Below are 57,671 nucleotides of genomic sequence, written 5' to 3'. Positions count from 1 at the left end.
AATGCTTCCCGGAGTTTTTCTTCAGTCACCTCAAACTGTTCTTCCGTTTGGTAGAGATCAGCTGCAACTAGCAGTGATTGTAAGTATGCTGGTGAATGTGGCTTAATTTGTGACAAATACGTTAACGCTTCGTCATTATGTCCTCCATCAATTGCAATTTCAGCCAAAGAAGCCCGAATTTCATCCTCGTTCGGATATTTATCGAGTAACTTAAGGTAAATTCGTTGTGCTTGGTGTAAAAATCCTAAACTATACAGCTGCTCTGCTAAATTAAAAAGGGTGTCATCATCATCTTTACGTAGTGCCCAAGCAAACGATTTTTTAGCGTCTGTCAGCTGACCACTATTTAATTGATCCAGCATTTTTTCTGAATAGCTCATTGGTTTCCTCCTCCAATAAATGTTGCGTTATTAATTTAAAGAAATAAAAAAAGGCTGAGTATAACTCAAGCCCTTTTTTGCGTTATTAAGGTAATTATTAATTACTTAACAGCGTCCTTTAAAGCCTTCCCTGGTTTGAATGCAGGTACTTTGCTTGCAGGAATTTGGATTTCTTGACCAGTTTGAGGGTTACGACCCTTCCGGGCAGCACGTTGACGTACTTCAAAGTTACCAAAACCAATCAATTGAACCTTTTCACCTTTAGCTAAAGATGCTTGGATTGAGCTAAATACTGCATCAACAGCAGCAGTAGCGTCCTTCTTGGTTAAGCCAGTTGCACTAGCAACATTGCTTACTAATTCAGCCTTGTTTGCCATTTACTTTCACCTCCCACATTAGCGAGACATTCTATCACGCTAAGCGTTGTTAATTTTGAGTGGTCCAAAATTAACGAAATAATAACGCAACAACGTATCATTTCAAAATTAAGATTAGCATAGAGAAACCGCGTTGGCAAGGCGTTTGGACGATAATTTCCGATTATGTTGCGATTATTTAATAAATTCAGTGATTTTATTTCAACATTCACTTCCGTGCACGTTTAATTAGGTGAATCGGCGTTCCGGAAAAATCAAACGCTTCGCGAATTCGGTTTTCTAAATACCGTTCATATGAAAAATGCATCAAATCAGGGTCATTCACAAAAATTACAAACGTCGGCGGTTCAATTGCTACCTGAGTGCCATAGTAGACACGTAGCCGCTTTCCATTAGTACTTGGCGTTGGATTAGCGGCAATTGCATCCATCAAAACATCATTTAAAGTGGATGACTTAATCCGCCGGTGAGCATGATCATAAACCTCTTCGATCAGTTTAGGAATTTTAACTAACCGTTGTTTGGTAATTGCTGATACAAAAATAATTGGTGCATAACTTAGATATTGGAATTCATTGCGAATTAAGGTTGTAAAATCAGTCATGGTGCGATGATCACGGTTTTTGATTAAGTCCCACTTATTAACCACAATAATAATCGCCTTACCAGCTTCATGAGCATAACCAGCAATGTGCTTATCTAGGTCACGGATCCCCTCATCAGCATTCAAAACTACTAACACGACATCACTGTCGTCAATGGCTTTCATTGACCGCATCAAGGCATAACGTTCCGTATTTTCATACAGCTTACCCCTTTTTTTGATTCCAGCAGTATCTACCATGGTAAATTTACGCTGATCAGCCATGAATTGAGTATTAATTGCATCTCGCGTTGTCCCCGCTATATCAGACACAATTACCCGTTGTTGCCCTAGAATTGCATTTACCAATGATGATTTACCCACATTAGGTCGACCAATCAAGCTAAAGCGAATACTATCATCTTTTTGATTATCAGCAGTTTCTGGGAAGTTTTTAATCACTGCATCTAATAAGTCACCCAGTCCAACTCCATGTACACTGGAAACTGGATAAGGTTCGCCAAGACCTAGTGAATAAAAATCATAAATGTCACTGCGTCGCTCCGGGTTATCAACTTTGTTCACTGCTAATACAACTGGCTTGTTTGACCGGTACAATAATTGAGCGACTTTTTCATCAGCATCAGTAATCCCATTTTGAACATCAACTACTAAAACAATTACGTCAGCCTCATCAATCGCTACTTCAGCTTGCTCACGAATCTGGGTAGTTAGTGGCTGATCAGACATATCGATTCCGCCTGTGTCAATTAAATTAAAATTTTTCCCTAACCATTCAGCATGTGTATAAATACGATCACGTGTTACTCCAGGAGTGTCTTCAACGATTGAAATCCGTTCACCAGCAATGCGGTTAAATAAAGTTGACTTACCAACGTTTGGTCGACCAACAATTGCAACAATGGGGTTTGCCAATTTAATCCCTCCTTTACTAAATTGAAAAAAATAAGACTGCGAAGAACTAACTCTTCTCAGCCTTATTAATCTTAAATGAAAAGCTTATTTACCAGCGTTCTTCAGTTCATCACCGATTAAATCACCAAGTGTAAAGCCATTTTCTTCTTCAGGGGCATCCGCCGCGAAGTTATTCCGACGTGGACGACGATTATTACGTTTATTACGCTTGTGATCATCATCACTATCAGCAGGCTTTTCTTCTAATGCTTTAATTGAAAGGCCTAAACGTTGACGTTCAGGATCAACGTTAATGACCTTAACCTTAACCTCTTGACCAGGCTTCAAAACATCAGCTGGCGTAGCAATATGCTTGTGTGAAATTTGTGAAATGTGAACTAACCCTTCTACACCTGGGAAGACTTCCACAAAGGCACCAAAGCTAGTCAAACGCTTAACCGTCCCAGTTAAGACGGTATCAACAGCAGCCTTTTCTTCAATATCATCCCATGGTCCAGGTAAGGTTTGCTTGATTGAAAGTGAAATCCGTTCACGTTCAGGATCAACGTTCAATACCTTAACCTTGACATCTTGGCCAACTTCTAAGACATCAGAAGGCTTGTCAACGTGATCATATGAAATTTCAGATACGTGAACCAATCCGTCAACACCACCAAGGTCAATAAAGGCACCGAAGTTCGTCATCCGAGCAACTTTACCTTCCACAACATCACCAGCAGCCAATTCAGAGAAGATCTTCTTGGCAGCTTCTTCATGTTGCTTCTTTACAATTTCCTTATGTGAAAGGATTAAACGGTTTTCACTTGGTTCAATTTCAATAATCTTAAATTCAAGTTCTTGACCCTTAAATTGGTTCAAGTCTTCAACATAATGATCAGTAATCATTGAAGCTGGGACAAATCCACGAACACCAGCATCTACTACTAAACCACCCTTTACAGATTGGGTAACCTTGGCAGTAATAGTTTCTCCAGCATCAAATTTCTTTTGAATGTCGTCCCATACCTTCATGGCTTCTAAACGCCGATGTGAAAGTAAGTAACTGCCATTTTCCTTGTCAGATCCGATCTTTGAAATAACTACTAAATCAAGGACATCTCCAACCTTAACAACATCATTGATGTCTTCAACTGGCTTTGTAGTAAGTTGGTTTGCTGGAACCACACCTTCTACACCAGCGTCTTCAATGCCAACGATTGCTTGACGATCGTCATCGATTTGCAGTACTTTACCCTTAACAACATCACCAACGTTAACTTGTTTGATGCTGTCGAGCGCTTCTAACATAGCGTTATTGTTTTCATTTTCAGCCATCTAAAAAAATCCTCCTTGCAACAATCAACTCTGGCTACTATTCTACTAGATTTCAAATGATTTTACCAGCATTAACTTTAATTGTTACGCTTTTTTTCAATTATTTCTGAAATTTGGTCCACTACTTGATTAATCGTTAATCGTGTACTGTCAATTTCAATTGCATCCGTTGCTTTTGTCAGTGGAGAAACCGTTCTTGTTGAATCTTTCTGATCACGTAACTCAATTGCTCTTTGGAGTTCTTCAAGAGTACTGGTGGCAATCCCCTTTGCTTTATTTTCTTCAAATCTCCGTCGTGCCCGCTCATGAGCACTTGCCACTAAGAAAATCTTAACAGGCGCATTCGGTAAAACGGTCGTTCCGATATCTCGACCGTCCATTACAATACCGCCACGTTCGGCAATTTTTCGCTGTTCTTTTACCATTTCTGTTCGAACATCTGGGATTGCGGCGACGGCAGAAACATTTTTAGCAACCTCATTTGAACGAATTTCAGTTGTGACTTCCTGGTCATCAATAAAGACGCGTTGTGTTTCTTCTCCTGGTTGAAATGTAATATTAATTTGTTGGGCTAATTTAATAATGTTTTTTGAATCCGTGATTGAAACATTCCGCTTGAGAGCAGCCAATGTTACTGACCGATACATTGCCCCTGTATCACAATAGATATAGCCAAAACGTTTTGCCACCAGCTTTGCAACTGTACTTTTTCCTGCAGAAGCTGGACCATCAATTGCAACTTGAAGTTCCTTTGACATAAATTTCTTGCTCCTTTTCGTTATTTCACTCGCAGACGTTGTCCTGGTTGTAAAGCAGAACTTGGTGAAATGTTATTTAACCGTGCCAGTTCACTAACCGTTAATCCATTATTAGCAGCAACTCGATAAATACCTTGGCCAGCCTGAACTGTTGCGTACTTGCTATCAGTACTATTTGTTGAACTGCTCTCAACGCTAGTACTTTGAGCAGATGATTGATCATCTACACTGACGCTACTGGTAGAAACTGATTTGTGTCTCGCTGGTTTGGAATGGCTGCTACGTGCAACATTCTTCTTTTTACTCGCTGTTTTTTTAGTGTGTCCCTGTGCAACTCGTTCTTCACGAACCGGATGATCAAAAGATTGTTCATGACGAACCCAAAAGAATAGTGGGGCCGCAGCTAAAATAATGATTAATACAATTAGAATTGTTGTAATTCGCGAATTTTGTGAATCCTTTTTACGACGTTTTACACGGGAAAGATTCCCCTTCGAATCTGTCTCTTCATTATCATCAAAGGTTTTATCCCATAACTTTTCATTTTCTGGCCGTTGGTCTTCACGTCTTTCACTCATGGACAGACCCTCCTTAGATTACATATTTAAAATTGTAGCGCATTTTCATATTCAATGTCTACAAATTGGTCAGTGAAATAGTTGATGAATTGCCTGACGCCAATCTTGATCTCCTTGGCCGTTGTTATTTAACCGTACTGATGGCAGATGCAAATCTTCAACTTTCCAGTGAGGATCATCATTAGAACAACACATATGATTGTTAAATTCATCGTTTTCGCCAAAATATTCACTGATTATCCTCCGTAAGCATTGACTACTATTAATATATTTCATCATGATTTGCAATCGTTGACGGTTCAATCGGTTTTGTTCATTAATAATTTTTTGAATTTGTTCAATTGAATAGTGATGGCTAAAATAGAAGGACAATAATTCCTGCTGATCTGCAAGAATTGTGGATGATTGTTTTTGATCGCAAAAATTCTGCAAAACATGTGCTGATGGTAATTCAACTTGGCTCAAAAGCCGCTGCAATTGTTCATCTCCAGGACAATATAATAAAAGCGCTAATGCAGGCTTACCATCGCGACCGGCTCGGCCAAATTCTTGAACATAACTTTCTAAACTACCCGCCAGGTGATAATGAATGACATAACGTAAATCGTTCTTATTGATTCCCATTCCAAATGCACTGGTTGCACAAATTAGATCCAATTGGTTGTTCATGAACTGTTGCTGAATTTGAAAACGTTCAACATTATCCAACCCTGCATGATAGACGCCAACTCGCAATCCACACTTCTGATTAACCATCTTGCTAACCTGGTTAGCGATTTTTTTGCTGGAAAAGTAGATAACACCACTATTACCCAATTGACGAATAATTTGAATTAAATACCTTTGCTTTTCCTGCTCATTTTGCAAACTCTTAACTGCTAAAAAAATATTAGGTCGATCCACCGAACGACGAATCACATTCACCTGATGCTGATGAAAGCCAAGTTTTTGAATAATATCTTGAGCAACATTCTGTGGTGCGGTAGCCGTCAATAGTAATAACCGTTGCGGTTGAAGTTTTACAATCACATCCTTTAACATCAAATATTCAGGACGAAAATTCGGCCCCCATTGGGAAATACAATGAGCTTCGTCGATCACTAACATACTTAGCGAAACCTGTTTTAACTTCTGAAGAACCCTCGGTTTAACCAAGGTTTCAGGAGAAGTGAACAGAAATCGATAATTAGATAATGATCTTAAAATGGTTCGCTGTTCTCGATAATCTAATCGAGAATTCAGCATTGCAACTTTAAAATCACCATGTTGACGAATCCTGTCCACCTGATCCTGCATTAAAGAAATCAATGGTGAAATTACGAGAATTAATCCCTTCGTTAGGTAGGCTGGTAGTTGATAAAGCAAACTTTTCCCTGCTCCTGTTGGTAAGATTGATAAGGTTGGAATGCCTTTTAGTGTACTAACTAAAGTTTCTTCCTGACCGGAACGGAAAGCTTTAAAATGATACTTTGATTGTAAGATGTTATGTAAAGTTGACTCAAATTGCCCCATCGTTTTCTTGAAACTCCTTAATTTGACATAAACGAAAAGTAAAAAAGTCTGTCGCGGGGTCGGATCCAGTTCGTTTAAACCGCCAGGTAGCAACCGGACCATGATAGTGATGACGAATTTGTTGTTCCTGCTTAATTGGTAAAAGTCGTTGCCAGTCAAGCATCCGTGGAACGATAATCGCCGCCTCTAGTAAATGTTCACGAACCGTACTAATTTTTAGTTGTCGTTGGTGGGCAATTTGTTCCATCGTCTGCCCTTGACGAAAGTCTTCCAATGTTTGAAAAGCACTATTACTGATTGGGGCCTTAGCAATTAGGTCTTCCATTAAGCGTCCTAAGTTAGTTTGTGGTTGCATCTTTAATTGACTAGCCACCCCTAACCAGATATCCCAATTCAAAATTCTAACTTCTTCTTCAGATAAATCCAGTTCCTGTTGAGCTTGAATAGTTGTCCAACCGACCGTTTGATAGCCAAGTAGTCGTTTTGCAAAACCAATTGCCAACCGTTTATCCTGCTTTGCCAAATTTTGTCCCAATTCTTGCAATTCGGTTTCAATCATCATTGGATTCGTCAAATGAGTTAACCACTTTCGCACTATTATCATTTCCGTCCCCGAAATATTAAGTGGTACGTAATTGCGATGATGATGCACCAGTTCTGAGGCTGCTTGAACAGCTAATAAGAAGCGATCGGCAAATTTATAAGAATTAATTAACCATGACCACTGACTATTGTGAGGCTGGTAAAGTGTCTGCGCTAACGTTTTTTTCAACTCTTCTCCTTGAGAAGTCAACCACCCGAAATTACTATCTATGTTTAGCAACCCTCGTTGATGTTGATAAACCAGCCACTGATTGAATTCCTGCGAAGTCAAGCGTAAATCACTACCTAACCAATTAAGAAGATGATAATTGAGACCCCAAAATAAATTGGCCTGCGTTCGTTTATTGCGGATAATATTTTCAATTACCCGAAATCGGCGTGGCTCTCCAGTTAACATTAACCATAAATACCGATCCACATCCTCACCATCTTTCCATAAAACAAGGAGGCCGATTCAATTTAGGCCTCCGCATCTATCATCCATTTTGTTACTGTTAGATTTGAGATTTCAACCATATCTGCATGTGGCGCAAGATAATGCTAAAAACTAATCCAACCACAATTCCTTTAATTAAGTTAAATGGCAACACCCCGATTATCATCATTTTATCGATGGGTAACGATGGATGCCAATTAAACATCTTCATATATGCTGGTGTCAACAAATAATAGTTAAATGCTGTCATCACTATTGTCATTACGGCTGTTGACATTACTGTCCCGATTAACAAACGTTTTCCTAAAGACCACGTTCCACGATGAAAGAAATAATTAAACGGTATGATTAATGCAACTGAGGTACACAGGTTAGCAAATAATCCGAGCATTTCAACAGGGGAAAGTCCTCGGGTCAAACCGTGCAATAAGCACTTTAATAATGCAATTAAGATTCCGGTCCATGGTCCATAAATAAAGGTGCCTAATAACACCGGGACGTCAGAAAAGTCTAATTTAAGATAGGAAACTACTGGAATAATCGGAAATTCAATAAACATAAGCAAAAAAGCAACTGCTGCCAAACAGGCAGTCATCGTGAATCGTTTAGTATGTGAATAAGTTTTGTACATAAAAATCAACCTCCATTATTTGAGGCCATCTTCGAGTAATTGTGATAAAAAAATGAGGACAAAGATAATCTGTCCCCATTTTCCCCATCAATAATGACGAGGATAATCTTCTATCTACCAGACTTTACTGTCGGCATCCAGAATTGCACTGGATTCCACCGTTCTCACGGGTTGCGGGCTATACCGCCGGTCGGGAATTACACCCTGCCTTGAAGACAAACCATTAATTTAACTTTTTCACAACCACATTATAAGCCATCTCACTACTTTCGTATAGGCCTAGTGAAGTTTTTTCAATTCTTTAACTTCGTGCGGCTTGAGTTCACGCCACTGACCACCACTGGCCAATCCTTCTAAATTGAGGGGACCATAACTCTCCCGGTGAAGCTTAATCACTGGGTGACCGACCGCTTTTAACATCCGTTTAACCTGATGATAGTGCCCTTCATGGATCGTCAATCGAACTCGCGATGACTGGTGGTTGTCGGCTACTTCTAATAGTTTGCTCTTAGCCTCACGAGTTTTACGACCATCTACAATTACTCCGCGTCGTAGCTGTTGTAAATCGTGGTTGCTAAGGACCCCTTTTACCTTGGCAATGTAAGTCTTTTCAACTTCAAACCGCGGATGCATCAATCGATTGGCAAGCTCACCATCATTAGTTAACAGTAAAATACCGGTAGTATCGTAGTCTAATCGACCAACTGGATAGACTCGTTCTTCCACATCATCATCTTTTAAGATATCAACAACGGTTCGACGTCCTTTATCATCATGAGCAGTTGAAACCACCCCACGAGGCTTATTAAGTAAATAATACTTTAAAGGTTCCCGTTTAATTGGGACCCCATCAACTGTTACTTGGTCGTTTTTAGTAACCTTAACACCAAGCTCAGTCACCACTTGACCATTCACCGCCACATGTCCTACTGTAATTAGCCTTTCTGAAGCCCGTCGCGATGCCACACCGGCCTCTGCCATTACTTTTTGTAGTCGTTCCATTAATTTTATTTTCCTTTCTTTTCCGCTTTTGCTTGTCGTGATTGTAACGCCCGCAGAAAAATATCACTATCCATATCTTCTAACGACATTTGCTCGCTCAACGGCGGGAGATCCTTGATCGACTGCAAGCCAAAGTAGTCCAAAAAAGCATCAGTAGTAATATATTTGAAAGGCCGACCTGGCACATTTAATCGTCCATGTGTTTCAACTAAGCCACGGGCAATTAACTTTTGAATTGATCCTGAACTTTGAACGCCCCGTAATTCGTCAATTTCAATTCGCGTAATTGGCTGACGGTAAGCAATAATTGCCAAGACTTCCAACAATGCTTGCGTTAGTGGTGCAGTCAGCGGCTTTTCAAAATAAGTCTTCATAACTGGTGCTAACGATGCTTTGGTAGCAAGGCGAAATGTTTCCCCGCTTTTCAATAACGTTAATGCGCTATCGTCACTACTTTGATAATGCTTTTGCAGTTCTTCCAGCATTCCAATAATTGCCGGTTTCATAAAACCCGTGATGCTGCTTAAATCCGATAAAGTGATTCCTTCATCACCACTGATAAATAACAGCCCCTCAATTTTCGCTAGATTGTTCATTTCGATATTCCTCATTTCTTGGACCTGGCATTACAATTAAAGGCCCAAACATTACGGATTGATTAATTTGCACCACTTCGTGCCGCGTCAATTCCAGAATGGCCATAAAGGTAGTCACTAAATTATCTCGACTAACGTCATCCTGAAACAAATCAACAAAACGCATTGGCTGTGTAACTTGTTTCACCACCGCTGCAATCCGCTGAGCAACCGTAATCCTTTCTGGACGAACATTTTTAATCTCTGGTTCTTCAAAACGATAACGCTTTAAAATCTTGGCAAAAGCCGATTGTAATTGATTAATTGTCACTCCTGGGGCAACCTTTTCTTGGATCAGCTCAGCCGGAACACTGGCTGCTTCACGTGTATACTCCATTTGCCGCTGCTCTTCGCGGCCTTTTAAATTCTTAGCAGCCTGCTTGTAACGTTGGTATTCAAGAAGTTGTTCAACTAATTCGGCTCGGGGATCGCCCTCCGCTGTTTCGGTCTCTTCCGCTTCTTCCTGAGGGGGGGATGGTAACAACATTTGACTTTTAATTGACATTAAGGTGGCTGCCATCACAAAGTAGTCTCCCGCAATTTCTAACCGATACCGCTCATTTTCGGCTAAATATTTCATATATTGATCCGTAATGTCAGCAATCCTAATATCATAGATATCCATTTTCGATTGACGAATCAGATGAAGAAGTAAGTCTAAGGGACCCTCAAAATCACTTAATTTTAAAGTTGGTTGATATGGTAAATTCGCAAGTTCAGGTTTGACCATTAGATAAATGAGTTCCTCCTCATGATTCAGAATATTGGTTACTATGTCGCCAATTAGTGACTAATGATTGGGTTTTCAAAGTGCCAACAATTTGCTTCTCAGGTGCTTCATTCGCTATCGCTTTCAAAAATAAATACATGTTTCGCCCCGATCGCTCACTCGGTGTGAATGACATTCTCCTTAAAAGGATGTAATCATCGCCATTTTCGATAATTGCTACCCCGCTAAATTGATCAATGTTGGTATTTTTCCATAAAACAATCTGGCGTGGATGTTCATTTCCCCAATTAATTTCATCATCTAATCGATTGTATTCACGTAAATCGGGAATGAAAGATAGGAGGCCCATCACTATCTTTTCATAGTCCCGTCGATAATTTACTAACACTGCAAACTGCCTCCTAAGCCCGTGGATGAGTATTTTTATAAACAGTTAATAACCGTTTTTGTGAAACATGGGTATAAATTTGTGTGGTCGTAATATCACTATGCCCTAATAATTCCTGAACCACCCGTAAGTCAGCACCATTCTCCAACAGATGTGTCGCAAAACTATGGCGCAATGTATGTGGTGTCACATCTTTGTCAATCTGGGCTGCCTGAGTAGTCTTTTTAATTAGTTGCCAAATAGCTTGCCGAGTTAACGGTTTCGCCCGTACATTTAAAAAAACATAATCACATGCTGGTTTATCCGCTAATTGGGGAGTTCGAACGGTCCTAAGGTATCGCATTAGCCAGCTTTTCGCTACTTCACCAATCGGAATGATTCGTTCCTTATCGCCCTTTCCGCGCGGTTGAACAAGGTGAACATCTAAATGTAAGTCATTTAATCGTAGATGAGTTAATTCACTGACTCGCATTCCTGTTGCATACATTACTTCTAAAATTGCTCGATCACGGATTCCCATTGGTTTATTAGTATCGGGAATAGCAAGCATTTGACGAACTTCAGTTTGAGTTAGGACCACTGGTAAGTGGCGTTGACCTTTTGGGATTGTCACTAAGGTCATCGGATCCGTTGCTACCCGATGTTGGCGAAGCAAATATTGATAAAACTGGCGTAAACTGGATACTTGCCGACCAATTGTCGTTCGACTTTGCCCTAAATTAGTAAGGTGCGCCAATAAATTTAACACCGTGTAGCGATCAACTGCATCCCAAGAAACGATATTTTGACTGATAAAATAATCCGCGGCCTTTTTTAAATCGTTTTGATAGCTTTGAATTGTATTATTACTTAGACCACGTTCAACTAATAAAAATTGACTAAAATCTAGCACATCTTGCTTCATTTGGCGTTTAATCATCAGGTTGAACTTCTTTCAGTAAAATAAGCTGACCATTCACTTGACTAACTAACCGCTCACGCAGTAAATGACCGATTGCCCGTTTAAATTGTCCCTTACTCATACCAAAAACTTCTTTAATCGTTGCGGGAGAACTCTTATCAGTATACGGAAGCTGTTTATTAGGTGCGTGTTTTAAGAGTTCATAAATTTGCGCTGCATCGTCATCAATCGCTTCAAAAGCACGTGGTTTTAATGATAAATTCAAACTGCCGTGACTGGAAAGTCCGATCACACGGGCATGAACCCGCTCACCAAGTCGTGGCTCCCGATCACGTTCGGAAGGATGAATAAACCCTAATTGAAAGCTATCAGTTAGAACTAAAGTTCCCGATAATTTAAGGCGGTAGACTGTCACATTGACATTCCAATTCATCATCTTTTTAGAGGGCTTAATGGCCATCGTTTGAAAAATTTGCTCATCAGCTAGTTGTCCCCAGATCCGGTCATGATCATCCACACGTAAAGAAATTAATAACCGATCACCCTTTTGAGGCCATAAGTTTTTCAACGTGGGTAAATCATCTAGCGAAACTACTATGTCTTTATTTGGTAAGCCAATGTCGACAAAAACTCCTAAATCCCGGCGAACACTAACTACCTCACCAAAGTCGTAATGATCAACTTGAACGGTTGGAATATGCTGACAAGTCATCTGTAATTGATGATCTTCGTTTTCATAGACAAATCCTTGCACTGAACCGCCAATATGCAAAACTTGTGGTGACTCCTCCTTTAATAAACGGTACGTTTGTCCATTGCGGGCAGGTTGAACAAAATAGTATTCTTCATTTTCATCAATCATCACCGCACTAACAACTTTCCCCAGGTCTTGGTTCATTTTTTGCTCCTCGCTTAATTGCATAATTTCATAACTATTCTATTTTACATGGATTTTATGTAAAGTAAAAGGGTAACAAAAAAGGTCAAGAAAGATCATTAATCCTTCTTAACCCTTTTGTGATTTAGTTTAAATTACTTAACGGTTTGAATCCGCATCATGTTCGTAGTTCCCTTCTTACCAACTGGTAATCCAGCAATTACGATAATTTGGTCACCTTCATTTGCGAATCCTAACTTCTTTACTTCATCATTAGCAAGCTTGAACATTTCATCGGTATTTGCAGGCTTTTCAACTACGTATGGTTGAACCCCCCAGTTGATCATTAAGCCCTTTTGAACTCGTTCGTCAAATGTTAAAGCTACGATATCAGCATTTGGCCGGTACTTAGAAATCATTCGTGCAGTGTAACCTGAAGCAGTAGCAGCAACAATCGTCTTAATACCAAGATCACGTGCAGCATTGGAAACCGCAGAACCAATCGTTTCAGTTACATCAGACTTATCGAAATTAAAGGTTTCTGTCCCAAATTGATCAAGGTTATTTTCAGCCTTAACATCAATTCTAGCCATCGTTGCAACAGATTCAACTGGGTAATCACCATTAGCACTTTCACCAGAAAGCATCGTTGCATCAGTACCATCAAAGACTGCGTTAGCAACATCTGAAACTTCGGCACGGGTTGGCCGTGGGTTTTCTTGCATTGAGTCAAGCATTTGAGTAGCAGTAATAACTGGCTTCCCTAAAACGTTGCAACGACGAATCATCCGCTTTTGAACCAATGGAACATTTTCAGCAGGGATTTCAACCCCCATGTCACCACGAGGAACCATCAACCCATCAGCAACTTCAATAATTTCTTCAAAGTTGTCAATTCCTTCTTGAGATTCAATCTTAGGGAAGATTTGAACATCTTCCATATCCTTTTCCTTGAGGAGCTCACGAATATCTAAAACATCTTGAGCCTTCCGAACAAAGGAAGCAGAAATATAGTTGATACCATTTTCCAAGCCAAAACGAATGTCGCTAGAGTCCTTTTCAGTAATTCCTGGTAAGTTAATGGAAACACCAGGAGCATTTACACCCTTCCGGGAGCCAAGAACACCGTGGTTAAGAACCTTACATACTAATTCTTTATTAGCTTCATCTTTCTTTTCAACAACCATGTCAATCAAACCGTCATCGAACAGAACATGGCCGCCTTCGTGAACATCATCATAAAGACCTTCGTAAGTAACCGCGATCTTATCGTGAGTACCTTCAATACTATCATCCATTGAAATTCGTACTTCATCACCAATGTTGTATTCGATCTTGCCATCCTTTTGAACAGTAGTCCGAATTTCAGCACCCTTGGTATCAAGCATGATCCCAACTTTTTTACCAGTGATTTCTTCAGCCTTGTGAACGTTGTTTAAACGACCAAGGTGTTCAGGATGATCACCATGTGAAAAGTTAAAACGGAAAATATTTGCTCCCGCATTGATTAACTTAACAATCGTATCTACGTCCGTACTTGCCGGACCCAAGGTACTAACAATCTTGGTTTTCTTCATAACAGAATTCTCTCCTTTTGCAATACTACCCCAATCACACCTGACTGAGCAGCTTAGTAGTACAGTGCAATAATAACACGTTTTAATTTTAGTGTCTGTAAATTTCGATTAATTTTATCGTGAAAATCATCATTTTTTCAATACTTTTATAATAGCGCTTACTTCTTGGATGTTTGCAAAACAACATTACTACTGCCAAAAATATTGTTCAAAGTATCACGAACTTGATCTTGTTGACTGAGCCATTGCTGCCTAGGAAGTAATGTTGCTTTTTGGGATTGCACATCATAAATCACCACCGGTATTGTCCCCCGAAGGTCTTTAGTTTGCTCTCCCATTTGCTGAATCAATTGCTCAGCGGACTGTCCTGGGACAATTCGAATTACCCACCGTTGTTGATTACTATTTTGCTGATGCATTGTTAAATTCACCACGGGAACAATCTGATTGGCGATTACTTGTAACTGATCATTACGATTCTCAACTGATCCTTCGATCATGACAATTGCGGATAATTGTAACTGGTTTACAAATCGTTGATATTGTCGTGGAAAAATCGTAACATCCACACTCCCAGTTTCATCAGAAGCAGTTACAAATGCCATCGGCTGATGAGTTCTTTTGGTATTAATTTGTCTAATTTGGTTAATCATTACTATTAGCTTTACTGACTTACTTGGTCGCAAGTCAGCTACTAATTGCGTATGCTGTTGTTGCCGAACAGCTTGATACTGAATAACCGGATGACCCGACAGATAAATACCAAGGTACTCATGCTCTTTTTGCAAACGATATGTTAGCGGATATTCTTGACGACGCTTCATGATCGGCTGTAAATCAGCGCTTTGGAAGTTAAATTCGTTCCCTGCAAACAATCCTGCTAAACCATCAATCATCTCCGCACGATTATATCCAAGGTGATCAAACGCTCCAACATAAATCAGTGGCTCGATTAATGACTGCTTTTGCCATTTCTCTCCCAGTCTTTGAACAAAGTCTGGCAAACTCGTATATCGTCCCTTTTTTCGTTCAAGAATAATGGCCTGTACAAAATCGCGCCGCATCCCCTTAATCATTGAAAAACCCATCAAAATGTGATGATTTTGCAATGAATACTCCCCATCACTTTGATTAATATCAGGTCCTGAAACCTTGACGCCAAAGCGTTTGGCGTCCACATAATGGTGGCGAAGCTTATCCATATTTGGTTCAATTGCTAATAAAGCTGTAAAGAACTCTACTGAATAATGACATTTTAAATAAGCCATTTCAAAGGCCATTTTTGAATATGCAACTGCATGTGACCGGTTAAAGCCATAATTAGCAAATTGATCAATATAATTGAAAACTTGTTTTGCAATTTGTTGAGAATAGCCATTGCGAACTGCTCCAGAAATGAAACGGCTACGCATACTTTCCATAGTTTGCTGCTTCTTCTTACTCATTGCGCGACGTAACAAATCCGCTTGACCAAGCGAAAAACCTGCCATTTGTGATGCAACCTGCATAACTTGTTCTTGGTAAACAAGAATCCCGTAAGTTGGGCCTAAAATTCGCTGTAAGCTTGGATCCGGCAGTTGAACGGCCTCTTGTCCATGCTTTCGAGCAATAAAATGTGGAATATTCTGAATTGGACCAGGACGATAAAGAGCATTTACTGCTACGATGTCTTCAAAGCAATCTGGGGATAATTGCCGAAGCGTTTGACGAATTCCGGACGATTCAAATTGAAAAATCCCGTCGGTCAAACCTTTTTTAAATAAATTAATCGTCTGTGGGTCATTTAACGGTACCTTTGTAATGTCAAAGTTTGATTGTGATTGATGAATTAAGGATAATGCCCGATCCATAATTGATAGGTTTCTAAGTCCCAAAAAATCCATCTTTAACAAACCAATTGTTTCCACAATTTCCTTTGGAAACTGAGTCATCATCATACCAGCTTCGTCATTACCAGGCTGTAAAGGAACAATCTTATCTAACGGAGTGGCAGATAACACCACCCCTGCAGCATGGGTCGAATAGTGTCGTGGTAACCCTTCTAATTTCTGAGCAACATCCATTATCAATTTACTTATTGAATTATCAGCCATTAAATTGCGTAACGGTCGCGATTGCTGAACTGCCTCCACTAATTTAATGGAACGGTTACGATCCAGCACTCTTAGCGTATCAATAATCTGTTCAACTTGATACTTGGGGGCTCCAAAGACACGGCCAACATCACGAACTACCTGACGAGCGGCTAGCGTACCGAACGTGATAATTTGAGCAACTCGTTCATGACCATAGCGATGATGGACATATGCTAGTACTTCCTGTCGCCGGTTATCCGGAATATCTAGATCAATATCTGGCATTTGTGCGCGTTCCGGATTTAAAAACCGTTCAAAGAGGAGACCATATTCCAAAGGATCAACATCCGTAATCGCTAAAGCATAGGCAACCAAAGACCCAGCAGCTGACCCCCGTCCCGGTCCAGTTGTTATTTGTGTACGGTGAGCAAATGCCATAATGTCCCAAACGATCAAAAAATAATTATCAAAACCCATCCGGTGAATAACAGCCAACTCATGATCAAGTCGTTCACGGTATTCGTGTAACGTAGTATTTGGTGCTAACCGTCGTTTCTTTAAACCGGCAATACAAAGTTGCCGTAAATAATTTTCAGTAGTTAAATTACTTGGAACTGGAAAGGCAGGCAACACCGGTTGTTGAAAATGAATTTTAAAAGAACTGTCTTGAACTAGTTGCTCATTATTTTTGACCGCATCTGTCAATCCTGCCCGCTGATAAGCTGCCGTAAGTTCAACCGCATCCTTTAAGTAATGATTCCCTGTTGTGTGGGCTGCCGTGAGCGGTGATTCAATTTGCCGCCCGTCACGAATTGCTTTTAGCACCTGAGTGGGAAAATATTGATTACGGTCAAGATAATCGATTGTTTCATCTGCAATAAGTTTTAGGTCGAACTTATCGCTCAGGTCCTTCATTACTTGTTGTTCAACTGGATTCAAGGATAGGTTGATTCCTAAAAAAGCTTCGACCGGTTGCTGAGCAAACTTGGCTAAAAGTTTTTGAATGACCGGATCGCGTTGTGCAGTTAGAATTGCCATCGTGGGTTTGACAATCACCGCACAATTGGTAATCTTGCCACTTAAATCACTAACGTTAAGATTTGATTTAGCATTCATCCGTCGCGTCGATAGCTGCATCAGCTCCGCATATCCTTGCTGATTTTTTGCTAACAAAGTAACCACGATTTCACGATCATCGAGTTCATCAAAAGTGAGCTGAAGTTTTAAACCAATGATGGGTCGAATATTTTCTTGGTTGGCAGCATTATAAAAATCGACTGCTCCATATAGCACATTTTTGTCGGTAAGCGCAATTGCAGAGTACCCCCGTTCGCGGGCCATCTTAACTAAATTCCGTGGTGTGATTGTACTTTGTAGCAAGGTATATGTACTTGTGACGTCCAATGGCGTAACTGTCATTCTTTCTTTTCACCTCATCCTTCTATTTCAAATTATAACAAATCTCAATTAATCCAGGGGGGTTGCAATGTTGTCGCGGTTAGCACTTTATTATGGTAAAATAATGATATGATTTTAAAGAGGTGATAATGAAATGAAAAAGATTATGGGTAGCATTATGGCAATTATCTGGGGCGGAATTTTAGGAATGCTCCTCGGTTACATCGGCAGTCAATTGGAAGCAACTTCCCTTAACTTCTCTCATGCTGCAATCATTGGCGCAATTTTTGCAGTAATTGCTACTAATTGTCTGTACGCAATTACCACCAAGGCAAATCCCTCACGAAAATAAGTTACGGATTAACTGAGAAGTCCACGAAACTATTACAGTTCCGTGGACTTCTTTTTTGTTAATATTACTTATTATTTGTAATGTTTAACTTATTCATTTCAAGTAGAACATCAATAACTCGATCCATCGTTTGTGCAGAAACGTATTCGAAGCGACTATGCATGTTTTCGCCTCCAGCAAAGAGGTTCGGTGTTGGCAAGCCCTTGTAAGAAATGGTCGAACCATCTGTTCCCCCACGCACTGGGTAAATATCTGGTTTAATTCCTAGATTTTCCATCGCTTGCTTAGGAAGATCAACAACTTCCATATGGTCCTTTAATGCATCACGAAGATTATAGTATTGATCATTAATCGTTACCTTAATCCAATCTGCACCAAGTTGAGCATTGATGTCATCAGCCGCCGCTTGAAGTGCATGTTTCCGTTCGTTAAAGATGGTCTTATCATGATCCCGGATTAAGTATTCCATTTTGGCACTATCAACAGTCCCATTGAACTTGTATAAATGGAAAAATCCTTCTCGGCCTTCAGTTCGTTCAGCCCGATCATGATCTGGCAAACTATTATGTAAGTCAATTCCCAGTTGCAACGCATTTACCATTGTCCCCTTAGCAACTGCTGTATGAACGCTCTTCCCCTTAATATCAATTACAGCATGAGCGGCATTAAAGGTTTCATACTCAAGTTCACCAAGTGGACCACCATCAACAGTATAAGCAAAATCTGCCCCAAACTCTGCTGGCTCAAAATGCTCAGCACCAATGCCAATTTCTTCGTCAGTGCCTAACCCGATCTGAATAGTGCCATGTTTGATTTCCGGGTGTTGAATTAGGTATTCACAGAAAGTAATTACTTCAGCAACCCCAGATTTATCATCGGCACCTAACAGGGTTGAACCATCAGTCGTAACTAAAGTGTCCCCCTTGTACTTCTTTAATGACGGAAACTCTTTTTGACTTAATACATATTCACCATCAACATCCAACTGAATGTCTGATTCACCATCGTAATCTTCAACCACTTGAGGATTAACATTGTGAGCATTAAAATCAGCTGTGTCAACATGGGCGATTAATCCCATCGCTGGAACATCATAATCTAGGTTGCTTGGCAAAGTGGCTAACAAATACGTGTTAGCTTTGTTGAAGCGAACGTTAGCCAACCCAATGTTCTTTAGTTCAGTTGCTAATTCTTTTAAGAAAGCCATTTCCTTAGGATCAGAAGGTAAAGTATCGCTATTGGGATTAGATCGTGTTTCCACTTTTACATACTTTAAGAAACGTGGTAATAAATTTTCATACTTTAAACTTGCCATTTGCTTAACACCTCATTTTTTCGTTACAAATTCGAATGGCTCTGTGTTTATTTTAGACTGAATTACTTCAACTGACCAGTCGTTTTTAATTTTCCATTGATTTAAGAGTTCACTCAGCCCCTGAATCGCCACTGCTTCAATATGGTGTCCAGGGTCAACCACTACTAAACCCGCAGCAAGCATATCATGCGCAACATGGTAACTAACGTCGCCAGTAACATAAGCGTCTGCTCCCTTAACAAGCGCGTCTCGGTAAAACTGAGCCCCTGAACCACCTAATACTGCCACCCGTTTGATTTTGCGCGGATCATTTTTCTTCGCAATTAGCCGTAAACCCGGAATGTTAAAAACTTTAAGACAGTAGTCAGCAAATTGTGCCACAGTTAATGGTTGCTCCAAGCGACCAATTCTCCCCATTCCACGTGGCATTCCTGTAATCGGGTCAATATCCTTATCCACTAACGGCACTGGATTTTGTAACTGCAACTGATCCGCTAACCAGTCATTCATCCCATCATTCACACTATCTAAATTAGTATGTGCAGCATAAACAGTAATCCCACTGTTGAGGATTTTAGCGTACATCGCATTTTGTGGATTACGAATATCTAAATCCTTAGCAGGGTGAAACATCACCGGATGATGAGCAAAAATAAAATCAACTTGCCGTTCAATTGCCTCATCGACGACTTCTGGTCGAACATCTAAAGTCGTCATCAGTCGGTTGACCGGTTTATCAGGGTCACCAATTTGAAGCCCTACATGATCCCATGATTCCGCAAGATCTGGTGAACAAAATTTCTCAAACTGATTAATAATTTCAGTCCCCGTCGTCATGATTTAATGCCTCCTGAATTAATTTTACTTTTAACTGCATCCTGTGCAATCGATCAATCGGAATTATTGTTGCTTTTTTCATTTGGCTGACTGCTTGTTGACAGCGTTCCAATTCTTGTTGCCACTTTTCTTCAAAAATTGATGTTGGTTTTTCTAAAAGTAACGGCCCAAATAACAATTCCTTGATACTATAACGAACTGGGCAGACAGTGGGTTCTGCCACAATAATTTCATAAATATGACCATCTTCTTCCAGCATCTGCTCAGCCATAATTTGATACTGATGCTTCATCAACCATTCGCGAACCCGATATTCACCAACATTCGGTTGTAAAACTAATCTTCGAACACCCGTAAGTTGTTGTTGTCCTTCATCTAAAATTCGTGCAATTAACGATCCACCCATACCGGCAATAGTAACTACGTTAATGTAATCATCTTGATGCACTGCTGCTAAGCCATCAGCAAGTCGTGGTACTAAACGATCCTGTAAATTCAGTTGCCTAATTTCTTTTTGTTCATTTTCAAACGGTCCTTGCGCAACTTCACCAGCAATTGCGTAACTAATTTGTCCCTGGATCAATAATGCTGCCGGCAGGTACGCATGATCTGAACCAATATCGGCAACCCGTGCGTCTTGTGGAACATACTTTGCGACCATTGCTAATCTGTTTGAAAGATGGTTTGCGTCCACCTTCATCATCCCTTCTATAACAATTTAGTTTTATTATAACAAAAAAGCACGGCAAACCGTGCTTTGATATTTAATCTAAGTTGTCAAGATATGATTCAATATAGTCCATTGCCTTCGCTAATTTTTCATCAGAAGCAGCATAAGAAATTCGAATATATCCTTCTCCACCAGCACCAAATGCACTTCCTGGAATGACACCAACCTTGGCTTTCTTAGCTAGATCAAGGGCAAAATTAAAGTCATCATTACCAAACTGAGCTGGAATCTTTGCAAAGACATAGAAAGCCCCTTCAGGTGTTGCAATCTCAAAACCCATCTTTTCCATCCGTTCAACAACGTAGTCACGACGCTTCTTGTATTCGTCACGAAAAGCGTTAGGGTCTTTTCGGCCATTATTTAAAGCTTCGATCGCAGCATCCTGCGCAATATCATTGACACATGTAACCAGGAAACCATGAATTTTGTAGATTTGGCTAATCAGTGCAGATGGACCGGCAATATAACCAAGCCGCCATCCGGTCATTGCATGAGACTTTGATAAACCAGAAACCAGTAAAGTTTGTTCCGGAAAGACGGTTGCTAATGAGAAATGTTCCTGATCATAAGTTAATTCACTATACATTTCATCAGCCACAATTAAGACGTTATTATCATGTAAAATCTTACCAAGCTTCCGTAACAAGTCTTCTGAGTACGAACGACCAGTTGGGTTACATGGATAGTTTAAGATAATTATCTTAACATCACCATACTTGTCAATTGCCTGCTGTAACCTTTCTGGTGTCAGAACAAATCCATCATGAGAAGTATCGATTTGAATACATTCAGCCCCTGTCAGCGTAATAATTGGAAAGTATAGTGAGAAGACTGGGGTTGGTACTAAAACTTTATCTCCAGGATTAAGCAAGCTAAACGTAATCGCTGTTAAAGCTTCCGTCCCACCATTAGTAATTAACACTTCATCTTCGGGCTTGTAATCAACATCTCGGGTATCTTTCAGATAACTAGCTACCGCTTTTCGTAATTCTAGTTTTCCAGCTGTCGGTCCATAGTGAGAATCATTTGCTTGAATTCCTCGAATGGCAGCTTCTTTAACGTGCTCAGGGACATTAAAATCTGGTTCGCCCAGCGTTAACTTTACTAATCCCGGAATTGACGAGATTTGCATATCAAAATCACGAATCGCTGACGGACGAATTTCCTTAACATCCTTGTTAACATAGTTTTCCATACCCTTTGCAAGTTCTGGCATAATTCATCATGCTCCTTTTTAAAGAATGTTTTCCAAACCAACTACTAATTCATCAAGTGACGACACTTTTTGCAGGGCCACTTTAACGCCACTCATAAATGAGCTCCGATCAAACGAATCTTGACGGATTGTTAAAGCTTCACCCTTTCCACCAAACAAAACTTGCTCATGAGCCACATAACCTGGTAATCGGACTGAGTGAATTTTAATTCCTTGGTAATCACCGCCACGAACGTCTGCTAACGTCTCCATTGTATCTGGCGCAGTTTGGTGTGGCTTGCGATTTTCAGCAATTAACTTCGCAGTACTTAGTGCCGTTCCAGAAGGAGCATCCTTTTTATCTTCATGATGCATTTCAATAATTTCCACATCAGGGAAGTATTTAGCAGCCTCCTTGGCAAATTTCATCAAGAGAACCGCAGACATGCCAAAATTAGGTGCAATCAAGCCGCCCAACTCTTTTTTCTGGGCTAATTGTTTTAGTTCTCCTTCTTGCTCATCAGTTAACCCCGTTGTTCCAACAACCGGACGCATTCTGTGATTCAGCGCATATTCAACATCCGGAAAAACAGCTACTGGTGCAGTAAAATCCAACCAAATGTCAGCCACATTTTCTGCAATTTCGTCTAAAGAACCATATAGCTTCGTATCCGCAGACACATTATACTTAGCTTGATCACCATCTTTAACCCCAAGGCCAAGACCAGCAGTAACTTCAAAACCAGCTAAATCATTGATCATTTTGGTGGCATATTGCCCCATTGCACCATTAATGCCGGCTACTAATACTCGTTTCATTTCACATTTCCTCCAAGTTTAAAGGTAATTCACCATTCAAAGCATTTTCTGGCAAATCCAATGCGCTCGCCAATTGTGATTTTTCAGCATCATTCAATGTCATAATTGGCAACCGACAACCACCAACTTGAAATCCTTGAGCATTGAGCAATGCTTTAACTGGTGACGGTGATGGAAACATAAAGAGAGCTGCCATCTTAGGGGTTAACCACCGTTGCAACTTAGCGGCTGCTTGATAATCGCCTTGGTATAAATGGTCATACATTGCTCTCATCTGAAGTGCATAACTATGTGAAGCTACAGAGATGACTCCATTAGCACCCAATACTCGAGCTGTTAATGCCTGCGCATCTTCACCGGAAAAGACACAAAAACTATCATCTTTATGTTCAATTACGTACTCCATTTCTTCTAGAGAAGCACATTGCTTAACTCCTGCGATGTTATCATGATGGGACAATTCACAAATGGTTTCTTGGCTCATCTTGGATCCGGTACGTCCCGGAATATTATAAATGATGATTGGCATTTCAACATTGTCAGCAACAGTTGTAAAGTGGGCGACCATCCCCCGTTGGTTAGGCTTGTTATATGGTGGCACCACTACTAATGCATAGTCAATTCCTTCAATTTTAGCGACTTCATTAGTAAAAGCAATCGTTTCTTTCGTGTTGTTGCTTCCAGTCCCAGCAATTACCGGAACACGACCATGAACGATTTGACCAAATTTCGTATATAATTCAATTTTTTCATCATGAGAAAGTTCTGGCGTTTCTCCAGTTGTTCCACCCACGACAAAGCCATTACTTCCTTGATTAATTAAAGAATTAGTTAACTTTTCTAAAGTTGGGAAATCAATTTCATTTTGCTCATTGAATGGTGTAATAATCGCTGTCAATAAATCTGCGTCTGCTAACTTCATTATTATTCCTCCTTAGCATCCATCCGGTATTCTAAGAATCCGGTAATTGCTTCAACACCACGTTGGATTGCAGCCTCATTTGGCGTAAGGGTTGCGGAATGCAATTGTGAATCATCCTCAACCCCAAGCCAAAACATGGTTCCTGGAAATTTGGCTAGTAAATATCCAAAATCTTCACCAGTCATTGCTGGTTTGGTCTCGATAAAGTTGACTGAAGCAGTATCGTGCATATAGTGAATAAACCGCTTCGTTAATTTTGGATTATTCTCGACGGGCCAGTAGCCCCCCTGATTTAATTCTAGCTTAACTTTCACACCGAAACTAGCTTTAATTCCTTGACAAACATCTTCAAGTCGTTTGTCAATTAATAGAATCATCTGTTGAGTCAAGCCACGAATAGTTCCTTCAATTCTTGCGTGACCTGCAATAACATTCCTAATCGTGCCCGCTTCAATCTTACCAAGGGTAATTACTCCACTTTCAATTGGATCAATGCTTCGCGAAATAATCGTTTGTACTTGAACAATTAAGTTAGCAGCGGCCACCACGGCATCATTTGCATCTTGAGGAAAAGCGGCATGGCCACCCTTTCCTTCAATGTCAATATTAACTTCAGTAGTACCAGCAAATAGTGTTCCCATTCGGCAACCAATCGCTCCTGCTGGTAATTCAGGATTATCGTGTAATCCATAGAATTCATCTGGACACCATTGACCCTTAAACAACCCTAATTCATACGCTCGCTTTCCACCAGCTTCGCTTTCTTCAGCTGGTTGGAAGAAGAATAATAAATTATCTTTTGGTTGATGTTCACTAAAGTAACTTAGAACCCCCAGCGCAACTGTCATATGAATATCATGCCCACATGCATGCATTACACCCGGATGGGTAGACTGATATGGCAAACCAGTTTGCTCGGTCACTGGTAACGCATCAATATCAGTTCGGTAACCAATCGTCCGTTGTGGATCTTTTCCATGAACCAAAACCATAATTGCAGTTGGCAATTCTGGAAATTCCCGAACTTCCAGAAATTGTTGGTTCATTTCACCAATAACTTTCATCAAGTATGCATGTGTTTCAGTCTCCTGGAGTGCTAATTCAGGGATCTGATGCAAATGCCGACGAATTTTAATTAATTGATCTTCATTTAGTTCTGTCATAATTATAGCTTTCGTAAATTGTCTTCTAAACCAGTCTTACTGTCAGTTTGGGCATCAACATTTTTGACAAACTTCGCCGGAACACCCGCAACCACTGTGTGAGGTGCAACATCGTGAGTAACTACGGCTCCTGCAGCAACAACTGCGCCTTCGCCAATGTGAACCCCCTCAAGAACTACTGCATTGGCACCAATTAAAACATTATCATCAACCCGAACTGGTTCTGCTGAAGCTGGTTCAATTACTCCAGCTAAGACTGTTCCGGCCCCGATGTGACAATGCTTACCAACTATTGCTCGACCACCAAGAATCGTCCCCATGTCAATCATGGTACCTTCACCAATTTCTGCACCAATATTGATCGTGGCTCCCATCATCACAACAGCATTATCACCAATTACAACCTGATCACGAATTGTTGCTCCTGGTTCAATCCGTGCATTAATATTCTTTAAGTCCAGCAAAGGCACTGCTGAATTACGGGCGTCATTTTCAACATGCATTCCCGTAAAAGCGTCTCGATGATCATCCAAAAATGGTTTCAATACTTCCCAATCACCAAACACCGTTGCCGTGTGCTCTTCGACGTATGGGTCAACTTCCTTAGGGAACTCTAATTGCGATAAGTTAGCTCCACGTAAATAAACTTTCACTGGAGTCTTTTTAGGCGCATTTCCAATGTAATTAATAATGCTTTGAGCGTCTAGTTTTGCCATATTTTATCTCTCCTTATTATTCTGACTCGTAATTAAGGTCAAGATGTGTTAGGTCATCATAAGTTTCCCTTTTAATCACTAACTGGTCATGACCATTTTCAACAAAAACCACTGCTGGACGAGGATTGCGGTTATAGTTAGAAGCCATAGCGTAGTCATAAGCTCCAGTATCGAGCATTACCAAAACATCACCTGGCTTGGTTTCTGGTAACTCTTGTTCATTACTAAGAATGTCACCAGATTCACAATACTTTCCAGCAATTTTAACGGTCTCAACAGCTGATGCTTGCGGATCACGTGCCAAGACGCTTTCATATTTTGCGTTATATAACGCAGGGCGAATATTATCACCCATTCCACCATCCACACTAACGTATGAACGTAATCCAGGAATATCCTTCCTTGAACCTATAGTATATAACGTATAGCCAGCTGGTCCAACTATTGATCGTCCCGGTTCAATCCAAATTGCCGGCATCGCAAGGTTCTGCTCATGAATAGATTTTTTAACCATTTGAACAATGGCTTGGACAAAATCTTCAGGATTAATCGGATGATCCTCATTTGAGTATTTAATGCCGAAACCGCCACCCACATTTAAGACTTCAGCTGAGAAGCCATACTTCTGTTTCCATTGTGCAGCAATTTGGACCAATTTCTTAGCTACTCCTTTAAATCCCTGTACATCAAAGATCTGTGATCCAATATGGGCGTGAATTCCAGTAACATGAACCTTCGAAATCGACAATAATTGTTGGAGAGCACGATCAGCTTGACCAGATTCAACATCAAAGCCAAACTTACTATCAACCTGACCAGTGGCAATATACGAATTAGTGTGGGCCGCAATCCCTGGGGTGATTCTTAATTGAACATCAACCGTTTGGGAACGCTCTTGCAATAATGCCCGCAACAATTCAATTTCATGAAAATTATCAACAACAATTGTTCCAACACCATCATCAAGTGCCATCTTTAATTCAGCCCGTGATTTATTGTTACCATGAAAACTAACCTGGGTCAGCGGAAAACCCGCTTTAATTGCCGTTGCCAGTTCTCCTCCTGAAACAACATCAATGTGAGCATGCTCTTGTTTCATTACCTGATAAATAGCAACTGAAGAGAAAGCCTTGCTAGCATAACTAACTTCATATCGCACTCCGGCATGCTCAAAAACGTTTCGGAATCGCTGAATTTGGTTTCGAATTTTAGCAACATCATAAACTAGCAGTGGCGTACCATATTTATTGGCAAGCTGAAGCGTATCAACTCCACCTATCTGGAGATGTCCTGCCGTATTGATTTCATTGGAACTGATTTGATCATTCATTGTCACCAACGCTCCTTCTTCCACCTTTTCCGAAGAGAAAAATCCCGGTACACTGCGCGCATACCGGGATGGTGATAATCATTAAAATCCGATAGTCGATAGCGCACCGCAAGCTGTTATTGTCTTGCGACAGTCCGTGACCTCTTAAGTCACGCCCCAGCCAAGTGAATCATTACCATTTTCACCGCTTCGGCAACTGCCCCTTTCACGATTATTCAATGTCTGGTAAAAACTCCTAACCGTTACTAATGTAAGTCGCTCCTCTTCGATTTGTTAATTACTATAAGACTTGAACTGCCACCCGTCAATAGGCAATGACAATCTTTTCTCATTATTTTCACATTTTTAAATAAGTAGCTTACCAGATCACACAGACTTTGTTTGCAAGGTGGTCGATTAATGGTAAAATCCTAGATAATAAACTTTTAATTAAAGAAGGTAGCACATTCATGAAAGTAGTTAAGTTTGGCGGCAGTTCTCTTGCCAACGGGAAAGCTTTTGAACAAGCAATTTCGATTATCAAAGCTGATCCAAAACGACAGGTCGTTGTAACTTCCGCACCAGGCAAAAGACATCCAGACGATATTAAAGTTACTGACCTCTTAATTAACTATGCTAATGCAGTCATTAAACATGTTGATTATAGTGTTGTCCAAAGTGATATTTTCTCCCGTTATGAAGAGATTGGCACTCATTTTGGCGTTTCTCAAGAGCAATTATCAACCATTCACCAAATAATTGTGGAATTACCGAACGGCAACTACCCGAACAATGAGTATTTAATGGCAGCTTTTAAAGCTCATGGTGAACGACTAAACGCTCGTTTAATGGCTTTAGTATTACAAAAGTTGGGAATTAACGCTCGCTTTGTTGATCCGCAAGAAGCAGGATTAGTTGTGGATGGTGAACCAAATAACGCAATTGTAGATCCGCAAACCTATGCCAATCTTGCTAAATTTAAATTTAGTGCTGATGAAAAGTTAATTTTCCCAGGTTTCTTTGGTTTTACAATCGATGGCAATATTGCAACTTTCTCTCGTGGCGGTTCTGATATCACCGGTGCAATCCTTGCACGTGGTTTTCATGCTGATCTTTACGAAAACTTTACTGATGTTGACGCTATCTTTTCAGCTAATCCAGCCATTGTCAACCATCCACAACCGATTAAACGGATGACATACCGTGAAATGCGTGAGCTTTCGTATGCTGGTTTTTCAGTTTTTCACGACGAAGCTCTCATTCCTGCAATTGAAGGTAACATTATTGTGAACGTCAAAAATACCCATGCTCCTGAAAAACCCGGCACTTTAATTGTGCCGGATCACGATTTTCATCCAGAACAAATTGTCACTGGAATTGCTGGCGGTAAGCATTATGCAGCCCTTTATTTGCATAAGTACTTGTTAAATCGAGAAGCTGGGTTTACACTTAAGATTCTCGAAATTTTAAACAAGTATGGCGTTCCATATGAACATATGCCATCTGGAATCGATGATATTACCATAATATTCGACCGAAAGCTAATCTCAGATGATTTAGTCCAAAAAATTTGTAACGATGTTAAAGCAACCGTCAATCCTGATAATTTAGAATGGATTGACGATTACGCTGTCATCATGATTGTTGGTGAAGGAATGTTTAATCGTGTTGGCGTAGCTGCAGGTATCTTTACAGAATTAGCTGAACACAACATTCGGATTTCAATGATTAACCAAGGTGCTTCCCGGATCTCAATCATGATTGGAACGTACAAAAAGGATGCTGATAATGCCATTCGGGTAATTTATCAGCACTTCTTTCCAGAAAACAATTAGGAGGTAGTAATTCTATGGCTCAATTATTAAAGGTTCACGGTTCTCAAAATAAGTTTTTTATTCTAGACCAAACCTCTTTAAAGCAGCAACTGAATGACCAAGAACTAGTCAGTTTAGCAAAACAAATCACGAACCCCCAAACTGGAATTCTTCATGGGGCTGATGGCCTTTTGGTTGTCAATCATTCAACCCATCCAGGTGTTACTGCACAAATGCGAGTCATTAATGCTGATGGTAGTGAAGCTTCCATGTGTGGAAATGGGATTCGAACGGTTGCTCGCTATGTCGCTGAGAAAACTGGCCAAGATAGTTTTCAAATTGAGACCATGAAAGCAGACTTAAGAGTTGCCAAGCATGATGAATTTGCTCCAGGTGTACCCGCATATGCTGCTGAAATCTCTCCAGTACTCTTCGATAAAAAGGATCTGCCGTTTGACAACTTGGGTCGTAGTCGGATTATTGACAATTATGTTCCTGAATTAGCACCAAAGCTGAAGTTTACCTCACTAGCAGTGCCTAATCCGCATTTAATTGCTTTTATGGATGAAAAAACCATTACTGGTCCACTACTTGGTCAATTGGGTCGGCGCTTAAACGGTCAGAACCCGTACTATTCAGATGGAGTCAACGTTAACTTTGCCAAAATTATCGACCATAACCAACTCTTTGTCCGGACTTTTGAACGTGGAGTTGGCTTTACTAATGCTTGTGGCACTGGTATGTCAGCAACTACTTTAGCGTTTGCGCTTACTCATCCAAACATGGCGGACTTTGATCAACCAATCACTGTTTACAATCCGGGTGGAATGGTAAAGACCATTGTCCACTTCGATGAAGACCATTATTGGATCGAGTTAATTGGTAATGCTACCGTGACTGAGCAAATCAAAACTGATGAGTTAGCACTTCATCAGGCAAACGTTACGATTAGTAATTCAACGATTACGGTGACTGATGAACAAGCTGCTTATGAAAAGTTCGTTAACGATTTGCCAAAGCCAGTTCACATTGATGTTCTAAAATAGTCAATTTACAAAAAATGGTACCCACTAGTCATGATCTAGCGGGTACCATTTATTTTACTCTAAGAAATCCTTTAATTGTTTTGAGCGTGACGGGTGACGAAGCTTCCGTAACGCTTTAGCTTCAATCTGCCGAATCCGTTCACGAGTAACACCAAAGACCTTACCAACTTCTTCCAATGTTCTTGTTCGCCCATCATCTAATCCAAACCGCAATCTTAAAACATTTTCTTCACGATCAGTTAAGGTATCCAAAACATTTTCCAACTGTTTCTTCATCATCTCATATGCTGCGTGATCAGCTGGACTCGTCGCATCATGGTCTTCAATAAAATCACCCAGATGCGAATCATCCTCTTCACCAATTGGCGTTTCCAGAGAAACTGGCTCTTGAGCAATCTTTAAAATGTCCCGAACTTTCTTCGTAGGCATATCCATTTCCGCGCCAATTTCTTCTGGTAATGGTTCACGACCTAAATCTTGAAGTAACTGCCGCTGAATACGGATCAACTTATTGATCGTCTCAACCATATGAACTGGGATCCGAATGGTCCGGGCTTGGTCAGCAATTGCTCGAGTAATGGCTTGCCGAATCCACCAAGTAGCATAAGTGGAAAATTTAAATCCTTTTCGATAATCAAACTTTTCCACGGCCTTCATCAGTCCCATGTTACCTTCTTGAATTAAATCTAGAAACTGCATTCCCCGACCGACATAGCGCTTCGCAATGGAAACCACAAGCCGTAGGTTGGCCTCTGCTAACTCTTGTTTAGCTGTTTCGTCACCTTTCTCAATGCGAAGAGCTAACTCAACTTCTTGATCCGCAGTTAATAAGTTAACTCGACCAATTTCCTTCAAATACATCCGCACAGGATCATTAATTTTCACACCAGTTGGTGCAGACGTATCCCGATCATTTACTGCCTTTTGTGACAATTTTTCAGTTGCTTTTAATGCTCGCGGATCTGGATCACCATTTTCGTCTACCACGCTAATTCCAGCATCTTCAATGTTTTGCATTAAATTATCTAAACCATCAGCATTTAAGTCAAACGGAGCGGCCAATTTTTTGCTTAATTCGTCATAGCGAATCGCTTTGGCTTTTTTATACTGACGAATGAGTTTGCCAACGGCTTGATCATATTTCTTTTGATCAAAATTTTCGTCATTCGAAATTACTAGTTGCTTTTTTGCTTTTGCCATAGTTAGTTAAGTTCCTCCGTTTTCATTTGTTGTTGTCGTTGGTAGAGGGTTACCAATTCAGTGGCTAATTTGGTAGTTAGTTCCTGATCATTCATCATCGTTGCCTCATTCAAAGCTGCCTTCTTTGCAACGATTTGTTGATCTAAGGGGGCCTCATTCATGATAACACGAATACAGTCATTTACCGCATCATCACTAATATTTTCATCAACAGCCAATTCGGCAATTTGCGTCAGAATCTGTCGTTGCGCTGAACTATCAACCCGGTCAAGCATTGCAGCTGTAGAAAACTCTTCATGCTCAATAAAATAATCCTGAATCTGCTGATATAGTTGTTGGTATTTTGAATCTGCAAATGCAAAATCTGGTTGGCCGTGAAGCCGTTTTCGGACTGCTTCATCCACAATGTAATACTTTAATAGTCGCTGTTCTGCACTTTGAAGCTTTGATAGCAACGGCCTCATAGCTGTCTGAACAGGAATGGCCTGTTCATCACTCCCCTGTGGTGGTCGCTGTGCAGCTGTTGGTGAATGCCTTTTTACTGATGGTTGAATTTTAGTTAACTGCTTAACTAGGCTTGATTTATCTAAATCAAATTGTGTTGCCAACCTTTGTAAATAAATGTCACGTGCTACTGGCTCATCAACGCCACCGATGACCTGCAATGCCGCATTCAAATATCCCATCAGTTCATCTTGATTTTTTAAATTGAGCCCCATTTGAAGAAAACGTAAGCGAAATTCAACAGGAGTTTCCGTCTTTTGATTTAAATATTCAGAAAACTTAATCCCGCCATACTTTTGAACATACTCATCTGGGTCAATTCCAGCTGGCAATTGAATAATCTTTATTTTCAGATGAGGAGCTTGACTTTTAAATAATCGAATAGCACGATTAATTGCATTTTGCCCTGGGTCATCACCATCATAACAAATATTGACCTGCCCGGAAATCCGTTGAATTGTCCGAATTTGTTCTTCTGTCAAATTTGTTCCCATTGAGGCAACACCATTTTTAACTCCCACACTATATGCAGCAATCACATCCATAAATCCTTCAAAAAGAGTTAGTGATCCTGTTTGTCGTGCTGCTTGCTTAGCAAGATTCAAATTGAATAGCGTGCGTCGCTTATTAAAAATTGGTGTTTCTGGACTATTCATATATTTAGGCTCATTACCGATTGCTTTCGGTGCTAAAATACGTCCCGAAAATGCAATTACGTGACCATTTTCATTTTTAATTGGATACATAATTCGACCATGGAAACGATCATGTAACTGTCCCTGCTGATCTTCAATAAAGAGTCCAGATTGACGCAATAGCTGATAATCAAGCTTTTGTGCTTGCACATATTCTCGTAATACCTCTTCTTGATTTTGCTCAACTGCGTAACCTAGATCGAATTGATCAATCATTTCACGACTGACACCTCGTTTGATCAAATAATGAAGCGCTTTTTCGCCAGCTTCCGTATTAACTAAAAGGTGATGATATAGTTTTGCAGTCTGATCATGCAGCTTAATTAACTGGCCCTTTGGGCTATTGTCCACTGCCCTTTGCTGTTCATTAGTATATTGACGCGGAATCGCAATGTTACTCATTTCTGCAACTTTTTGCACCGCATCTGGGAATGATAAGTTATGCAATTGCTGAAGAAAGCCAAAGACATTTCCACTACGATGACAACTAAAACAGTAGAAAAATTGTTTTTGCTCGTTGACCGCAAATGACGGTGTATCGTCCCGATGAAAAGGACAATGCCCCATTAAATTTTTCCCTTGTTTCTTTAGTTGAACATCTTGACTAATCACATCCACAATATTTACTGAGTCACGAATTTGGTCAATTAATTCATTGGGAATTCTTGCCATTCTGTGCCTCCTGTCATTGAAGATAATAGTTACGAAAGGTCGCTTTCCAGAATGGATTGCGACCTTTTATTACTTAACGCCTTATTTAACTAAATAACATATTACCACATTTTTGATAACAAGCCAAGTAATTACTTAACAATTAGCTGATTGAGATTTCCAAAAGTTTGAGCCATTTGGGCAATTTGATGAAGTTGTACTAACCGATTATTTTTAACCTGCTCATTCTTATCCATAATCATATTTTCATCAAAATACTTGGTAATCACTGGAGCCAAAGTGCGTAATTGGTGCAAAGCTTCAGCCATGTTTAATCCAGCAAATTGACTTTGTAGTGCATGTACCGCTTCATACATCCGCTTTTCAGATAGATTTTGGAATAATGATGGATCAACCTTTTTCATAGTTGACTGACCCTTTTGATCAATCCTAATCACCCGCGTTAAGGCTTCAATATTATCCTTAAATTGAGGGTCATCCTTTTGGCTATTAATAGCGTCAGCGGCCTCCATAATATTAACCAAGTCGACCTGATTTGTATCTGTCACAGTGTCAATAATATCATGACGCATCTTTTCTCCAGCCAAGAATTGTTTTAGTCGATCCATAAAGAAAGTCTTAACCTGGTTAGCATTCTTTAAATAGTTAAATTTCAACTTCATTCCGGATTTTTGAATGCGATCGGCAACCGCTTCTTGCATGTTAAGTAGTGGTAAATGCCACTGACGATCCGCAACAATACGGACAATTCCATATGCTTGCCGCCGTAAAGCGTATGGATCATTGGAACCGGATGGAACCATCCCAGCACCGAAAAAGCTGAAAATACTATCCAACTTATCAGCAATTGCTAAAATCGCACCAATCTTCGTTTGAGGAAGCTTCCCTTCAGCAGAAGTTGGCATATAATGTTCGCGAATGGCTACTGCAACATCATCTTTTTCACCAAATAGCTTAGCATATATTTCACCCATTACACCTTGCAATTCAGCAAACTCACCAACCATTTGAGTGGTTAGGTCAAACTTATAAATTTTAGCTGCTCGCTTTAAATCGGCCCATTCTTCAGCTGAAAGGTTGAGCTTTTCAGCAAGTAAGTCAGCGATAATCGCCGTTCGGGCCATTTTATCGGCCATTGAACTGATCTGATCGTGGAAACTAACCCTTTGCAAACGCTGAACGTATTGGTCAATTGTGATCTTTTGATCTTCATCATAAAAGAATTGTGCATCTTCCAGTCGTGGGACTAATACTCGTTCATTTCCTTTAATCACATTCTCCAAATATTCACGGTTACCATTGCGAACTGAAATAAAATGCGGCAATAGTTTACCATTTTGATCACGGAGACAGAAGAAGCGTTGGTTATCTTTCATCGAAGTAATTAACACCGGCTCAGGAAGCGCTAAGTATTTTTCGTCAAACGAACCAGCAAAAGCCGTTGGCCATTCAACTAAATTATTGACTTCTTCAAGCAAATCCGCGTCCCAATCAATTTGCCATTGATGTTGGTTGATGATTTCTGTGATTTGGTCTTTAATTAACGCTTTTCGTTTATCCTGATCAGCAATTACAAAATCATCATGTAATGCTGATTCATAATCATCAGCTGTGGCAATGTCAACAGGATGACCAAGAAAACGGTGCCCTTGAGTCTCACGGCCTGCTTCAACATCCAAAATTTTGAATGGTACCACTTCATCATTGAGCAATGATACTAGCCAACGAATTGGTCGAATAAATTGTAGGTTATGATAACCCCACTTCATCAAAGTAGGGAAGTTCATAGCAGTAATTACTTTGGGAAGGCCTTGTAATACCTCGGCAACTGGTTTCCCAGTAATATGCTTCTCTACAAAAACATACTCTGTTCCCTTAACTTCCTTAAATTCGATATCGTCCACGGAAGCACCTTGACCACGCGTAAAGCCAATCGCTGCTTTGGTCCAATTACCTTCTTGGTCTTGAGCAATTTTTTTTGCTGGTCCCTTCACAGACTCATCGATATCAGGTTGTTGATCATCCAATCCGTGAATCAACAGTGCTAGCCGCCGTGGTGTAGCAAACTCCTTAATCTCTTGAAAGTTAATTCGTTGTTCTTTTAAATATTTAGCTACACGTTCATGTAATTGGTGAATGCTTGGGGTTACGACGTGAGCTGGCATTTCCTCAACCCCAACTTCTAGTAAGTATGAATTAGCCATTTTACTTATCCCCCTTTGCTGATTTCTTGGCTTGCTTAGCAGCCTTTTTAGCTGCTCGCTCCTTAGCCTTTTCAGCTTTCTTAGTGTATTCAGCAACGATTGCTTGTCGCTGTTTTTCATCATGAATTAGTGGGAAACCACGCTTTCGCCGTTCCTCAACAAATGCTTTAGCAATTGATTTTGCCATAATTCGAATTCGATGAAGATAACCCGCTCGTTCAGTAACTGAAACTGCACCGCGCGCATCTAGAAGGTTAAAAGTATGACTACACTTTAAAACGTAATCATATGCCGGGTGAACAAGTCCTAATTTGATTAACCGTTTGGCTTCACTTTCATAATTATTAAATGCGTTTAGCAACATTTCTTGGTTGCTTTCTTCGAAGGCATACTTGGAATGTTCGTATTCTGGTTCTTTAAAAATATCACCATAGAGCACCCCATCTGCCCATTCCAAATCATAAACCGAGTCAACATTTTGAATGTATTCTGCTAATCGCTCTAATCCATAGGTAACTTCGGATGCCACAGGATTCATCGCTAACTCACCAACTACTTGGAAGTAGGTAAATTGGGTAACTTCCATTCCGTCAAGCCAGACTTCCCAACCAACACCTGCACAACCCATTGAAGGATTTTCCCAGTTATCTTCAACAAACCGAATATCATGCTCTAACGGTTCGATGCCAAGCTTACGTAAACTCCCCAGGTAAAGTTCTTGAATATTATCCGGTGAAGGCTTCATCAAAACTTGAAACTGGTGATGTTGGTACAGTCGGTTTGGATTTTCACCATAGCGACCATCTGCTGGTCGACGTGACGGCTCAACGTAAGCAACATTCCATGGTTCTGGCCCGATTGCCCGAAGAAAGGTATAAGGACTCATCGTCCCTGCACCTTTTTCATTGTCATACGCCTGCATCAACATACAACCTTGATCTGCCCAATATTGTTCTAGTGTAAAAATAATTTTTTGCACGGTTAATTTTTGTGACATTCTTCTACCCCTTTCAATAAAAAAATCCCTGCAATGGCTTTAACCATCACAGGGACGAATTAAATCGCGGTTCCACCCTGCTTTTCCGTAGTGCCTACGAAACAGCTTAATTTAAATTCACTGATAAAGTGCCACTGAAAAGGCGCGTTTACGAAGCTCACACTTCCCTCCGCTCGCTGTCAAAACTTAACCAATCAGTCTCTTCGTCATCGTTAAAATTCATTTAATTTACACTTGTTAATAATACAACCCTAATCCTAAAAGTCAATTTAAATTACAGATTTTACTGTCGACAATTCTTTAATTCAGTCGTCCACTCACCCATTTGATCAATAAACCGCTTGCTCTTCAACCGTAATCCAACCTGGTCACCATAAATTTTATCTAAGGCCCAACGTAAGTTACGTTTGACTAATTTATCAACTTGAATTTGGTCGACTTTTTGCAAGTTAAGTGTAGCAAAAAACCGCAGATAATTAATAGTCTTGGAGTCCAAATGTAAGCGGTGCGGATCATGATCCCAATGATTCACACACAGTAATCCGCCATCCGCCTCTGAATAGTCCATTAATTTTTGTGTCTTCCCACATACGACACAATGTCGCCATTCGGGCATCACACCAAATCGTCCTAAGAGCTGAACTTCGAGAACATTGGCAACTACTTGCGGATCCTGATGATCATTAATTAATTTCAGCGCTGCTAAAATCTGGTCATACCAAGCCCCAATATCGTGGCCATCATCAAAAGCACGATCAGCCAGCTCTAAAATAAACGTTGCATAGGCATTCGCCAAAAGGTCATCACCAATCTGATACAACTGATGCGTTTCCTGAGCAGCAACAATGTAGTTTAACTGATCTGGCGAAAGCATTCCAACATAACGACCATAAGTAAATGGGAGAATATCACTAGCCATTTTAAAATTCTTGCGTCGTGCGCCACGCACTAAGAACATTGAAGGTCCTTGCTTATTAGTCAGAATCTTGACAAGCTGATCACGTTCTCGATAATCACGACGATTCATGATTATTCCATTAAAAGGCTCATTAATGTGCGCCAATCAGCTCACCTCTTCTCCTAATAATCAGTCTTACGGTAACCATAATCCTTCAGCATCGCTGATTTATCACGCCAACCTGGAACTACTTTAACCCATAACTGTAGATAAACATGATCACCTAGCAGATGTTCAATATCTTGACGTGCCATTTGACCAATTTTCTTTAACATTTGACCCTTTTTGCCAATAATAATTCCCTTTTGGCCGGGTCGTTCCACAATAATATTGGCACTAATATGAACCGTTTCACGATCATCTCGCTTAATTGAAGTAACATCAATAGCTACTGAATGCGGAACTTCCTCACGAGTTAGTTGAAAGACCTTTTCACGAATCATCTCTGCAATCACAAATCGTTCTGGATGGTCTGAAATTTGATCGCTTGGATAATATTGCGGACCTTCCGGTAAATCTTGCACCAATTCGTTCATCAAAGTATTCACATTGTTCCCCTGCAAAGCAGATACTGGCACTATCTCTTTAAATGGTAACGAATCCTTATATTGATCAACAACCTCTGGTAACTCATTTGGATGAACGGTATCAATCTTATTAACGACTAAATAAATTGGTCGCTGAATATCTTTTAAGTGGTTAATAATGAAGTCATCACCGGGCCCGCGTTTTTCATCTGCCGCAACAACATACAAAACGGCATCAACTTCAGCCAGTGCTGACATCGTAGAACGCTCCATAAAATCACCGAGCTTAGTTCGTGGCTTATGAACGCCTGGCGTATCAATAAACACAATCTGGGCATCATCCGTGGTATAAATACCTTGAATCTTATTACGCGTCGTTTGTGCAACATTACTCATGATTGCCACTTTTTGACCAACAATATAATTTAACAAAGTCGATTTACCAACATTTGGCCGGCCAATCAACGCAACAAACCCTGAATGAAACTCTTGTTTATCCATTGCTACCTCCCTAACAATTCGATCAATCGCGGTCCAAAAATAATTAATCCAACGATTACCGCAAACAGTGCAGCAATTAAAACCGCCCCTGCTGATACATCCTTAATTTTTTTAACATTGACATTAAACTGATGGCCAACCATTAAATCGCAAAACGTTTCTGCCACCGTATTCATAAATTCTGCAGAAAAAACCGTAAAAATGGCTAAAAATAACCAAAGCCATTCCCACGGCAGTAATTTAAAACATAAACCAGCAACGATCACAATCACACTAGCTGCAATATGATATCGCATATTACGTTCCTGTGAAATCACCATCCAGATTCCGTGAATTGAATGACGCATTGCCTGACACAATCGATGATTTTTACTTGTTTGCTTATCTGGTGAGTCCATATTCATCTAAAATCTTCTCCTGTAAGCTAAACATTTTCTTTTCGTCTTCCGGTTGCTCATGATCGTAACCATTCAGATGTAAAAATCCATGCACTACTAAAAATCCCAATTCTCGATCTGTCGAATGTCCTAGAAATAGTGCTTGCTCTCTGACTTTATCAACCGAAATAAAAAGATCGCCTAAATCATGAGGCAACTCTGCTGCGACTGTCTCGTCAATCACAATGTCCTCATCACCATCATTAATTGCAAAAGAAATCACATCGGTAGCGCGATCAACTCCCCGATACTTTGCATTAATTTCTTTAATCTCCGGATTCCGCACAAAGGTTAATGATATCTCATCACGGTCAGTTAACTGTAACTTTTTCGCCGCAAAATTTAGTAAATCTTTTGCAAGTTGGTATTGATGATCCGTTAATTGTCCTTCTGTATGGTCATATATTTCTAATTCCATGTTTATTTCTCCTGGTCAGCGTGCTCTTCATAAGCAGTAATAATTTTTGCCACTACTGGATGTCGAACGACATCTTCAGCACTAAAATGAACAAAATCAATGGAAGGGACCCCGGATAGAATTTTCTGTGCACTAATTAGGCCACTGCGCGAACCATGGGGTAAATCAATTTGTGAAACATCTCCATTTACGACCATCTTTGACCCAAAGCCCAGCCGTGTTAAAAACATTTTCATTTGCGCATTAGTGGTATTTTGTGCCTCGTCCAGAATCACGAATGCATTATCCAATGTTCGTCCACGCATATAAGCTAGTGGCGCAATTTCAATTACATCACGTTCCATTAAACGCTCTGTATGGTCAGCACCAAAGATACTGTTCAAAGCATCATAAATCGGACGTAAATATGGATCCACTTTTTCTTTTAAATCGCCAGGTAAAAAGCCAAGGCTCTCTCCTGCTTCTACTGCTGGTCGTGTTAAGACGAGTCGCTCGACTTCACCCCGTTTAAGGGCAGCAATCGCCATCGCTACAGCCAAATACGTTTTTCCAGTCCCAGCAGGACCAATTCCAAAAGTAATGTCATTATCCTTCATGGAATGAACATATTGGCGCTGACCAAAGTTTTTTACTCGGATTGGCCGCCCCTTTCGATCATTAATAATTTTTTCGTTATACAGATCGCCAAAGTATTTTAAGGTTCCCCGATGAGCCATCTTCATCGCACTAACAATATCAGTACTGCTGATCATTATTCCCTGGGTAAGTAAATCCACCAAGGCTTGAAGAACCTGAATTGTGAGATGAACATCCTCTTGTTCACCAGTGACTTTTAATTCATTGCCGAACGGATTAACTGTCACGTTCATCCCTTCTTCAAAGAGGGCAACATACTTATCCTGAGTTCCTAATAATCCCACTTCAACTTGGGGATTCTCAATCTCAAAACTCATCGTAATCTTTTTTGCATCCGCTGCCAAAAACATTGCTCCTTTACTTTTTTTCTAATTATATCATTATTGCTCTACAAATAGTAAAGAGGTCGGGTAAATCCCCCGACCTCTTTATCTAATTAACATTAAGCATTATTTACTTTGAAGAACTTTTTTTACAGTTTCGTTAACAACTTTACCGTCAGCTTTACCCTTTACCTTTGGCATGATTGCTCCCATTACTTTGCCGAAATCTTTCATACTGGTAGCACCAACCTCATTAATGGTTTCTTCAACTACCTTTTCAACTTCAGCAGTGCTCAATTGCTTCGGAATGTACTTTGCAACTACTGCCATTTCTTTTTTGGTCGCATCAACCAAGTCTTGACGACCACCCTTTTCAAATTCAGCCATTGAGTCTTTCCGCTGCTTATATTCTTTCGCCATTAAAGCGTTTTCTTCATCAGGTGTTAGTTCATGGCCAAGGTTAATTTGTTCATTTTGCACAGACGCCTTCAACATCCGTACCACGCTTAAGGTATCTTTATCCTTCGCCTTCATCGCGGTAATCATATCTTTTTTTAAATTATCAAGTAAACTCATTGTATAATCTCCTTTAACAAAAAGCTCCCTGGTCAATTGACCGGGAGCTTCAAATTTTTAGTGACGACGCTTGTTTTTACGCTTACGTGCCGCTTCAGATTTCAACTTACGTTTTACGCTAGGCTTTTCATAAAACTCACGCTTACGGTATTCTTGAAGAGTTCCGTTTCGTGAAACCGTACGCTTAAAGCGCCGAAGAGCATCATCTAAAGATTCATTCTTACGAACGACTGTCTTTGACATTTTAAATTCCCCTCCCTCCGAGCTTAAAATCGTACTGTGTTTCGACTAATTAAAACTTGTCTTTACACTACGAATTTAATTATAGACAACCGAACTTTCAACGTCAACATAAAAGTCAGTTTTTTTATTTATTTTCCGAATTATCCTTGACACCAACATGTAATTCATCAAGTTGTTCCTGATCAACAGTCCCTGGTGCTGCCGTCATTGGTTCAATTCCCTTCGAGTTCTTCGGGAATGGAATCACATCACGAATATTGTCCGCACCAGCTAATAACATAACCCACCGATCAAAGCCAAAGGCTAATCCACCTTCTGGTGGCATTCCATTTTCCAAACCTTTAATTAAGAAGTTAAACCGGGCACGAGCCTCTTCCTTACTGTAACCTAATGCTTTAAAGACTTTTTCCTGAATTTGCGGGTCGTGAATCCGGATCGAGCCACCACCAATTTCATTACCATTTAAGATAATATCATAACTTTGAGCGTGCGCCTTGTGTGGATCTTCACCATCCTCAAGATAGTGAAGATCTTCTTCATTTAACATCGTGAATGGGTGGTGTGCTGCGATCCACTTGCCAAAGCCTTCATCATATTCAAACATTGGCCAGTTCACAACCCAAAGGTAGTTCCATTGACCTGGTTTAATCATGTCCATTTCTTTTGCGATTGCTTCACGTAGGTAGCCTAATGAATCAGCCACCACGTGGAAACTATCAGCAACAAAGAGGATTAGGTCGCCTTCTTTAGCATCTAAGCGCTTATTAATTGGCTTAGCCAAGTCATCAATAAACTTGGCAATTGGGCCATTGTAACCTTCTGCAGTAACCTTAACCCACGCTAGTCCTTTGGCACCGTACCGCTTAATATAATCTTCCTTCTTAGAAATGTCCTTTCGGGAATAATGATCAGCTCCACCTGGTACACAAATGGCACGGACATACTTGCCGTCAGCTACTGTGCCAGAAAAGACCTTGAAACTACTATCCTTGACAATGTCTGAAAGATCAGTAATCAGCATGCCAAATCGTGTGTCTGGCTTATCTGACCCATAACGATCCATCGCTTCTTGCCACTCCATCCGCGGGAATGGTGTTTTCACATCAACATTTAAGGCTTCCTTCATCACCCGTTTAATTAAACCTTCTGTCATGGTTTGAATATCTTCAGCGGTTGCAAAGCTCATTTCAGTATCAACTTGCGTAAATTCGGGTTGCCGGTCACCCCGTAAATCCTCGTCACGGAAACAGCGGGCCATTTGGTAGTAACGATCAACACCAGCAGCCATCAGTAATTGCTTAAATAACTGTGGTGATTGTGGCAAGGCATAGAAGTGCCCAGCATAAAGCCGTGAAGGAACCAAGAAATCACGAGCCCCTTCAGGAGTCGAGCGGGTTAAGTCAGGCGTTTCAACATCCATAAAGTCATTATTGTCATAATAGTTATGGATAATTGCTGCGACTTTACTCCGTAATTTCAGATTTTTCATCATCTCTGGACGCCGTAAGTCAATATAGCGGTACTGTAATCTTAAATCCTCACTAGCATCGACGTGATCCTTAACTTCGAATGGAGGGGTTTGTGATTTAGCAAGAATGTTTGCTTCTTTAACTTCTACTTCGATTTTCCCAGTTGGCAAGTTTGGGTTAATCTCTGCTCGTTTACGAACTAGGCCACGCACTTCGAGAATGTATTCACTTCGACACTCGTTAGCCACTTCAAAAGCTGCTGGGTCTTGCTGTTCATCAAACACCAGTTGAACAATACCTTCGCGATCACGTAAATCAATAAAAATTAAGCCACCTAGATTTCGTCGTTTAGCAACCCATCCTTTTAAGACAACTTCTTCACCGATTCGGTTTTCACTAGTTCTCCCAGCATAATTTGTTCTCTTCATTCTTCTTCCCCCTCAACATGTTCTTCAAAAACTTTTGCAAAATCATCTAACAAATCTGTTAACTTAACCGAAATCTCTTTTCCAGTTGCCATAACCTTTAGGTGAACATTACCCTCTGCCAACTCTCGTTTACCAATTGTCAGGACTACCCGCGTCTGAAGTCGATCAGCCGTTCTAAATTGCGCCTTCGGCTTTCGACCGAGATAATCTCGATCAGCAACTAGTCCTGCTTGTCGGGCTGCTTCAACTAATTGTAAACTTTCTAAATTAGTATCATTACCAATCCCGACAACGTATATATCAAGCCGTTCATTAACCGGTAACTTAATGCCTTCATCATTTAATAACAATAATAAGCGCTCTTCACCAATTCCAAAACCCACTCCAGAAAGATCAGGGCCCCCTAATTGTTTAACTAGTCCACTGTATCGTCCACCACCACAAATAGTGGTGTAGCCATTGCCAAGCGACTTAGCCTTCACCATTACTTCAAAAATTGTATGGTTATAATAATCAAGGCCACGAACCATGTCTGGATCTACAACATAATCAATTTTCAAAACATCCAACATTCGTTTAACCTGTTCAAATCGATCATGAGCCTCTGTAGTTAGATAGTCCAGAATTGACGGTGCGTCCGCAACGAATTTTTGGTCACGAGGGTCTTTACTATCAAGTACTCGAAGCGGATTCTTTTCTAATCGTTCTTGGGAGTCTTCGCTCAGTTCATCATAATGAGGTTTAAGGTAGTTAATCAGGGCCGTTCGGTAGTCATCACGACTCTTTTGATCACCCAGGGTATTGACCGCAACCCGTAAACTCGTTAACCCTAATTGCTTAAATAGTTGTAACGCCATTGCAATCACTTCGACGTCAGTTGCCGGATTATCACTACCAAAAGCTTCAACCCCGATTTGGTGAAATTCACGTTGCCGACCAGATTGCGGACGTTCATAACGAAACATTGGTCCCATATAATAAACCTTATATGGCTTTTGATACTCCGGTCCATATAACTTATTTTCATTAAATGCCCGGACAACCCCAGCGGTCCCTTCTGGACGTAATGCAATATGACGATCACCTTTATCATGAAAATCATACATTTCCTTAGTTACCACATCAGAAGTATCCCCTGCTGAACGGGCAAAAATGTCATAACTTTCAAATAATGGGGTGCGAATCCCTTGATAACCGTATTGATGGAAAATCTTACGAGCCAATCTTTCCACATATTCCCATTTGGCAGATTCTTCAGGTAAAATATCAGCTGTCCCTTTTGGTCGTTGATAACGCATCTTTTTTTCCTCCTCTTCTTCGCCAACAAAAAAAGCACCCCTGTTCGACAAGGGTGCAAAAGCACGGTACCACCTTGGTATCACTCATGGATAACGTCGCATTCGCGACGGGCATTGCCTGGCCTCAAAAGTGTCACTCAATGATTCTGTAACGGGGCTCTCACTCTCGCCCGCTCGCTGAATAAGAATTCATCAATCACTCTTTTTCATTGGTCGTGAATTGTTTAATTACGTTTTTAGATTACTCGAGATCCGATCAATAGTCAATCTTTTTCAATGAATCGAAGTGATTTTCTTGCTTTTCAATTCGAAGATTTTTAAACTAGATAAAAACACCCTGGAGGTGGACCCCTATTAAACGAATTGTTAATAAATCATTGATTATTGGGTGTAGTTTTGTTTTACTCGCAATTATTCTTCTCACCGGCCTCATTTATCAACGAACGGTCACCATCGATCCATCCACAATGCCAATTCAATCTGGACCAGGCGTTAGTTACCACCAGGTCAAAATCAACCAGCCAAAACGGGTATTAATTAATGGTGAACAACGTAATTGGTACCGAGTTCGGATAAGTGATCATCAGAATGCCTGGGTACCAAGCTGGTTAATTCATTCAAAAACACCACTCCATCGAAATAACCACCTGGCTGGAGCAATTATCGCAATTGATCCCGGGCATGGTGGTAACGATAGCGGAGCTGAATATAAAAATAATTCTGGAAAAGCCAAGTATATGGAGAAAACGTACACCTTGGCAATCGCCAAACGACTTGCCGACCAGTTAGAATCCGCTGGGGCACGAGTCATTATGACCAGATCCAAGGACCATAACGTGAGCCTTAAAGAACGAGTACGGATTGCCGAGCGATCCCACGTCGATTGCTTTATTAGTCTTCATCTAAACTCATCACCAGGAAAAAATGAGGGCTCTGGAGTAACCAGTTATTACTATCACCGTGGTCCTTCCAAACAACTAGCTTCTCAAGTCAGCCATCAATTCAACAACCTGCCTTTAACCAACCGTGGTGTTGAATTTGGTGATTTTTTAGTGATTCGCGATACTAGTTTACCATCAATTTTATGTGAAACTGGTTATGTGAATACTCGTAAAGACTTCCGTCAAGTAAAGAAAGCAAGCTTTCAACAGCGAGTTGCTAAAGATATCCGTGAAGGAATTAACCGTTATTTAGAACAATAGAAAGAAGCGTTCATTATGGAAACAGATAAATGGTTTGCATCCTTACCAATTGCCCCAATTGATTCTTGGGAACCTGTCAGTGGTGGTGATATTAACGAAGCATATCGAGTTGTTGCCGATGGCATCCCTTATTTTGTAAAGGTCCAACCACATCAGCCGACACAATATTTTGCTCATGAACAAAACGGTTTGAAAGCCCTCGGTTCAGTGATCAATACCCCAAAAGTAATTGCAACTGGTGAAATTAATGGGAATGCTTATTTAATTCTCAACTGGATTGAAGAAGGTCCAGAAAATCCAGTCGCGCTTGGTCATGCAATTGCTAAGCTCCATCAAAAACACGCTGACCAATTTGGCTTTTCTACTAATCATCGGACTAGAGTACTCTTAAAAGATAATAGTTGGAATGATAGCTGGCGAGATTTCTACTTAAATCAACGTTTGGCACCCGAAATTAATATCGCTAAAAAGTTAGGACGTTGGAATGACTGGCGTAATTTTCATTTTCAAAAAATGACTACTAAATTTGATCATTACTATAAGTCGAACTCAGTCACACCTTCCCTTCTCCATGGCGACCTATGGGCTGGTAATTACATGTTTAATCAGAATGGCACTCCGACCTTGATCGACCCTGATGCGCTATATGGGGACCGAGAATACGATCTCGCAATGACGACCATTTTTGGTGGCTTTACTCCCGCTTTTTACCAGGCATACAATGAGGCCTATCCATTAACGCCCGGGTTCGAAGATCGACTTCCTTGGTACCAATTCTATTATCTATGTATGCACTTGATTTTATTCGGTGAAACTTATGGTCCAGCAGTTGACCACATTTTGGATCAGTATTAATTAAAAAAGTTCATCCTCCAAATCTATCATGGAGGACGAACTTTTTGTTTATTTTGTAATTACTTATTAGAAGTAATGATGATATCTGAAGGCTTGATATCGTTGCTAAAGTATGGCTTCAATTCATTATTGTAGTCCTTTGTAAAGAAGCCTTGCTTGTTTAACTTAGTGATTTCCTTGTTACTCCAATTCAACAATGACTTGTTACCCTTCTTAACAGCTGGGGCGATGTATTGTTTTGGCCCAATACTCTTGATTCCAACAGTGTACTTGGGATTATTCTTAACCCAAGCGTAGAGATAGGAATTATCATCCGCTAGGGCAGCACCACGCTTGTTCTTCAGAGCGTTAAATTGCTGTGTCTTGGAGTCAAACTTTAACAGTGAAACTCCTTTTTGCTTACTGGTAAAGTAGTTTTCAGCAGTCGTCCCCTTAGTAACAATAACTTTCTTTCCCTTCAGTTGGCTAACTTTAGTAATTGCCTTCTTCTTTGGGGAAACCACACCAACGGAAACCTTCATGTATGGCTTAGCAAAGTCAACAACCTGCTTTCGTTCAGGAGTAACCGTAAAGTTAGCTAAGACGATGTCAGCCTTGTTAGAATTCAAGGTATCGACTCGGTTATTAGCATTAACTTGAACAAACTTCACCTTAACCCCCAGGTCCTTTGCCATCTGACGAGCTAAGGCAACATCATAACCGACCCGTTTACCATCTTTATTAACCCAACCATATGGTGGTAAATCGCCAAAGACCGCCACTTTAAGTACACCACGTTTTTTGATTGCACTTACTGAACTTGAATTTGAAGCAGCGTTGACCGTAGTTGGACGGACAGCGGCAGTTGCCATCAGAGCCGCCACACTCAAGGTTGCTAATGCACCGGCAATTAATTTTTTCCAATTAAATTTCATCTCAATACTCTCCTTATTTTTAAAATTCCATGCTGGATAAGAACTCAGCGGCCCGCTTTGTTTGCGGATGCTGGAAAAACTCTTTTCCTGTAGTTTGCTCAAGAATGTGACCATCTGCTAAAAATAAAACCTTATCCGCAATCTTCGCTGCAAAGTTCATTTCATGGGTGACAATAATCATTGTCATATGATTGCGATCGGATAATTCCTTAATTATTTCAAGAACTCCCCGAACCATTTCAGGATCTAGTGAGGCGGTAACCTCATCAAAAAGCATCAACTCTGGATGCATCGCTAACGCCCGAACAATCGCAATTCGTTGCTTTTGCCCTCCTGATAATTCCCGTGGGTAGGCATCAACTTGGTCTTCTAAATGGACCCGTTCCAATAGCTCAAGGGCTTCCTTTTTCACCTCCTCTCGTGGTCGTTTTTGAACCTTCGTAGGTGCCAGTAAAATATTTTCTAAGACCGTTAAATTTGGAAAAAGATCATAACTTTGAAATACCATTCCAATTTTCTGACGCAGTATTTGCCACTCTTTAGCTGATGGTTGAATCTTTTGTCCGTGAAAATAAATTGAACCATCACGAAATGGCTCTAATCCATTAAGTGTTCGAATTAACGTACTTTTACCAGAACCAGAAGGGCCTAGTAAAGTTACTACTTCTCCCTTCTTCAAATCAAAATTAATATCGTGAAGCGCTTGCCAGTTACCATAAAATTTATTTAAATGTTCCACTTTTAAAATTTCATCTGTCATATTCTCACCTACTTGCGATAGTCTTGTTGTTTAGCCGTTAATCGATTAGCTAATAGTGATAATGGATAATCAACAATAAAGTAAAGGACAAAAATCAATCCATAAACCCAGAACACACCAGTAGGGTGCGTTTGGTTATTAGCTTCAATAATCTGTTGTCCTACATTCACGACATCCATAATACTGATGGTCATCAATAATGAAGTCGTCTTAATAACCCTCGTGGCTAGGTTAATCGTCGCTGGCAACTCTAGTCGAAATGCTTGTGGTATTAAAATGTAGCGGAATAATTGCCATGAAGAAAGTCCCAACGCCAACCCAGATTCTCGCTGGTGACGGGGGACAGATTCTAATGCTCCCCGCACGATATCACTAAACTCTGCTGCAATCCATAAAGTAAAAGCGAGCACTGCCATCCAAGTTGCTGGTAAATCAATTTTGAATTGTCGAGGCAAAATATAATAAACCAAAAATAAGAGTACAATTGTTGGTACAATCCGGAAAAACTCAAGGTAAAGCCATAAAACAAAGCGAACCAGTCGATTTTTCATTGTCCGCATTAATCCTAAAACTGTTCCCAAGGCTAACCCAATCACTAACGAGATCATTGCAATCCATACCGCTGTCCACAGGCCACCCATTAATCGAGCAAAGTTAGTTCCTTCAAACAAAACATTAATTCCCGAATGAGCCATACCGAACCCTCCTTTCTAACCAGTCTAATAGTAGGATTAATGGAATTAATATAATGGCATAAGCAATCACTAGGATAAGTAAATACTCGTTTGATCGATAGTACATTCCGATTAAGTCAAGTGCAGTATTCGTTAGCTCCGGAATTGCAATGACTGAAAAAATGGATGTTTCTTTAATCAAAAAAATGATGTTTGCTGAAAGAGCTGGAACGCTTAACATTAGTCCTTGCGGTAAGATAACGTAGCGAGCTAGTTCCCATTGATTCATTCCTAAAGCTTCTCCAGCCTCAATTTGTGACTCACTAATACCATTAAAGCCACCAGAAAATCCTTCTGCCATGTAGGCACCGCCAAGAAAGACTAGTCCAATAATTCCACTCATCTCTGCTGATAACTTTATTCCTAAAACAGGAAATCCATAGTAAAGAAAAAATAACTGAATTAATAAGGGCGTATTTCTGCCAATTTCTACATATGCTCCTAGTAGTTTACTAATAACTGGAATTTTAAAATACCTGGTTAAACTAACAACTATGCCAACGATTAACGAACAGGCAATTCCAATTAAGGAAAGCCAGAGAGTTAATTGAAACCCTTTCACAAAACTTGGAATGCTTTGTTGAATAATCTCCCAATTCATAATCTCCCATCCTTTCTGAACAAAAAAGGTCGTTTGCCACATGCTTGGCAAACGACCTAAAATTATTAGGAAATGAGAACTCTTTAATCTAGTACTTATCTGTACCCAAAAAGAGCCCAACTGCCACCACGTCAGTTTGACTATTCATCTGAGTACAAGTACAACATGTATGTTGATGTAAAGCTAACATGGCCATTTCCTCCTCGTTCTTAAATATGATTCTAATATAAAAGTAAACTTACTAAATGTCAATAACAAAATTAAAATAATCTAATAATTATTTTTCATATATGATCGTTACTGGTCCGTCATTTTCTAAATCAACCTTCATATCGGCACCAAATTCACCAGTTTCAACCGAAATCCCCGTTGCTCTCAACTTTTCATTAAACTGATTGTAGAGCGGTTCCGCTAAACTAGGTTTTGCAGCCTTTGAAAATCCAGGACGGTTACCATGTTTAACATCCGCATAAAGAGTAAACTGCGAAATCGATAGGATGGCACCATGAACGTCCTGCAAGCCGAGATTCATTTTTCCTGGTTCACTTTCAAATACACGTAAGTTCGTAATTTTATGCACCATATAATCAAGTGTTGCTTCAGTATCATGAGGACCAAACCCCACTAGTAGCATATATCCTTTGCCAATCTTGCCAATTACCGTCCCATCAACACTCACTTGAGCATGATTAACCCGTTGCAATACTACTCGCATTGATTTTCCTCCTAATGAATTACTCGTTTAACAACATAAACATCTGGAATATTCTTAAGTGCATCCATAATAATCCGTAATTGTGCTAAGTTACGAACACCAACTGAGGCAGAAATCGTTGCAAGACGATTATTGTCCACCTTACCGTTGACTGAAGTTAGAAAACGCGTGTTGTTATTAATGGAATGCAAAACATCATTTAACATGCCATTTCGGTTGTATCCCTGAACCTCAATATCTGCGTTATAGTTTGTTTTATCACCTTCAGGATTACTCCAGTAAACTTGGACAATCCGTTGACCACTTTGTTCAGCAGACTTGATATTTGGACAATCAACACGGTGCACTGAGACTCCTCGCCCTTTCGTAATATAACCAACGATGTCATCACCCGGAACCGGGCTACAACAATGGCTAAGCCGTGTTAATAAGTTATCGACTCCTTCAACAAAAACGCCGTCATTTCCCTTTGCAATTTTCTTCTTATCACTTGCTGAGCTTTCTAGCGTCTTATGTTCTTCCAATAACGCCCGTTCTTCCTCGCGTTGCTTATCGTCCTTAGCTTTTTGCCTTAAATCAGCGGTAAATCGATTTTTTACGCCAACGGGTGGAACATCACCAAAACCAACTGCCGCAAAAAGATCATCTGCATCTTTAAAATGCATCTCATTGGCAACTTTCTGAGTACGATCTGGAGTGATAAATTCTGATGGCTCTAAATTATCATTACGTAATTGCTCTTCAATCATCCGCTGACCTTCAACGATATTCTTTTCGCGGTCATGGGCTCGAAAGAATTGTCGAATTTTATTTCTGGCCCGTCGTGTAGAAACTAGTTCAACCCAGTCGCGACTTGGTCCTGCAGAGGAAGTTGAGGTTAAAATATCAACAATATCACCATTTTTAATTTCATAATCTAATGGAACAATTCGGCCATTAACTTTAGCTCCGGTTGTGTGATTACCAACCTCCGTATGAATTTGGTAAGCCATATCTAATGGTCCAGCACCCTTTGGCATTTCAATAACATCGCCCTTCGGAGTGAAGGCATACACTTTATCCGTAAAGACATCGCTTTGCACGCCTTGCATGAATTCATCGGTCCCATGACTTTCACTCCGCATCTCCAGAATCTCTTTAACTACATTTAACTTACGGCTATCTAGAGTTGCCTGAACACCATTAGTCTTACCTTCTTTATAAGCCCAGTGAGCAGCTACCCCATATTCGGCCACCTCATGCATATGGTGAGTTCGAATTTGTATTTCTAACGGCCGTCCTTCTGGACCGATTACAGTAGTATGAAGTGACTGATAACCATTTGCCTTAGGCATTGCAATATAGTCCTTAAAGCGACCTGGCATTGGTGTCCATGTAGTATGAATTGCCCCTAAAACAGCATAGCAATCCCGAATGGAATCAACAACAACTCTGACCGCAAGTAAATCATAAATTTCGCTAAATTGCTTATGTTGGGTAACCATCTTTCGGTAAACAGAGTAAATATGTTTTGGACGTCCATAAATTTCAACATCTGGTCCTAATTTTAGATCTGCTGTCGCTTTTTGGACTTCTTGAATGGCTTCATCAATATAAGCAACCCGCTGATCCCGCCGTGAGTGCATTAAGTGAACGATCCGATAATATTGTTGCGGATTCAAATAACGTAGCGATAAGTCTTCTAATTCCCACTTAATAGTGCTAATCCCTAGTCGATCAGCAATCGGCGCATAAATTTCTAACGTTTCATTTGAAATGCGTCGTTGCTTATCTGGACGGAGATGATTCAACGTTCGCATATTATGTAATCGATCAGCCAGCTTTACAATCATTACCCGAATATCTTTACTCATCGCCAACAATAACTTACGGTGAGTGGCTGCCATTTGCTCCTTATTTGACTTGTAATGAATTTTACCGATTTTGGTGTCCCCATCAACAATCATTGCAATGGTTGGACCAAAGATCTCTTGAATGTCTTCCAGAGTTGCACCAGTGTCTTCAACAATATCATGCATGTACCCAGCACAAACTGTTTCTGGATCCATTCGTAATTCTGCAAGAATCCCAGCAACCTGAATTGGGTGAATAATGTACGGTTCCCCCGATTTACGAACTTGATCCCGATGAGCGACTTCTGCAAAATGATACGCACGCTCACAAAGGGCCACATGTTCTTCATTCATGTAAGAAGAAATCATCTTTTTAACATCTTCATGAGTCAATTCTTTAACTTTTGACATTTTCACCCCTCCTAACTAGACTATTGACGGTTCCGCCCCATTGACCATGCAAGATAAGAAATACCCAAATAAATAATTGCAAAATACCACATGTAGCGAGGTGTAAAGAAATAACCACCAACTAGGTAAATGATTGGAAAAATCAAAAGCCCCCATGGTTTAGCTACTTGGTAATAGTGATGAGCAACCCACATACAATATCCACCATTAATAACAATGAGGTCCAGCCACATCATAGTGACACGCGAAACAAACGGCAGTTTCGCAAACAGGGCAGTGAGCAACACCCCCAAAATTAGACTACTCAAGTAAATTTTCCAATCAATTTTTTGCCGTATTTTCATGCTCTCTTTTCATTCCTTACCATATTAATTAATGGATTAATTTTAGCACAACTAATCTTCAACTGACGCTTAACTTAATTCCAACGCAAACGAAATTGCTCCCAATAAATATAGTGGCGCAGTTTCAGCTCGTAAAATCCGTGGCCCCAAGCCAACCGGAACTACCCCCTCTGCAACCATCTTTTCAATTTCCGATTCAGTCAATCCACCTTCTGGTCCAAAAATTGCAAGTAAGCGGTCGCCAGAGTTAACTTGGTGCATAACCGTTGCTAAGGCACTAGTTTCTCCTTGCTTAGCTGATTCTTCCCACGCAACAATTTTATGGTCAGCATCAGTTTGTGCTAATAAGGCTGCCAAATTCGGCAAATAAGTAACTTTGGGAATTCGATTTCGATGTGATTGTTCAGCAGCTCCGTTTGCAATCTTTTGCAGACGTGCTAATTTTTTACCTTGTTTAGCACCAGTCCAGTGACTTACTGATCTTTTCGATTCAAAAAAGATAATCTCATCTGCACCAAGCTCAGTTGCCTTTTGAACAATCAGTTCTGGCTTATCCTTTGTTTTTGGTAAGCCACAAGCTAAGATTGAATAAATTGGCAACTCAGCATTTTGGTGCATGTCCTTAATAATTTCGACTCTCGCCATCTGGGCGTTAACCAAGGCTGCTAGATAAACGTGTTCGTTTGAAAAAACTAGCTCACACTCTGCTCCAATTTGCGCTCTTAAAACGGTAATGAAATGATGAGCAATTTCTTTTGGTAAAATTACTGTTTCATGAATAGTCGGTTGACTTTGGTGAATGAAATAACGCTGCATTATTCATCCTCCATCGGCTTATGAGCAATAATGCCATACCAATCTTTCATGCGGAGAGTTTCGTCAATAATAAATCCTTGCTTAAGCTGTGCATTACGAACCTTATTGAACTTATCATTGATAATTCCGGAAGTAAGGAATTTCCCGCCAGGTCGCAAGTTCATATACGCCTGCGGAATAAGTGGAAGAATAATCTCTGCCAGAATATTTGCGACGATGATGTCTTTTTGAGTCTGAATACCATCCAAAAGGCTATTAACCCCTAACTCAATCCCAGTGGCGGCGGGGTTTAGAGCAACATTATTCTTAGCTGAGTCAACTGCGACTTTGTCAACATCGTATGCCTCCACATCTCCAGCTCCAAGCAGTTTTGCAGCAATTGCTAACACTCCAGAACCAGTCCCAACGTCAATTAACGACTCTCCTCCCATTACAACCATTTCTAAGGCCTGCAACATTAATTGTGTAGTTGGATGTGTTCCTGTACCAAACGCCATTCCAGGATCCAGCACAATGATTTTTTCATTAGGCTGCTTTAATTGGTAATCTTCCCACTCCGGAACCACTGTTAACTGACTCGTTACACGTACTGGGTGGTAATACTTCTGCCATTCCGTGGCCCAATCTTGATTATCAATTGCTGATGAACTCACAGTGCCAGGATCTGGATTTAAACCAAATTGTTTTAATTGACCAACTCGTTGACGAATCTCCGTTACTAATTCTGGAACGAAGACTTTGGGTGGAAAATAACCTGTGACCGCCGCTCCTTTATCACGATGCGTCAATTCACTGGGGTTAACAATTTCACCATATGGGCCATACTTGCCCGCCTTGAGCTTTGCAAAATCTGCCGCATCATCAATCTTAACACCGGTCGATCCAACATCGCTTAAAATATAACTAACTGCTTCTACAGCTTCGTTAGTAGTTTCAACAGTAATCGCTGTCCAGTCCATAGTTCATCCTCCTTTAGTGACAAAAAAGGCGACTGCATCTGTCGCCTTCATCCCTCCAGTTATTGATTTTCTGTTGTCTTTTGCTGCTTGCTTTCGCGTTTTCGCGCCCGTTTCTTTTCGAGATGTTCCGTTAAATATAGGATTAGGTCCTTCTCTGTTTTAAAAATTCTTGGATGGTGTTGATGATGCAAGCGAACATCAATTTCATTAATTTTTAACCGTCCCGTCCATGTATGAGAGTAACGAATGATTACCCGATTGTTGAGCTTATGTTTACCAAAACGAAAGATATAAACATGCTCCGGAGTCATCATGGGCCGAATATATTCTTTTTTATATGTTAAGTCATTATCGCGCATAAACTGTTTAGTCCGATTTAAAATGGTAATCACCTCCCTAATCTTATTAGACATTTTTATTAAACTTTATTTTACCACACGGTTAAGTTCGGCAAAAGGCTCATAAACTAAAGATCTATTAAATCTATATATAAATTGACAACATTCAGTCGAAAAATTGCTATAATGAAGCTCAAATTGAGAAAGGAAGTAGTCGCATGAGCTTAATAATTGGTCTTTTAATCATTTGGCTTCTTTGGAAATTACTAAAATTTTCCTTTTGGCTCTTGGGATTATTAATTATCGTTGCCTTAGTTGGCTTTTTCATAAAAGCCCTCCTGCTTCCAGCAATTATCCTAATTTGTGGAGGCCTAATCTATGGATTTAGTTCATTTTTTAACTAAATCCATATGAAAGATGACGATAGTCAACATTTAATGTTATAATTCATTGTTGTAAAATGGTTGGTCGATAAATTGATCAACCTAATTTTTTGAATGAAAGAGAGTGTTTCTATGTCAAAGAATCATCAAAAAGTTGTTCTTGTCGGAGACGGTGCTGTAGGTTCAAGTTACGCCTTCGCTATGGCCCAACAAGGAATTGCTGAAGAATTTGCAATTGTTGATATTATTAAAGATCGGACCAAGGGTGATGCATTAGATCTTGAAGATGCTACCCCGTTCACGGCCCCAAAGATTTTCTATTCAGCTGATTATGACACCTGCAAGGATGCTGATTTAGTTGTTATTACTGCCGGTGCTCCACAAAAGCCAGGCGAAACCCGTTTACAATTAGTTGATAAGAACTTGAAGATTATCAAGTCCGTTGTGGAACCAATCGTTAAATCTGGCTTCGATGGCATCTTCTTGGTAGCTGCTAACCCTGTTGATGTTTTGACTTATGCTGTTCAAAAGCTGTCTGGTTTTCCACGCAATAAAGTTGTTGGATCAGGTACTTCTCTGGACTCTGCTCGGTTACGGGTTGCCCTTGGTAAGCTATTTGACGTTAGTCCAGTTGATGTCCAAGCTAATATGATGGCTGAACACGGTGACTCTGAATTTGCTGCATACTCTAGCGCAAACATTGGTGGTGTTCCAGTTCTTGAACTTGCTAAGGAAAAAGGCATTTCAATGGATGAACTACTCAAGATTGAAGACGATGTTCGGAAGAAGGCTTACCAAATTATTAATTTGAAGGGTGCTACCTTCTACGGTGTTGCGACTGCCCTTACCCGAATCTCACGGGCAATCTTGCATGATGAAAATGCCGTTTTACCAATTGGTGCCCCATTGAATGGTGAATATGGTTTGAAGGACATCTATATTGGTACTCCCGCTGTTGTTAACGCCAACGGTGTTGGTCGGGTTATGGAAGTCCCATTGGATGACCGTGAAAAGAAGGCCATGGCTGATTCTGCTAAGACTCTTGAAGAAGTTGCTAAGAACGGAATGGCTAAACTCCAAGGAAACGCCTAAACATTTCAGCTATAGATAATAAAAAGATCTCAACAATTGTTGAGATCTTTTTATTTACACTAATTCATGTACGTATAATCATCTTTACGGGTTTGATATTCAAGATTAAATGATTATTTTCATCCATCCTCATACCAACCAACGCTGCATTTTGCGATGACCAATTGGGATAAGTAAAAAGAGGTATTTTAATACTAATTCTAGTTCACCATTTACAGTAATTTAGGAATCTACTTCCCTAAATTAATAATTTAATGGTAGCATATTATTTACAAAGTAAAAAATTGGAAAAGAGGTTTTATTATGAGTAAATCTAATGAAGAATTAGCTGTAGAATTAACCATCGCCATGCTCCAACATAATGCAACCGTTAAGACTAGCTTAGATGATCCAAAAGCAAAAAAGCTGGCTAATGCAGTCGCGGTGGGCCAAAACTATAAATACTTATTAGGTGTTTTAAATAATGACATCGACCCCTTTCAAAAATAATTATAATTGAGGAGTCTCATCATGATTAAAGAATTTAAAGAGTTTATCAACCGCGGTAATGTGATGGATATGGCCGTTGGGGTCATTATTGGAGCAGCTTTTACTTCCATTGTTAATTCACTCGTTAACAATATTATCAATCCGTTCATTGGTATTTTTATGGGTAAAATTGATCTATCCAATCTGACTTGGTCGATTGGTAGCGCGACATTTAAATATGGTCTCTTTATTAATGCCGTTATTAATTTCCTTATCATTACGTTTGTAGTTTTTTTACTGGTTAAATTAGTTAACAAATTAATTACCGCTAAAGCACCAGATCAAACTTCCCAACCAAGCGCTGAAGCATCTCTGGCCAAAATTGTCAAAATGTTAGAGCAACAACAAAAACAAAATAATTCATAAACTTTTGTAAAATAAAACACCAAATCTTCGATTGATGAATCGGATTTGGTGTTTTTCGATTAGAATTGATGATTGAAAAATAATTCATTGAGCTTAGAATGCTGAACTTAAAATTTGGGCTTGAATAGTTTCCAGTTCATCACTGTTTAAATTAATAAACTTATTAACACTTCGCTCATTCACTTTAAGGTTAAGAATTAAGAAATCATGAATTGCCGAAAGATTGACTCCTGCGTGTCGCAAATGTTGGATGGTCATCGTAATTGCCAAATCTTCCACTTTAGCAGCTGAAAGTGAAGCTGGTGCAACCTCGATGACTCCTTGATAATATCCATTCATAAAAACTTTATTCATCCTTTGTCACCCTCAATTTTTATTTGTGATACTTAAAACCAGGCCCACGATGGACTCACAAAGCATAGTTCCTGCCATCCAATCCATTGCGACCATCATTTTACCGGTAAAGGTATAATATGCGGTAATCAAGTATGCAATTACCCAAATGACTTTCCAAAAATTATTCATTAACTGTTCACTTTCTCTTCTAATTAATTTGGTTACAATAAACCATCAGATATAATTATAGATCATGAAAACAAATTATCCTAATCAGCAATTTGCTACTTTACGCTCAAAAAAAGCAGCAGGTTCTTAATACCAACGACAATATAAAACTATAAAACGAGAGTTATGCGCATCCAGCATAAATCTCGTTTTTCAACGTTTACTTATCATCGACCTCTTCATCCGTCTTCAAAACGGCCATGAACGCTTCTTCTTTCCACGTTTAATTTCAACACATTTTAGACCAATTATTTTGATTAAA

Annotated in this window: 59 protein-coding genes and 2 riboswitches (1 of these 61 running past the window's edge); of the genes, 8 read left to right on the top strand and 51 right to left on the bottom strand. The window is 40.1% G+C overall.

Features of this window, described 5'->3' with window-relative positions; translation table 11 throughout:
* The 17 genes from Q0C76_RS07670 to dnaE form a co-directional block, all read right to left on the bottom strand.
* Positions 1-380, bottom strand: the start of a protein-coding gene (locus Q0C76_RS07670) for a lipopolysaccharide assembly protein LapB (RefSeq protein ID WP_295731620.1). The gene continues 883 nt to the left of window position 1, outside the view; 380 of the gene's 1,263 nt are visible here — the first part of the coding sequence; it begins with the start codon at positions 378-380; the stop codon falls past the left edge of the window.
* A 101-nt stretch (positions 381-481) separates the two neighbouring features.
* Positions 482-757 carry an HU family DNA-binding protein gene (locus Q0C76_RS07665; RefSeq protein WP_006915942.1) on the bottom strand — a complete coding sequence of 92 codons (276 nt, stop codon included), beginning with the start codon at positions 755-757 and terminating at the stop codon, positions 482-484.
* Positions 758-965: 208 nt separating this feature from the next.
* Entirely contained in the window at positions 966-2,276 is a 1,311-nt protein-coding gene (gene der, locus Q0C76_RS07660) for a ribosome biogenesis GTPase Der (RefSeq protein ID WP_295731618.1), read from the bottom strand.
* Between the two features lie 84 nt (positions 2,277-2,360).
* Positions 2,361-3,590 carry a 30S ribosomal protein S1 gene (gene rpsA, locus Q0C76_RS07655; RefSeq protein WP_295731616.1) on the bottom strand — a complete coding sequence of 410 codons (1,230 nt, stop codon included), beginning with the start codon at positions 3,588-3,590 and terminating at the stop codon, positions 2,361-2,363.
* 77 nt (positions 3,591-3,667) lie between these two features.
* The gene (gene cmk / locus Q0C76_RS07650) at positions 3,668-4,348 is read right to left on the bottom strand and encodes a (d)CMP kinase (protein ID WP_295731614.1); all 681 of its coding nucleotides are present in this window, start codon (positions 4,346-4,348) and stop codon (positions 3,668-3,670) included.
* Between the two features lie 20 nt (positions 4,349-4,368).
* Positions 4,369-4,926: an SAG1386/EF1546 family surface-associated protein gene (locus tag Q0C76_RS07645; RefSeq protein WP_295731612.1), complete on the bottom strand. Its 558-nt coding sequence runs from the start codon at positions 4,924-4,926 to the stop codon at positions 4,369-4,371.
* 69 nt (positions 4,927-4,995) lie between these two features.
* Positions 4,996-6,438, bottom strand: a complete 1,443-nt coding sequence (locus Q0C76_RS07640; RefSeq protein ID WP_295731611.1) for an ATP-dependent DNA helicase RecQ — start codon at positions 6,436-6,438, stop codon at positions 4,996-4,998.
* Positions 6,425-7,459, bottom strand: a complete 1,035-nt coding sequence (locus Q0C76_RS07635; RefSeq protein ID WP_295731610.1) for a helix-turn-helix domain-containing protein — start codon at positions 7,457-7,459, stop codon at positions 6,425-6,427. The genes Q0C76_RS07640 and Q0C76_RS07635 overlap by 14 nt, the downstream gene beginning before the upstream one ends.
* Before the next feature lie 76 nt (positions 7,460-7,535).
* Positions 7,536-8,108, bottom strand: a complete 573-nt coding sequence (locus Q0C76_RS07630) for an ECF transporter S component (RefSeq protein ID WP_295731609.1) — start codon at positions 8,106-8,108, stop codon at positions 7,536-7,538.
* A 101-nt stretch (positions 8,109-8,209) separates the two neighbouring features.
* A riboswitch (FMN riboswitch) is annotated at positions 8,210-8,329 on the bottom strand.
* Positions 8,330-8,387: 58 nt separating this feature from the next.
* Entirely contained in the window at positions 8,388-9,110 is a 723-nt protein-coding gene (locus tag Q0C76_RS07625; protein WP_295731607.1) for a pseudouridine synthase, read from the bottom strand.
* Positions 9,111-9,115: 5 nt separating this feature from the next.
* Positions 9,116-9,706 carry an SMC-Scp complex subunit ScpB gene (gene scpB, locus Q0C76_RS07620; protein WP_295731605.1) on the bottom strand — a complete coding sequence of 197 codons (591 nt, stop codon included), beginning with the start codon at positions 9,704-9,706 and terminating at the stop codon, positions 9,116-9,118.
* Positions 9,684-10,475 (bottom strand): ScpA family protein, encoded by a 792-nt coding sequence (locus Q0C76_RS07615; protein ID WP_295731604.1) that lies wholly within the window; start codon positions 10,473-10,475, stop codon positions 9,684-9,686. Before Q0C76_RS07615 ends, scpB begins: the two co-directional genes overlap by 23 nt.
* Positions 10,476-10,494: 19 nt before the next feature.
* Positions 10,495-10,863 (bottom strand): reductase, encoded by a 369-nt coding sequence (locus Q0C76_RS07610; protein ID WP_295731602.1) that lies wholly within the window; start codon positions 10,861-10,863, stop codon positions 10,495-10,497.
* A gap of 13 nt (positions 10,864-10,876) precedes the next feature.
* A complete protein-coding gene (xerD, locus tag Q0C76_RS07605; RefSeq protein ID WP_295731699.1) occupies positions 10,877-11,767 on the bottom strand; it encodes a site-specific tyrosine recombinase XerD in 891 nt (296 codons plus the stop codon).
* 7 nt (positions 11,768-11,774) lie between these two features.
* A complete protein-coding gene (locus Q0C76_RS07600; RefSeq protein ID WP_295731601.1) occupies positions 11,775-12,662 on the bottom strand; it encodes a S1 RNA-binding domain-containing protein in 888 nt (295 codons plus the stop codon).
* A gap of 134 nt (positions 12,663-12,796) precedes the next feature.
* A complete protein-coding gene (gene pyk / locus Q0C76_RS07595) occupies positions 12,797-14,218 on the bottom strand; it encodes a pyruvate kinase (RefSeq protein ID WP_295731599.1) in 1,422 nt (473 codons plus the stop codon).
* Positions 14,219-14,376: 158 nt separating this feature from the next.
* A complete protein-coding gene (dnaE, locus tag Q0C76_RS07590; RefSeq protein ID WP_295731597.1) occupies positions 14,377-17,712 on the bottom strand; it encodes a DNA polymerase III subunit alpha in 3,336 nt (1,111 codons plus the stop codon).
* Positions 17,713-17,845: 133 nt separating this feature from the next.
* On the opposite strand from dnaE, the gene Q0C76_RS07585 reads away from it, so the two are divergent.
* Complete coding sequence (locus tag Q0C76_RS07585) at positions 17,846-18,043, top strand: DUF2929 family protein (protein ID WP_295731595.1); 198 nt, start codon at positions 17,846-17,848, stop codon at positions 18,041-18,043.
* A gap of 64 nt (positions 18,044-18,107) precedes the next feature.
* On the opposite strand, the gene pepT is transcribed toward Q0C76_RS07585, so the two are convergent.
* The 9 genes from pepT to lysA form a co-directional block, all read right to left on the bottom strand.
* Positions 18,108-19,358 carry a peptidase T gene (gene pepT / locus Q0C76_RS07580; protein ID WP_295731593.1) on the bottom strand — a complete coding sequence of 417 codons (1,251 nt, stop codon included), beginning with the start codon at positions 19,356-19,358 and terminating at the stop codon, positions 18,108-18,110.
* A 12-nt stretch (positions 19,359-19,370) separates the two neighbouring features.
* Positions 19,371-20,195, bottom strand: coding sequence for a Nif3-like dinuclear metal center hexameric protein (locus Q0C76_RS07575; RefSeq protein ID WP_295731591.1), 825 nt, complete (start codon positions 20,193-20,195; stop codon positions 19,371-19,373).
* Positions 20,179-20,889, bottom strand: a complete 711-nt coding sequence (locus Q0C76_RS07570; RefSeq protein WP_295731589.1) for a tRNA (adenine(22)-N(1))-methyltransferase TrmK — start codon at positions 20,887-20,889, stop codon at positions 20,179-20,181. The genes Q0C76_RS07575 and Q0C76_RS07570 overlap by 17 nt, the downstream gene beginning before the upstream one ends.
* Positions 20,890-20,959: 70 nt before the next feature.
* Positions 20,960-22,141, bottom strand: a complete 1,182-nt coding sequence (locus Q0C76_RS07565) for an aminotransferase class I/II-fold pyridoxal phosphate-dependent enzyme (protein ID WP_295731587.1) — start codon at positions 22,139-22,141, stop codon at positions 20,960-20,962.
* 18 nt (positions 22,142-22,159) lie between these two features.
* Entirely contained in the window at positions 22,160-22,939 is a 780-nt protein-coding gene (gene dapB / locus Q0C76_RS07560) for a 4-hydroxy-tetrahydrodipicolinate reductase (protein WP_295731585.1), read from the bottom strand.
* A 1-nt stretch (position 22,940) separates the two neighbouring features.
* The gene (gene dapA / locus Q0C76_RS07555) at positions 22,941-23,864 is read right to left on the bottom strand and encodes a 4-hydroxy-tetrahydrodipicolinate synthase (RefSeq protein WP_295731697.1); all 924 of its coding nucleotides are present in this window, start codon (positions 23,862-23,864) and stop codon (positions 22,941-22,943) included.
* Positions 23,864-25,024, bottom strand: a complete 1,161-nt coding sequence (locus tag Q0C76_RS07550) for an N-acetyldiaminopimelate deacetylase (protein ID WP_295731583.1) — start codon at positions 25,022-25,024, stop codon at positions 23,864-23,866. The genes dapA and Q0C76_RS07550 overlap by 1 nt, the downstream gene beginning before the upstream one ends.
* Before the next feature lie 2 nt (positions 25,025-25,026).
* Positions 25,027-25,740: a 2,3,4,5-tetrahydropyridine-2,6-dicarboxylate N-acetyltransferase gene (dapD, locus tag Q0C76_RS07545; protein ID WP_295731581.1), complete on the bottom strand. Its 714-nt coding sequence runs from the start codon at positions 25,738-25,740 to the stop codon at positions 25,027-25,029.
* Between the two features lie 16 nt (positions 25,741-25,756).
* The gene (gene lysA, locus Q0C76_RS07540; RefSeq protein WP_295731579.1) at positions 25,757-27,070 is read right to left on the bottom strand and encodes a diaminopimelate decarboxylase; all 1,314 of its coding nucleotides are present in this window, start codon (positions 27,068-27,070) and stop codon (positions 25,757-25,759) included.
* A 90-nt stretch (positions 27,071-27,160) separates the two neighbouring features.
* Positions 27,161-27,344, bottom strand: a riboswitch (Lysine riboswitch).
* 175 nt (positions 27,345-27,519) lie between these two features.
* Between lysA and Q0C76_RS07535 the strand changes: the two genes are divergently transcribed.
* Complete coding sequence (locus tag Q0C76_RS07535; RefSeq protein WP_295731577.1) at positions 27,520-28,884, top strand: aspartate kinase; 1,365 nt, start codon at positions 27,520-27,522, stop codon at positions 28,882-28,884.
* Between the two features lie 14 nt (positions 28,885-28,898).
* Positions 28,899-29,909: a diaminopimelate epimerase gene (gene dapF, locus Q0C76_RS07530; RefSeq protein WP_295731575.1), complete on the top strand. Its 1,011-nt coding sequence runs from the start codon at positions 28,899-28,901 to the stop codon at positions 29,907-29,909.
* Positions 29,910-29,963: 54 nt separating this feature from the next.
* On the opposite strand, the gene rpoD is transcribed toward dapF, so the two are convergent.
* The 13 genes from rpoD to hisS all read right to left on the bottom strand — a co-directional run bounded on the left by rpoD (position 29,964) and on the right by hisS (position 43,995).
* Positions 29,964-31,109, bottom strand: a complete 1,146-nt coding sequence (gene rpoD / locus Q0C76_RS07525) for an RNA polymerase sigma factor RpoD (protein WP_295731573.1) — start codon at positions 31,107-31,109, stop codon at positions 29,964-29,966.
* Between the two features lie 2 nt (positions 31,110-31,111).
* Positions 31,112-32,980 (bottom strand): DNA primase, encoded by a 1,869-nt coding sequence (gene dnaG / locus Q0C76_RS07520; RefSeq protein ID WP_295731571.1) that lies wholly within the window; start codon positions 32,978-32,980, stop codon positions 31,112-31,114.
* 131 nt (positions 32,981-33,111) lie between these two features.
* Positions 33,112-35,184, bottom strand: coding sequence for a glycine--tRNA ligase subunit beta (gene glyS, locus Q0C76_RS07515; RefSeq protein WP_295731569.1), 2,073 nt, complete (start codon positions 35,182-35,184; stop codon positions 33,112-33,114).
* Between the two features lies 1 nt (position 35,185).
* Entirely contained in the window at positions 35,186-36,181 is a 996-nt protein-coding gene (gene glyQ, locus Q0C76_RS07510; RefSeq protein ID WP_295731568.1) for a glycine--tRNA ligase subunit alpha, read from the bottom strand.
* Between the two features lie 283 nt (positions 36,182-36,464).
* Positions 36,465-37,244 carry a DNA repair protein RecO gene (recO, locus tag Q0C76_RS07505; protein WP_295731567.1) on the bottom strand — a complete coding sequence of 260 codons (780 nt, stop codon included), beginning with the start codon at positions 37,242-37,244 and terminating at the stop codon, positions 36,465-36,467.
* Positions 37,245-37,261: 17 nt separating this feature from the next.
* A complete protein-coding gene (gene era / locus Q0C76_RS07500; RefSeq protein ID WP_295731566.1) occupies positions 37,262-38,167 on the bottom strand; it encodes a GTPase Era in 906 nt (301 codons plus the stop codon).
* A gap of 2 nt (positions 38,168-38,169) precedes the next feature.
* Complete coding sequence (locus Q0C76_RS07495; protein ID WP_295731695.1) at positions 38,170-38,565, bottom strand: diacylglycerol kinase family protein; 396 nt, start codon at positions 38,563-38,565, stop codon at positions 38,170-38,172.
* On the bottom strand, positions 38,549-39,022 hold the full coding sequence (ybeY, locus tag Q0C76_RS07490; RefSeq protein ID WP_295731564.1) for an rRNA maturation RNase YbeY: 474 nt from the start codon (positions 39,020-39,022) through the stop codon (positions 38,549-38,551). The genes Q0C76_RS07495 and ybeY overlap by 17 nt, the downstream gene beginning before the upstream one ends.
* A gap of 2 nt (positions 39,023-39,024) precedes the next feature.
* Positions 39,025-40,008 carry a PhoH family protein gene (locus Q0C76_RS07485; protein WP_295731562.1) on the bottom strand — a complete coding sequence of 328 codons (984 nt, stop codon included), beginning with the start codon at positions 40,006-40,008 and terminating at the stop codon, positions 39,025-39,027.
* Positions 40,009-40,107: 99 nt separating this feature from the next.
* Positions 40,108-40,557 carry a GatB/YqeY domain-containing protein gene (locus Q0C76_RS07480; protein ID WP_295731561.1) on the bottom strand — a complete coding sequence of 150 codons (450 nt, stop codon included), beginning with the start codon at positions 40,555-40,557 and terminating at the stop codon, positions 40,108-40,110.
* Between the two features lie 57 nt (positions 40,558-40,614).
* Positions 40,615-40,800, bottom strand: a complete 186-nt coding sequence (gene rpsU, locus Q0C76_RS07475; protein WP_006915904.1) for a 30S ribosomal protein S21 — start codon at positions 40,798-40,800, stop codon at positions 40,615-40,617.
* Between the two features lie 124 nt (positions 40,801-40,924).
* Positions 40,925-42,697: an aspartate--tRNA ligase gene (gene aspS, locus Q0C76_RS07470; RefSeq protein ID WP_295731558.1), complete on the bottom strand. Its 1,773-nt coding sequence runs from the start codon at positions 42,695-42,697 to the stop codon at positions 40,925-40,927.
* Complete coding sequence (hisS, locus tag Q0C76_RS07465) at positions 42,694-43,995, bottom strand: histidine--tRNA ligase (RefSeq protein ID WP_295731556.1); 1,302 nt, start codon at positions 43,993-43,995, stop codon at positions 42,694-42,696. Before hisS ends, aspS begins: the two co-directional genes overlap by 4 nt.
* Before the next feature lie 377 nt (positions 43,996-44,372).
* On the opposite strand from hisS, the gene Q0C76_RS07460 reads away from it, so the two are divergent.
* Both Q0C76_RS07460 and Q0C76_RS07455 read left to right on the top strand, forming a co-directional pair.
* A complete protein-coding gene (locus Q0C76_RS07460) occupies positions 44,373-45,197 on the top strand; it encodes an N-acetylmuramoyl-L-alanine amidase (RefSeq protein ID WP_295731554.1) in 825 nt (274 codons plus the stop codon).
* A 15-nt stretch (positions 45,198-45,212) separates the two neighbouring features.
* The gene (locus tag Q0C76_RS07455; protein WP_295731552.1) at positions 45,213-46,052 is read left to right on the top strand and encodes a fructosamine kinase family protein; all 840 of its coding nucleotides are present in this window, start codon (positions 45,213-45,215) and stop codon (positions 46,050-46,052) included.
* Between the two features lie 59 nt (positions 46,053-46,111).
* Here the strand turns inward: Q0C76_RS07455 and Q0C76_RS07450 are convergent, their stop codons facing one another.
* The 10 genes from Q0C76_RS07450 to Q0C76_RS07405 form a co-directional block, all read right to left on the bottom strand.
* On the bottom strand, positions 46,112-46,966 hold the full coding sequence (locus tag Q0C76_RS07450) for a transporter substrate-binding domain-containing protein (RefSeq protein ID WP_295731550.1): 855 nt from the start codon (positions 46,964-46,966) through the stop codon (positions 46,112-46,114).
* A gap of 19 nt (positions 46,967-46,985) precedes the next feature.
* Complete coding sequence (locus tag Q0C76_RS07445) at positions 46,986-47,726, bottom strand: amino acid ABC transporter ATP-binding protein (protein ID WP_295731548.1); 741 nt, start codon at positions 47,724-47,726, stop codon at positions 46,986-46,988.
* An 8-nt stretch (positions 47,727-47,734) separates the two neighbouring features.
* Positions 47,735-48,421: an amino acid ABC transporter permease gene (locus tag Q0C76_RS07440; protein WP_295731546.1), complete on the bottom strand. Its 687-nt coding sequence runs from the start codon at positions 48,419-48,421 to the stop codon at positions 47,735-47,737.
* Complete coding sequence (locus tag Q0C76_RS07435; protein WP_295731544.1) at positions 48,402-49,061, bottom strand: amino acid ABC transporter permease; 660 nt, start codon at positions 49,059-49,061, stop codon at positions 48,402-48,404. The genes Q0C76_RS07440 and Q0C76_RS07435 overlap by 20 nt, the downstream gene beginning before the upstream one ends.
* Before the next feature lie 277 nt (positions 49,062-49,338).
* A complete protein-coding gene (gene dtd / locus Q0C76_RS07430; protein WP_295731542.1) occupies positions 49,339-49,776 on the bottom strand; it encodes a D-aminoacyl-tRNA deacylase in 438 nt (145 codons plus the stop codon).
* Positions 49,777-49,787: 11 nt separating this feature from the next.
* On the bottom strand, positions 49,788-52,019 hold the full coding sequence (locus tag Q0C76_RS07425; RefSeq protein ID WP_295731540.1) for a bifunctional (p)ppGpp synthetase/guanosine-3',5'-bis(diphosphate) 3'-pyrophosphohydrolase: 2,232 nt from the start codon (positions 52,017-52,019) through the stop codon (positions 49,788-49,790).
* Positions 52,020-52,039: 20 nt separating this feature from the next.
* Positions 52,040-52,363 carry a hypothetical protein gene (locus Q0C76_RS07420; protein WP_295731538.1) on the bottom strand — a complete coding sequence of 108 codons (324 nt, stop codon included), beginning with the start codon at positions 52,361-52,363 and terminating at the stop codon, positions 52,040-52,042.
* Between the two features lie 69 nt (positions 52,364-52,432).
* The gene (locus Q0C76_RS07415; RefSeq protein ID WP_295731536.1) at positions 52,433-53,179 is read right to left on the bottom strand and encodes a 16S rRNA (uracil(1498)-N(3))-methyltransferase; all 747 of its coding nucleotides are present in this window, start codon (positions 53,177-53,179) and stop codon (positions 52,433-52,435) included.
* Positions 53,179-54,138: a 50S ribosomal protein L11 methyltransferase gene (gene prmA / locus Q0C76_RS07410; protein ID WP_295731534.1), complete on the bottom strand. Its 960-nt coding sequence runs from the start codon at positions 54,136-54,138 to the stop codon at positions 53,179-53,181. Before prmA ends, Q0C76_RS07415 begins: the two co-directional genes overlap by 1 nt.
* Positions 54,139-54,197: 59 nt before the next feature.
* Positions 54,198-54,497, bottom strand: coding sequence for a hypothetical protein (locus Q0C76_RS07405; protein WP_295731693.1), 300 nt, complete (start codon positions 54,495-54,497; stop codon positions 54,198-54,200).
* A 494-nt stretch (positions 54,498-54,991) separates the two neighbouring features.
* Between Q0C76_RS07405 and Q0C76_RS07400 the strand changes: the two genes are divergently transcribed.
* From Q0C76_RS07400 to mscL, 3 genes are all read left to right on the top strand, one after another.
* Positions 54,992-55,951 carry an L-lactate dehydrogenase gene (locus tag Q0C76_RS07400; protein ID WP_295731532.1) on the top strand — a complete coding sequence of 320 codons (960 nt, stop codon included), beginning with the start codon at positions 54,992-54,994 and terminating at the stop codon, positions 55,949-55,951.
* A 303-nt stretch (positions 55,952-56,254) separates the two neighbouring features.
* Positions 56,255-56,440, top strand: a complete 186-nt coding sequence (locus Q0C76_RS07395) for a hypothetical protein (protein WP_295731530.1) — start codon at positions 56,255-56,257, stop codon at positions 56,438-56,440.
* 21 nt (positions 56,441-56,461) lie between these two features.
* A complete protein-coding gene (mscL, locus tag Q0C76_RS07390) occupies positions 56,462-56,845 on the top strand; it encodes a large-conductance mechanosensitive channel protein MscL (RefSeq protein WP_295731528.1) in 384 nt (127 codons plus the stop codon).
* Positions 56,846-56,938: 93 nt separating this feature from the next.
* Here the strand turns inward: mscL and Q0C76_RS07385 are convergent, their stop codons facing one another.
* Complete coding sequence (locus Q0C76_RS07385; RefSeq protein WP_295731526.1) at positions 56,939-57,199, bottom strand: hypothetical protein; 261 nt, start codon at positions 57,197-57,199, stop codon at positions 56,939-56,941.
* Between the two features lie 12 nt (positions 57,200-57,211).
* Positions 57,212-57,370 (bottom strand): hypothetical protein, encoded by a 159-nt coding sequence (locus tag Q0C76_RS07380; RefSeq protein WP_295731524.1) that lies wholly within the window; start codon positions 57,368-57,370, stop codon positions 57,212-57,214.
* Positions 57,371-57,671 lie beyond the last annotated feature (301 nt).

The organism is uncultured Limosilactobacillus sp., assembly GCF_934202705.1.
Classification (GTDB): Bacteria; Bacillota; Bacilli; order Lactobacillales; family Lactobacillaceae; genus Limosilactobacillus.
Note: the sequence above shows the minus strand (reverse complement) of the source record. Positions and strands in the feature narration are given on the sequence as shown.

Bases quoted from the DNA above. Each gene is read 5' to 3' on its own strand.
- Q0C76_RS07665 (WP_006915942.1), bottom strand. From the start codon at position 757: ATGGCAAACAAGGCTGAATTAGTAAGCAATGTTGCTAGTGCAACTGGC.
- rpsA (WP_295731616.1), bottom strand. From the start codon at position 3,590: ATGGCTGAAAATGAAAACAATAACGCTATGTTAGAAGCGCTCGACAGC.
- cmk (WP_295731614.1), bottom strand. From the start codon at position 4,348: ATGTCAAAGGAACTTCAAGTTGCAATTGATGGTCCAGCTTCTGCAGGA.
- Q0C76_RS07645 (WP_295731612.1), bottom strand. From the start codon at position 4,926: ATGAGTGAAAGACGTGAAGACCAACGGCCAGAAAATGAAAAGTTATGG.
- Q0C76_RS07640 (WP_295731611.1), bottom strand. From the start codon at position 6,438: ATGGGGCAATTTGAGTCAACTTTACATAACATCTTACAATCAAAGTAT.
- Q0C76_RS07630 (WP_295731609.1), bottom strand. From the start codon at position 8,108: ATGTACAAAACTTATTCACATACTAAACGATTCACGATGACTGCCTGT.
- Q0C76_RS07625 (WP_295731607.1), bottom strand. From the start codon at position 9,110: ATGGAACGACTACAAAAAGTAATGGCAGAGGCCGGTGTGGCATCGCGA.
- scpB (WP_295731605.1), bottom strand. From the start codon at position 9,706: ATGAACAATCTAGCGAAAATTGAGGGGCTGTTATTTATCAGTGGTGAT.
- Q0C76_RS07615 (WP_295731604.1), bottom strand. From the start codon at position 10,475: ATGGTCAAACCTGAACTTGCGAATTTACCATATCAACCAACTTTAAAA.
- xerD (WP_295731699.1), bottom strand. From the start codon at position 11,767: ATGAAGCAAGATGTGCTAGATTTTAGTCAATTTTTATTAGTTGAACGT.
- Q0C76_RS07600 (WP_295731601.1), bottom strand. From the start codon at position 12,662: ATGAACCAAGACCTGGGGAAAGTTGTTAGTGCGGTGATGATTGATGAA.
- pyk (WP_295731599.1), bottom strand. From the start codon at position 14,218: ATGAAGAAAACCAAGATTGTTAGTACCTTGGGTCCGGCAAGTACGGAC.
- dnaE (WP_295731597.1), bottom strand. From the start codon at position 17,712: ATGACAGTTACGCCATTGGACGTCACAAGTACATATACCTTGCTACAA.
- Q0C76_RS07585 (WP_295731595.1), top strand. From the start codon at position 17,846: ATGAAAAAGATTATGGGTAGCATTATGGCAATTATCTGGGGCGGAATT.
- pepT (WP_295731593.1), bottom strand. From the start codon at position 19,358: ATGGCAAGTTTAAAGTATGAAAATTTATTACCACGTTTCTTAAAGTAT.
- Q0C76_RS07575 (WP_295731591.1), bottom strand. From the start codon at position 20,195: ATGACGACGGGGACTGAAATTATTAATCAGTTTGAGAAATTTTGTTCA.
- Q0C76_RS07565 (WP_295731587.1), bottom strand. From the start codon at position 22,141: ATGCCAGAACTTGCAAAGGGTATGGAAAACTATGTTAACAAGGATGTT.
- dapB (WP_295731585.1), bottom strand. From the start codon at position 22,939: ATGAAACGAGTATTAGTAGCCGGCATTAATGGTGCAATGGGGCAATAT.
- Q0C76_RS07550 (WP_295731583.1), bottom strand. From the start codon at position 25,024: ATGACAGAACTAAATGAAGATCAATTAATTAAAATTCGTCGGCATTTG.
- dapD (WP_295731581.1), bottom strand. From the start codon at position 25,740: ATGGCAAAACTAGACGCTCAAAGCATTATTAATTACATTGGAAATGCG.
- lysA (WP_295731579.1), bottom strand. From the start codon at position 27,070: ATGAATGATCAAATCAGTTCCAATGAAATCAATACGGCAGGACATCTC.
- Q0C76_RS07535 (WP_295731577.1), top strand. From the start codon at position 27,520: ATGAAAGTAGTTAAGTTTGGCGGCAGTTCTCTTGCCAACGGGAAAGCT.
- dapF (WP_295731575.1), top strand. From the start codon at position 28,899: ATGGCTCAATTATTAAAGGTTCACGGTTCTCAAAATAAGTTTTTTATT.
- rpoD (WP_295731573.1), bottom strand. From the start codon at position 31,109: ATGGCAAAAGCAAAAAAGCAACTAGTAATTTCGAATGACGAAAATTTT.
- dnaG (WP_295731571.1), bottom strand. From the start codon at position 32,980: ATGGCAAGAATTCCCAATGAATTAATTGACCAAATTCGTGACTCAGTA.
- glyS (WP_295731569.1), bottom strand. From the start codon at position 35,184: ATGGCTAATTCATACTTACTAGAAGTTGGGGTTGAGGAAATGCCAGCT.
- glyQ (WP_295731568.1), bottom strand. From the start codon at position 36,181: ATGTCACAAAAATTAACCGTGCAAAAAATTATTTTTACACTAGAACAA.
- era (WP_295731566.1), bottom strand. From the start codon at position 38,167: ATGGATAAACAAGAGTTTCATTCAGGGTTTGTTGCGTTGATTGGCCGG.
- Q0C76_RS07495 (WP_295731695.1), bottom strand. From the start codon at position 38,565: ATGGACTCACCAGATAAGCAAACAAGTAAAAATCATCGATTGTGTCAG.
- ybeY (WP_295731564.1), bottom strand. From the start codon at position 39,022: ATGGAATTAGAAATATATGACCATACAGAAGGACAATTAACGGATCAT.
- Q0C76_RS07485 (WP_295731562.1), bottom strand. From the start codon at position 40,008: ATGTTTTTGGCAGCGGATGCAAAAAAGATTACGATGAGTTTTGAGATT.
- Q0C76_RS07480 (WP_295731561.1), bottom strand. From the start codon at position 40,557: ATGAGTTTACTTGATAATTTAAAAAAAGATATGATTACCGCGATGAAG.
- rpsU (WP_006915904.1), bottom strand. From the start codon at position 40,800: ATGTCAAAGACAGTCGTTCGTAAGAATGAATCTTTAGATGATGCTCTT.
- aspS (WP_295731558.1), bottom strand. From the start codon at position 42,697: ATGAAGAGAACAAATTATGCTGGGAGAACTAGTGAAAACCGAATCGGT.
- hisS (WP_295731556.1), bottom strand. From the start codon at position 43,995: ATGCGTTATCAACGACCAAAAGGGACAGCTGATATTTTACCTGAAGAA.
- Q0C76_RS07455 (WP_295731552.1), top strand. From the start codon at position 45,213: ATGGAAACAGATAAATGGTTTGCATCCTTACCAATTGCCCCAATTGAT.
- Q0C76_RS07450 (WP_295731550.1), bottom strand. From the start codon at position 46,966: ATGAAATTTAATTGGAAAAAATTAATTGCCGGTGCATTAGCAACCTTG.
- Q0C76_RS07445 (WP_295731548.1), bottom strand. From the start codon at position 47,726: ATGACAGATGAAATTTTAAAAGTGGAACATTTAAATAAATTTTATGGT.
- Q0C76_RS07440 (WP_295731546.1), bottom strand. From the start codon at position 48,421: ATGGCTCATTCGGGAATTAATGTTTTGTTTGAAGGAACTAACTTTGCT.
- Q0C76_RS07435 (WP_295731544.1), bottom strand. From the start codon at position 49,061: ATGAATTGGGAGATTATTCAACAAAGCATTCCAAGTTTTGTGAAAGGG.
- dtd (WP_295731542.1), bottom strand. From the start codon at position 49,776: ATGCGAGTAGTATTGCAACGGGTTAATCATGCTCAAGTGAGTGTTGAT.
- Q0C76_RS07425 (WP_295731540.1), bottom strand. From the start codon at position 52,019: ATGTCAAAAGTTAAAGAATTGACTCATGAAGATGTTAAAAAGATGATT.
- Q0C76_RS07420 (WP_295731538.1), bottom strand. From the start codon at position 52,363: ATGAAAATACGGCAAAAAATTGATTGGAAAATTTACTTGAGTAGTCTA.
- Q0C76_RS07415 (WP_295731536.1), bottom strand. From the start codon at position 53,179: ATGCAGCGTTATTTCATTCACCAAAGTCAACCGACTATTCATGAAACA.
- prmA (WP_295731534.1), bottom strand. From the start codon at position 54,138: ATGGACTGGACAGCGATTACTGTTGAAACTACTAACGAAGCTGTAGAA.
- Q0C76_RS07405 (WP_295731693.1), bottom strand. From the start codon at position 54,497: ATGCGCGATAATGACTTAACATATAAAAAAGAATATATTCGGCCCATG.
- Q0C76_RS07400 (WP_295731532.1), top strand. From the start codon at position 54,992: ATGTCAAAGAATCATCAAAAAGTTGTTCTTGTCGGAGACGGTGCTGTA.
- Q0C76_RS07395 (WP_295731530.1), top strand. From the start codon at position 56,255: ATGAGTAAATCTAATGAAGAATTAGCTGTAGAATTAACCATCGCCATG.
- mscL (WP_295731528.1), top strand. From the start codon at position 56,462: ATGATTAAAGAATTTAAAGAGTTTATCAACCGCGGTAATGTGATGGAT.
- Q0C76_RS07385 (WP_295731526.1), bottom strand. From the start codon at position 57,199: ATGAATAAAGTTTTTATGAATGGATATTATCAAGGAGTCATCGAGGTT.
- Q0C76_RS07380 (WP_295731524.1), bottom strand. From the start codon at position 57,370: ATGAATAATTTTTGGAAAGTCATTTGGGTAATTGCATACTTGATTACC.